Source organism: Rhizobium sp. P44RR-XXIV (assembly GCF_001999485.2).
Classification (GTDB): domain Bacteria; phylum Pseudomonadota; class Alphaproteobacteria; order Rhizobiales; family Rhizobiaceae; genus Rhizobium.
Genome location: NZ_MPVZ02000026.1, coordinates 168,891 through 226,561, shown reverse-complemented (window position 1 = coordinate 226,561; position 57,671 = coordinate 168,891). Strand labels below are relative to the sequence as shown.

General features: G+C 61.4%; 46 protein-coding genes and 4 pseudogenes (2 of these 50 cut by a window edge). 19 read left to right on the top strand and 31 right to left on the bottom strand.

The window, feature by feature from the left end:
- Positions 1-792 carry the 5' portion of a glycerate kinase gene (locus BSK43_RS09950; protein ID WP_077469559.1) on the bottom strand. The gene continues 474 nt to the left of window position 1, outside the view, so only the first 792 of its 1,266 coding nucleotides appear in the window; its start codon is at positions 790-792; its stop codon lies beyond the left edge, outside the window.
- A 152-nt stretch (positions 793-944) separates the two neighbouring features.
- Between BSK43_RS09950 and BSK43_RS09945 the strand changes: the two genes are divergently transcribed.
- Complete coding sequence (locus BSK43_RS09945; RefSeq protein WP_034503705.1) at positions 945-1,373, top strand: OsmC family protein; 429 nt, start codon at positions 945-947, stop codon at positions 1,371-1,373.
- 365 nt (positions 1,374-1,738) lie between these two features.
- Here BSK43_RS09945 and BSK43_RS09940 read toward each other — a convergent pair whose 3' ends face one another.
- From BSK43_RS09940 to BSK43_RS09930, 3 genes are all read right to left on the bottom strand, one after another.
- Entirely contained in the window at positions 1,739-2,281 is a 543-nt protein-coding gene (locus tag BSK43_RS09940) for a hypothetical protein (RefSeq protein ID WP_077469560.1), read from the bottom strand.
- An 11-nt stretch (positions 2,282-2,292) separates the two neighbouring features.
- Complete coding sequence (locus BSK43_RS09935) at positions 2,293-3,639, bottom strand: LLM class flavin-dependent oxidoreductase (RefSeq protein WP_077469561.1); 1,347 nt, start codon at positions 3,637-3,639, stop codon at positions 2,293-2,295.
- A 137-nt stretch (positions 3,640-3,776) separates the two neighbouring features.
- Positions 3,777-4,688, bottom strand: coding sequence for a LysR family transcriptional regulator (locus BSK43_RS09930; protein ID WP_077469562.1), 912 nt, complete (start codon positions 4,686-4,688; stop codon positions 3,777-3,779).
- A gap of 122 nt (positions 4,689-4,810) precedes the next feature.
- Between BSK43_RS09930 and BSK43_RS09925 the strand changes: the two genes are divergently transcribed.
- From BSK43_RS09925 to BSK43_RS09915, 3 genes are all read left to right on the top strand, one after another.
- Entirely contained in the window at positions 4,811-5,551 is a 741-nt protein-coding gene (locus BSK43_RS09925) for an SDR family oxidoreductase (protein WP_077469563.1), read from the top strand.
- A 91-nt stretch (positions 5,552-5,642) separates the two neighbouring features.
- Positions 5,643-6,545 (top strand): SDR family oxidoreductase, encoded by a 903-nt coding sequence (locus BSK43_RS09920; RefSeq protein ID WP_077469564.1) that lies wholly within the window; start codon positions 5,643-5,645, stop codon positions 6,543-6,545.
- Between the two features lie 156 nt (positions 6,546-6,701).
- A complete protein-coding gene (locus tag BSK43_RS09915; protein ID WP_077469565.1) occupies positions 6,702-7,913 on the top strand; it encodes an adenylate/guanylate cyclase domain-containing protein in 1,212 nt (403 codons plus the stop codon).
- Between the two features lie 68 nt (positions 7,914-7,981).
- Here the strand turns inward: BSK43_RS09915 and BSK43_RS09910 are convergent, their stop codons facing one another.
- The 8 genes and pseudogenes from BSK43_RS09910 to BSK43_RS09875 form a co-directional block, all read right to left on the bottom strand.
- Positions 7,982-9,949, bottom strand: a complete 1,968-nt coding sequence (locus BSK43_RS09910; RefSeq protein ID WP_077469566.1) for a 3-hydroxyacyl-CoA dehydrogenase NAD-binding domain-containing protein — start codon at positions 9,947-9,949, stop codon at positions 7,982-7,984.
- A gap of 22 nt (positions 9,950-9,971) precedes the next feature.
- Positions 9,972-10,367: a RidA family protein gene (locus BSK43_RS09905; RefSeq protein WP_077469567.1), complete on the bottom strand. Its 396-nt coding sequence runs from the start codon at positions 10,365-10,367 to the stop codon at positions 9,972-9,974.
- A complete protein-coding gene (locus BSK43_RS09900) occupies positions 10,345-10,776 on the bottom strand; it encodes a thioesterase family protein (protein WP_077469568.1) in 432 nt (143 codons plus the stop codon). Before BSK43_RS09900 ends, BSK43_RS09905 begins: the two co-directional genes overlap by 23 nt.
- An 8-nt stretch (positions 10,777-10,784) precedes the next feature.
- On the bottom strand, positions 10,785-11,966 hold the full coding sequence (locus BSK43_RS09895) for an acyl-CoA dehydrogenase (protein ID WP_077469569.1): 1,182 nt from the start codon (positions 11,964-11,966) through the stop codon (positions 10,785-10,787).
- A gap of 15 nt (positions 11,967-11,981) precedes the next feature.
- Positions 11,982-13,163: an acyl-CoA dehydrogenase family protein gene (locus BSK43_RS09890; protein WP_077469570.1), complete on the bottom strand. Its 1,182-nt coding sequence runs from the start codon at positions 13,161-13,163 to the stop codon at positions 11,982-11,984.
- 3 nt (positions 13,164-13,166) lie between these two features.
- Positions 13,167-14,016: pseudogene (locus BSK43_RS09885) on the bottom strand (enoyl-CoA hydratase family protein).
- 4 nt (positions 14,017-14,020) lie between these two features.
- Entirely contained in the window at positions 14,021-14,800 is a 780-nt protein-coding gene (locus BSK43_RS09880) for an SDR family NAD(P)-dependent oxidoreductase (RefSeq protein ID WP_077469572.1), read from the bottom strand.
- A 7-nt stretch (positions 14,801-14,807) separates the two neighbouring features.
- Positions 14,808-17,126, bottom strand: a complete 2,319-nt coding sequence (locus BSK43_RS09875; RefSeq protein WP_077469573.1) for a bifunctional salicylyl-CoA 5-hydroxylase/oxidoreductase — start codon at positions 17,124-17,126, stop codon at positions 14,808-14,810.
- A 299-nt stretch (positions 17,127-17,425) separates the two neighbouring features.
- On the opposite strand from BSK43_RS09875, the gene BSK43_RS09870 reads away from it, so the two are divergent.
- The gene (locus tag BSK43_RS09870) at positions 17,426-19,036 is read left to right on the top strand and encodes an AMP-binding protein (protein WP_077469574.1); all 1,611 of its coding nucleotides are present in this window, start codon (positions 17,426-17,428) and stop codon (positions 19,034-19,036) included.
- 13 nt (positions 19,037-19,049) lie between these two features.
- On the opposite strand, the gene BSK43_RS09865 is transcribed toward BSK43_RS09870, so the two are convergent.
- The 5 genes from BSK43_RS09865 to BSK43_RS09845 form a co-directional block, all read right to left on the bottom strand.
- Positions 19,050-19,898, bottom strand: a complete 849-nt coding sequence (locus BSK43_RS09865) for an ATP-binding cassette domain-containing protein (RefSeq protein WP_077469575.1) — start codon at positions 19,896-19,898, stop codon at positions 19,050-19,052.
- Complete coding sequence (locus BSK43_RS09860) at positions 19,895-20,767, bottom strand: ABC transporter ATP-binding protein (RefSeq protein ID WP_077469576.1); 873 nt, start codon at positions 20,765-20,767, stop codon at positions 19,895-19,897. Before BSK43_RS09860 ends, BSK43_RS09865 begins: the two co-directional genes overlap by 4 nt.
- A complete protein-coding gene (locus tag BSK43_RS09855) occupies positions 20,764-21,657 on the bottom strand; it encodes an ABC transporter permease (RefSeq protein ID WP_077469577.1) in 894 nt (297 codons plus the stop codon). Before BSK43_RS09855 ends, BSK43_RS09860 begins: the two co-directional genes overlap by 4 nt.
- The gene (locus BSK43_RS09850) at positions 21,650-22,657 is read right to left on the bottom strand and encodes an ABC transporter permease (protein ID WP_077469578.1); all 1,008 of its coding nucleotides are present in this window, start codon (positions 22,655-22,657) and stop codon (positions 21,650-21,652) included. The genes BSK43_RS09855 and BSK43_RS09850 overlap by 8 nt, the downstream gene beginning before the upstream one ends.
- Before the next feature lie 228 nt (positions 22,658-22,885).
- Positions 22,886-24,421: an ABC transporter substrate-binding protein gene (locus tag BSK43_RS09845; RefSeq protein ID WP_077469579.1), complete on the bottom strand. Its 1,536-nt coding sequence runs from the start codon at positions 24,419-24,421 to the stop codon at positions 22,886-22,888.
- 377 nt (positions 24,422-24,798) lie between these two features.
- On the opposite strand from BSK43_RS09845, the gene BSK43_RS09840 reads away from it, so the two are divergent.
- The 3 genes from BSK43_RS09840 (at position 24,799) to BSK43_RS09830 (ending at position 29,196) form a co-directional block, all read left to right on the top strand.
- A complete protein-coding gene (locus tag BSK43_RS09840; protein WP_077469580.1) occupies positions 24,799-26,952 on the top strand; it encodes an indolepyruvate ferredoxin oxidoreductase subunit alpha in 2,154 nt (717 codons plus the stop codon).
- Positions 26,953-26,961: 9 nt separating this feature from the next.
- Positions 26,962-28,521 carry an indolepyruvate oxidoreductase subunit beta family protein gene (locus tag BSK43_RS09835; RefSeq protein WP_136686828.1) on the top strand — a complete coding sequence of 520 codons (1,560 nt, stop codon included), beginning with the start codon at positions 26,962-26,964 and terminating at the stop codon, positions 28,519-28,521.
- Between the two features lie 201 nt (positions 28,522-28,722).
- Entirely contained in the window at positions 28,723-29,196 is a 474-nt protein-coding gene (locus BSK43_RS09830; RefSeq protein WP_077469581.1) for a VOC family protein, read from the top strand.
- 7 nt (positions 29,197-29,203) lie between these two features.
- Here BSK43_RS09830 and BSK43_RS09825 read toward each other — a convergent pair whose 3' ends face one another.
- The 3 genes from BSK43_RS09825 to BSK43_RS09815 form a co-directional block, all read right to left on the bottom strand.
- Positions 29,204-29,710, bottom strand: a complete 507-nt coding sequence (locus BSK43_RS09825) for a MarR family transcriptional regulator (protein ID WP_077469582.1) — start codon at positions 29,708-29,710, stop codon at positions 29,204-29,206.
- Positions 29,711-29,734: 24 nt separating this feature from the next.
- Positions 29,735-31,324, bottom strand: a complete 1,590-nt coding sequence (locus BSK43_RS09820; protein WP_077469583.1) for an NAD(P)/FAD-dependent oxidoreductase — start codon at positions 31,322-31,324, stop codon at positions 29,735-29,737.
- A gap of 77 nt (positions 31,325-31,401) precedes the next feature.
- Positions 31,402-32,184, bottom strand: coding sequence for a cyclase family protein (locus tag BSK43_RS09815; RefSeq protein ID WP_077469584.1), 783 nt, complete (start codon positions 32,182-32,184; stop codon positions 31,402-31,404).
- A gap of 394 nt (positions 32,185-32,578) precedes the next feature.
- On the opposite strand from BSK43_RS09815, the gene BSK43_RS09810 reads away from it, so the two are divergent.
- Both BSK43_RS09810 and BSK43_RS09805 read left to right on the top strand, forming a co-directional pair.
- Positions 32,579-34,147: an NAD(P)/FAD-dependent oxidoreductase gene (locus tag BSK43_RS09810; protein ID WP_077469585.1), complete on the top strand. Its 1,569-nt coding sequence runs from the start codon at positions 32,579-32,581 to the stop codon at positions 34,145-34,147.
- Positions 34,148-34,243: 96 nt separating this feature from the next.
- Positions 34,244-34,758, top strand: a pseudogene (locus tag BSK43_RS09805) (MarR family transcriptional regulator).
- A gap of 25 nt (positions 34,759-34,783) precedes the next feature.
- Here the strand turns inward: BSK43_RS09805 and BSK43_RS09800 are convergent.
- From BSK43_RS09800 to BSK43_RS09765, 8 genes are all read right to left on the bottom strand, one after another.
- Positions 34,784-35,458 carry an amino acid ABC transporter permease gene (locus BSK43_RS09800; protein ID WP_077469587.1) on the bottom strand — a complete coding sequence of 225 codons (675 nt, stop codon included), beginning with the start codon at positions 35,456-35,458 and terminating at the stop codon, positions 34,784-34,786.
- 94 nt (positions 35,459-35,552) lie between these two features.
- Complete coding sequence (locus tag BSK43_RS09795) at positions 35,553-36,350, bottom strand: ABC transporter substrate-binding protein (RefSeq protein WP_077469588.1); 798 nt, start codon at positions 36,348-36,350, stop codon at positions 35,553-35,555.
- 81 nt (positions 36,351-36,431) lie between these two features.
- Positions 36,432-37,640, bottom strand: coding sequence for a pyridoxal phosphate-dependent aminotransferase (locus BSK43_RS09790; protein WP_077469589.1), 1,209 nt, complete (start codon positions 37,638-37,640; stop codon positions 36,432-36,434).
- Positions 37,618-37,833 carry a hypothetical protein gene (locus BSK43_RS09785; RefSeq protein ID WP_136686826.1) on the bottom strand — a complete coding sequence of 72 codons (216 nt, stop codon included), beginning with the start codon at positions 37,831-37,833 and terminating at the stop codon, positions 37,618-37,620. The genes BSK43_RS09790 and BSK43_RS09785 overlap by 23 nt, the downstream gene beginning before the upstream one ends.
- Positions 37,830-38,612 carry an aldolase/citrate lyase family protein gene (locus BSK43_RS09780; protein WP_136686824.1) on the bottom strand — a complete coding sequence of 261 codons (783 nt, stop codon included), beginning with the start codon at positions 38,610-38,612 and terminating at the stop codon, positions 37,830-37,832. The genes BSK43_RS09785 and BSK43_RS09780 overlap by 4 nt, the downstream gene beginning before the upstream one ends.
- Positions 38,613-38,786: 174 nt before the next feature.
- Entirely contained in the window at positions 38,787-40,067 is a 1,281-nt protein-coding gene (locus BSK43_RS09775) for a cysteine desulfurase-like protein (RefSeq protein WP_077469590.1), read from the bottom strand.
- Positions 40,068-40,169: 102 nt separating this feature from the next.
- Positions 40,170-40,898, bottom strand: a complete 729-nt coding sequence (locus BSK43_RS09770; RefSeq protein ID WP_077469591.1) for a GntR family transcriptional regulator — start codon at positions 40,896-40,898, stop codon at positions 40,170-40,172.
- Between the two features lie 79 nt (positions 40,899-40,977).
- Positions 40,978-41,937 carry a DMT family transporter gene (locus BSK43_RS09765; protein ID WP_077469592.1) on the bottom strand — a complete coding sequence of 320 codons (960 nt, stop codon included), beginning with the start codon at positions 41,935-41,937 and terminating at the stop codon, positions 40,978-40,980.
- 140 nt (positions 41,938-42,077) lie between these two features.
- Between BSK43_RS09765 and BSK43_RS09760 the strand changes: the two genes are divergently transcribed.
- Positions 42,078-42,839, top strand: a complete 762-nt coding sequence (locus BSK43_RS09760; protein ID WP_077469593.1) for a helix-turn-helix transcriptional regulator — start codon at positions 42,078-42,080, stop codon at positions 42,837-42,839.
- A 3-nt stretch (positions 42,840-42,842) separates the two neighbouring features.
- On the opposite strand, the pseudogene BSK43_RS09755 reads toward BSK43_RS09760, so the two are convergent.
- A pseudogene (locus tag BSK43_RS09755) lies at positions 42,843-43,726 on the bottom strand (sigma-70 family RNA polymerase sigma factor).
- Between the two features lie 134 nt (positions 43,727-43,860).
- Here BSK43_RS09755 and BSK43_RS09750 point away from each other — a divergent pair.
- The gene (locus tag BSK43_RS09750) at positions 43,861-44,319 is read left to right on the top strand and encodes a carboxymuconolactone decarboxylase family protein (protein WP_077469594.1); all 459 of its coding nucleotides are present in this window, start codon (positions 43,861-43,863) and stop codon (positions 44,317-44,319) included.
- A gap of 58 nt (positions 44,320-44,377) precedes the next feature.
- Here BSK43_RS09750 and BSK43_RS09745 read toward each other — a convergent pair.
- Positions 44,378-45,288: pseudogene (locus BSK43_RS09745) on the bottom strand (LysR substrate-binding domain-containing protein).
- 232 nt (positions 45,289-45,520) lie between these two features.
- Between BSK43_RS09745 and BSK43_RS09740 the strand changes: the two are divergent.
- The 6 genes from BSK43_RS09740 to BSK43_RS09715 all read left to right on the top strand — a co-directional run bounded on the left by BSK43_RS09740 (position 45,521) and on the right by BSK43_RS09715 (position 55,995).
- Positions 45,521-46,333, top strand: coding sequence for an alpha/beta hydrolase (locus BSK43_RS09740; RefSeq protein WP_068401612.1), 813 nt, complete (start codon positions 45,521-45,523; stop codon positions 46,331-46,333).
- 171 nt (positions 46,334-46,504) lie between these two features.
- Positions 46,505-47,695: an efflux RND transporter periplasmic adaptor subunit gene (locus BSK43_RS09735; RefSeq protein WP_077469595.1), complete on the top strand. Its 1,191-nt coding sequence runs from the start codon at positions 46,505-46,507 to the stop codon at positions 47,693-47,695.
- Positions 47,696-47,814: 119 nt separating this feature from the next.
- Positions 47,815-51,012: an efflux RND transporter permease subunit gene (locus BSK43_RS09730; RefSeq protein ID WP_077469596.1), complete on the top strand. Its 3,198-nt coding sequence runs from the start codon at positions 47,815-47,817 to the stop codon at positions 51,010-51,012.
- 343 nt (positions 51,013-51,355) lie between these two features.
- A complete protein-coding gene (locus BSK43_RS09725; RefSeq protein ID WP_077469597.1) occupies positions 51,356-52,240 on the top strand; it encodes an NAD(P)-dependent oxidoreductase in 885 nt (294 codons plus the stop codon).
- Between the two features lie 7 nt (positions 52,241-52,247).
- On the top strand, positions 52,248-54,032 hold the full coding sequence (locus BSK43_RS09720) for an IlvD/Edd family dehydratase (RefSeq protein ID WP_077469702.1): 1,785 nt from the start codon (positions 52,248-52,250) through the stop codon (positions 54,030-54,032).
- A gap of 130 nt (positions 54,033-54,162) precedes the next feature.
- Positions 54,163-55,995, top strand: a complete 1,833-nt coding sequence (locus tag BSK43_RS09715; protein WP_077469598.1) for a GGDEF domain-containing phosphodiesterase — start codon at positions 54,163-54,165, stop codon at positions 55,993-55,995.
- On the opposite strand, the gene BSK43_RS09710 is transcribed toward BSK43_RS09715, so the two are convergent.
- On the bottom strand, positions 55,958-56,980 hold the full coding sequence (locus BSK43_RS09710; protein ID WP_077469599.1) for a YeiH family protein: 1,023 nt from the start codon (positions 56,978-56,980) through the stop codon (positions 55,958-55,960). The two genes, BSK43_RS09715 and BSK43_RS09710, sit on opposite strands and share 38 nt — an antisense overlap.
- Positions 56,981-57,096: 116 nt before the next feature.
- Between BSK43_RS09710 and BSK43_RS09705 the strand changes: the two genes are divergently transcribed.
- Positions 57,097-57,671 carry the 5' portion of a LysR substrate-binding domain-containing protein gene (locus BSK43_RS09705; RefSeq protein WP_077469600.1) on the top strand. The gene runs 373 nt beyond the window's last position, so the window shows 575 of its 948 coding nt (coding positions 1-575); it begins with the start codon at positions 57,097-57,099; the stop codon falls past the right edge of the window.

Genomic DNA, 57,671 nt, shown 5'->3' with positions numbered 1-57,671 from the left:
CTCGGCGGCCGCTTCCAGGGAAACACCGGCTGAGGCAATGAGGTGGACTTCATTGCCGGCAAAGCGCGGATCGTCCGGGCGAGGCGCGTCAGCATCCTGCTTTTCGATATGGGCGAGAACGGCGGCCGGGAGTTCGATCCGATAGAGGCGGATCAGGTCCAGTGCCTCGGCACGCGTGCCGGCACCCGGCACCGTGGGGCCGGAAGCGACCAGCGCCGGATCATCGCCGGGAATATCGGAGACAACAAGCGAGACCACCTTGGCCGGATGAGCGGCGGCGGCAAGGCGGCCGCCCTTGATGGTCGACAGGTGCTTGCGGATGACGTTCATTGCCGAAATCGGCGCGCCGGAGGCGAGCAGCGCCTTGTTGACGGCGATCTCGTCGGCGAGCGTCAATGCACCTGCGGGTGAGGGCAGTAGCGCCGAGCCGCCACCGGAAATAAGGGCGATCACCAGATCATCCTCCGTCAGGCCCTCGACAAGCTTCAGCAGCCGACCGGAGGCGACAAGCCCGGCCTCGTCGGGCACGGGATGGGCGGCCTCAATGATTTCGATCTGGCGGCAGGGCGCCGAAAAGCCATAGCGCGTCACGACAAGCCCCTCCAGTGGACCCTCCCAGCACTGCTCCAAAGCCGCTGCCATCTGGGCCGAACCCTTGCCGGCGCCGATGACGATGGTCCGTCCCTTCGGTTTGGCCGGCAGATGCGCGCGAATGCCGGTCAGCGGATCGGCCGCGCGAACGGCGGCGTTAAACAGGGAAGTCAGGAATGCGCGGGGGTTGGAAACGGTCATGTCGAACTGCCTGTCGTGCGATGAGCTTGTAACGATTTGGTGGCTTAACTTGCGCGAAGACGCAAGGGGCGGGATCGGCAATTGTGTCCGATGATGCGAATCCCTATGTTGGTAGGAAGAATTTCACTGTTTTACTTAAGGGATTTTTCGAAATGGCCGAACTGAAAGTGAAGACGAGACAGACGGGCGCTACCGCCACTGTTGGCCGCACCGGCCTTCCGCATGTGACATCGGTGACCGGCGGTGAGATCGATATCGTCACTTCGCCCTCGCAGCCGGGCTTCAATCCGCTCGACCTGCTTTATTCGTCGCTGTCGGCCTGCCTGGTGCTGAGCGCCCGCATGGCGGCAAGCAGCCTTGGCGTGCTGGACAAGCTCACAGAAGTTACCGCCGTTGTCACGGGTGAAAAGGCGACCGAGGGGCTTTCCCGCGTTGAGAAATTCAACATCGCCTTCACCATCAAGGGCGATTTCGGCGATGAGATCCGCAACGCCATCGCGCATGCCGCCGAAGACGAAATCTGCACGGTGAGCAATACGATCCGCGGCAATCCGAAGTTCGAGACGGTGATTTCGGGGTGAGGTTTGTTTTTATCCCGCCCCTTGCGGGCGGGAAAGCAAAATCAGCATTTAGCCGGAAGGCTAAGTGCTAGATTTTGCAAGGGCGGGGGCAGGTAGGGGCGCACTTGCTTGCCAGAATTAGAGCACTTCCAGGAAAAGCGCGTAGCGGTTTTCCGTCCGGAATGCGTCAAGAAACAAAAAGATAGGGCGTTTTCGCGATTCGAAGAAAGGCGGAAATGCTCTAGAATGAGCTAGAAGCAGTCCCCCTCTCTCGCAATTTCAATGGCTTAGTAATTGCGCAAGGCTTCGAGCATGTAGAGCGTCCTGTGTCGCAATTCCTAAACCAATGAAATTGCTTTCTCGCCCGCCAGGGGCGAGATGGGACCTCACCGTTCCGGCAGCTCAAACCCCTCAAGATAAGGCCCCAGCTCCGGGTCGATATCCACCTTCACGGCGTTGGTGTAGATCGCGGTGGCGATCATGATGCCGGCGAAGGTGACCAGGTTGACGAGCGTGGGCTCGTCATAACGTGCCTTCAGCCGCTCCCATAAGTCTTCGGGAATGGCGTTGGAATCCCTGGCGATGGCCTTGCCGAAGTCGATCAGCAGCGCTTCGTCTTCGCTCGGCACGATCGTCTCGGGCGCCAGGCCGGCATTGATCAGCGCACGGCGGAAAAAGCCGACGGGGATGATCGAGCGGCATTCCGTTGCGATGGCCTGGCAGAGCAGCCAGACGGCGCGGTCGTCCAGCGCTGGGCGCAACTCCTCGCGCAGCGGGAACCATTCGGCATAGATGCGATGCGCCACCGGCGAATGCAATAGTGTCCGTTTCATGTTCGTCATGCGGCCGCGTAATCCGACTTCGCGGTCGTGCTCGGCACGCACCGCCTCGGAGGCGGTCTCGTAATCGATCGGCGTGATATGGCTCATATCTGTCTCTCTTACTGCGCTGCCGCAGGTATTGCCTTGAAGAAGCGGTTGTCCGGCCGGGGCAGGCCCAGATGCTCGCGCAGCGTCGTGCCTTCGTATTCGCGGCGGAAGATGCCGCGGCGCTGCAGCTCTGGAACGACGCGGGTGGTGACGTCAAGCAGACCCTGCGGCAGGAAGGGGAAGACGACGTTGAAGCCATCGGAGCCTTCCTCATGCAGCCATTGCTCCATCTCGTCGGCGATGGTTTGCGGCGTGCCGACGAAGGCAAGGCCGGCATAGCCGCCAAGACGCTGGGCAAGCTGGCGAACGGTCAGCTTCTCCGCCTCGGCAAGTGCGATGACGCGTTCGCGCCCGCTCTTGCTGGCATTGGTTTCCGGCGTTTCCGGCAGCGGGCCATCCGGATCGAAGCTGGAGGCATCGTGGCCGAGTGCGATCGAGAGCGACGCGATGGCGCTGTCGTAGTGGACGAGACTATCGAGCTTGGCGCGCTTGGCCCTCGCTTCCTCGACGGTATCGCCGACGACAATAAAGGCGGCCGGCAGGATTTTCAGGTGATCCGGGTTGCGGCCGATCTGTTTCATCCGTCCCTTGATGTCGGCGAAAATCGACTTGCCGTCAGCAAGGTTGCGCGGCGCGGCAAAGACCGCTTCGGCGGTCTCGGCGGCGAGCTGGCGGCCGACGTCGGATTGTCCGGCTTGCACGATGACAGGCCAGCCCTGCGGCGAGCGGGCAATGTTGAGCGGGCCGCGAACGCTCAGTTCCTCGCCCTTATGGGCAAGCACATGCATCTTTTCCGGATCGAAGAAGATGCCGGTCTCGGCGTTGCGGATGAAGGCGTCGTCGGCGAAGCTATCCCAGAGGCCGGTAACGACGTCATAGAACTCGCGGGCGCGATGATAGCGCTCGCCATGCTCCACATGCTCCTCGAGGCCGAAATTGAGGGCCGCGTCGGGATTGGATGTGGTGACGATATTCCAGCCGGCGCGGCCGCCGCTGATATGATCGAGCGAGGCGAAGCGGCGGGCGATGTGATAGGGCTGGTCGAAGGTCGTCGAGGCCGTGGCGACGAGGCCGATCTTGTCGGTGACGGCGGCAAGCGCAGACAGCAGGGTAAAAGGCTCGAAGGACGTCACCGTGTGGCTGCGCTTCAGCGCCTCGATCGGCATGTTGAGGACGGCCAGATGGTCGGCCATGAAGAAGGCGTCGAATTTCGCCTTTTCGAGCTCCTGCGCGAAGCTCTTGATGTGCTGAAAATTGAAATTGGCGTCCGGATAGGAGCCGGGGTAGCGCCATGCGCCGGTGTGCAGGCTGACGGGACGCATGAAGGCCCCAAGCTTCAATTGCTTCTGTTCGGTCATCGGCTCTCTCTCGAAAATCGCCGGGTCGCCACGACATCGCGACGCCGTCTTCAGCTGGAATATGCACTACGACGTAGGCGTGCCGGCGGCCCATTCAAAGAGCCGATTTCATTTATTTGATCGGTTGCGCGGAATATTCATCCAGCCTGCGTTTCCACGCCGATCTGCCCTGCAAAAACCCTGACCAACCAGCCTATGAAAACACGGACACGAGGCGAAAGCTGCCGGCTGCGCGGATAGAGCATTGAGACCGGTGTCCGGGTCGGCGGAAAGTCCTTCAGGACATGCAGCAATTGACCGGCTTCCAGAGCATCCTCGGCGTGGTAGCGCGGGACCTGGATCAAGCCGAGGCCGAGCTTCGCGGCGGCAAAATAGCTCTCGGCCGCGTTGACGGAGATCGTCGCGGGCAGGGTAATCTCGCGCACGGTGCCACCCACCTCGAATTCCAGCGGTAGCAGCCCGCCCGTAGCAGAAGAGCGGAAGCCGACCATGCGATGGCCGTCGAGTGTGTCCGGATGCATGGGCATGCCGAAACGCTCCACATAAGATGGTGCTGCCAGCGTAACCTCCTCCAGCATCGCGACGCGGCGCGCGATCATGTCGCTGTCCTGCAGCGTGCCGACGCGCAGCACGCAGTCGATCCCCTCACGAATGAGATCGACGAAACGATCGCCCTCGGTCATCTGAAATTCGATCTCAGGATAGGTCTCGAGGAACGAGGGCAGGTTCGGCAGGACGAAATGGCGGGCGAGGGTGCCGTGCACATCGACGCGCAGCACTCCTTTCGGCTTGACGCCGGCGAAGGCGCCTTCGGCGTCTTCTATATCGGAGAGGATGCGCAGGCAGCGCTGATAATAGGCCTCGCCGTCGAGTGTCGGGCTGACGTGCCGCGTCGTACGCTGCAGAACGCGCACGCCGAGCCTTGCCTCCAGCTGCTTGACCGCATCCGTTACCGTCGAGCGGGGCAGGCCGGTGTCTTCCGCCGCCAGCGTGAAGCTGCGTCGCTCCACCACTCGGCAAAACACGCGCATGGCATCGAATCTGTCCATCTTATTTGTTCGCTTATTTCGGATAGTGATGCTGATTAATGGCTGATTATCCGCTTCATGAAAAGGGGCATCTTCTCCTCATCGAAAGGCGCTGAGGCGCAAAACAAGCAAGGATGAGGAAAATGAGCAGCAATTCCAATAAAGTAGCCATCGTGACAGGTGCATCCCGCGGCATCGGCGCAGCCATTGCACAGCGACTGGCCGCAGATGGCTTCACCGTCGTCATCAACTATGCCGGCAACGAGGCTGCTGCCGAAGAGCTGGCCCGCAAAATCGAGGAGAAGGGTAGCAAGGCGCTGACCGCCAAGGCCGATGTTTCCGATGTCGAGGCAGTGCGCCGCATGTTCGATGCAGCCGAGGCAGCTTTCGGCGGCGTCGATGTGCTGATCAACAATGCAGGCATCATGCAGCTCGCCAAGATCGCCGATGCCGATGACGCGCATTTCGACCGTCATATCGCCATCAACCTCAAGGGCACGTTCAACACGCTGCGCGAAGCCGGCAAGCGCCTGCGCGACGGCGGCCGCATCGTCAACTTCTCGACCAGCGTCGTCGGGCTGAAGCTCGAATCCTATGGCGTCTATGCTGCGACAAAGGCCGCCGTCGAGACGCTGACGGGCATCATGTCGAAGGAGCTGCGTGGCCGCTCGATCACCGTCAATGCCGTCGCTCCCGGCCCGACGGCCACTGACCTCTTCCTGAACGGCAAGAGCGACGAACTCATCGACCGCATGGCCAAGATGAACCCGCTGGAACGCCTGGGCACGCCGGAGGATATCGCCGCTGCCGTCTCCTTCCTCGTTGGCTCCGATGGTGGCTGGATCAACGGCCAGACGCTGCGCGCCAACGGCGGCATGATCTGAGCCACTCGGACGGCAGGGCAATGCCTGCCGCCACTGTCACCCTCAGCAAGATTTCATTGTCAGCAACTGACCATCCAAAAGGAACAGGATCATGAGCAAGCAAATCATCGTGATATCAGGCGCATCGAGCGGCTTCGGCGCTCTGACGGCGCGCGCCCTCGCCAAGGCAGGCCACACCGTCTATGCCGGCATCCGCGAGACCGGGGGACGTAACGCGCCGCAGGTCGAAGCCGTCGCCGCTTTCGCCAAAGAGAATGGTGTAGACCTTCGCGCCGTCGAGCTCGATGTCGCCTCGGACGCATCGGTGGAAGCCGGCATTGCCGAGATCATTGCCCAGCACGGCCGCATCGACACCGTCATCCACAATGCCGGCCATATGTCCTTCGGCCCGGCCGAGGCCTTCACGCCCGAGCAGTTTGCCGAGCTCTACGACATCAACGTGCTCAGCACCCAACGCGTCAATCGCGCCGCGCTCCCTCATCTGCGCAAGCAGGGCAAGGGGCTGGTCGTCTGGGTATCCTCCTCCAGCACCCGCGGCGGCACACCGCCCTATCTGTCGCCTTACTTCGCCGCCAAGGCAGCGATGGATTCGCTCGCCGTCTCCTATGCGTCCGAGTTGACCCGCTGGGGCATCGAAACGGCGATCATCGTGCCGGGCGCCTTTACGAAGGGTACGAACCATTTTGCCCATTCCGGCTCGCCCGCCGACAAGGCTCGCGCTGCCGAATACGACAATGGTCCCTATGCCGGCGTTCCCGATCAGGCGCTGAAAGGACTTGCCTCGCTGGAGCCGGCGGACGCCGATGCTGCCTCGGTTGCCACCGCGATCGTCGAGGTCGTTGATATGCCCTTCGGGACGCGTCCGTTCCGTGTCCATATCGATCCGTCGGAAGATGGTGCGGAGATCGTCAACGGCGTTGCCGATCGGGTGCGGGCGGAGCTTTTCCGGCGCATCGGCCTGGAGGATCTATTGAAGCCACATGTAAAAGGCTGAGGCCTCGCTCTTACCCTTCCAAAGTGTCAAATCGCCGCTTCTGTGCCACAGGAGCGGCGTTCGCGTGCTTCCATCGGGATTATTTTGCGTCATACGGCATTCCAAGCCTGTACGTTTCGTACTAAAGCGAATCCCTTAGAGGGTCGGGAGATATCCATGGACGCGAAGGACATTGGCGAAATTGCCAGCTGGCTCATGCAGGCCGGCCTCAAGGGCATGGCGGAAGTCGATATCCTCTCGGGCTTCTGCGAGCAGTGCCGACAGCATGGTCTTAACCTCGACCGGGCCATGGCGCTGATGGATACGCTGCATCCGGTTTACGAGGGCCGTGCCTTTCGCTGGGACGGCAAGCAGGTCATCGAGCGCGAGTTCGAATATGGCCCGTCGCATCAGGGGATTGCGTCGGAGAATTGGCAGCGCTCTGCCTTTCATCATCTGCTCACGACAGGCGGAGACGAGGTGCGCCGGCGCATCGGCTTTGGCGAGCCTGCCGATTTCTACGGGCTCGACACGCTGCTGGCTGATGGTCACACCGACTACATCGCCATGGTGCATCGGTTCGAAGAGGGCGGCACGATTGGCGAGATGGATTGCTTCTATTCCAACTTCGCCACGGCCGGCGAAGCGGGTTTTCCGGACGAAGATCTGCGTGTGCTGCGCAAGCTGACGCCTGCGCTCGCACTGGCGATCAAGTGCACCGGCATGAGCCGCATTGCCCGAACGATTGCCGAGGTCTATCTGGGCGAGGATGCCGCCCGGCATGTTCTCGAAGGCAAGATCACGCGCGGCAAGACCGAGCGGATTTCGGCGGCGCTCTGGTTTTCCGATCTCGCCAACTATACGCGCATTTCGGATACGGCCGAGCCGGATGAGATCATCCCGATGCTGAACGCCTATGCCGATGCGGTCATCTCCTCCATCCATGAGGCAGGCGGCAATGTGCTGAAGCTGATCGGCGACGGTACGCTGGCGATCTTCAAGGCGAGGAATTCGGCCGATGCCTGTGCGGCTGCGCTGATGGCGGAATCGCTGCTGCGGCAGCGGCTGCGCGATCTCAATTCCCAGCGCCAGATCGAGGGCAGGCCCGTGACCGACGTCTATCTCGGCTTGCATATCGGCGATGTCTTCTACGGCAATATCGGCAGCATGGACCGGCTGGACTTCACGGTCATCGGGCCGGCCGTCAACGAGGTCAGCCGCATCGCCTCCATGTGCCGTTCGGCCGACCGCAATGTCCTGATGTCGTCGAACTTCGTCGAGGCGCTGTCGACGCATAATAGCAACGATCTGGTTTCCGTCGGCCGCTATGCGCTGCGTGGCGTCAACCGGCCGCAGGAACTGTTCACACTGCTGTCTTCGGCGGCGTAAACGCTCTTCTTCTTTGTTTACGCAATTCCGGACGGAAAACCGCGCTGCACACTTTTCCTGGAATTGCTTTAGCGGCGGCCGGCGGCGAACATCGGGCCGCCCTTGCTTGAGGGAAAACCGTAGCCGTTGATCATGACGAGATCGATGTCGCTGGCGCGAGCGGCGATGCCTTCCGAAAGCAGGGCGTCGCCTTCGTCGACCATGGCCTTCAGCAGGCCGGCAACGATCTCTTCGGCAGAGAAGCGCTTCGGCACGATGCCTTTCTCGGCGCGGGCGGCTTCGATCATCCCGGTTACTTCGGGATCGACAGTCCGCTTGCCGTCGGGATAGGCATACCAGCCGCGACCCGTCTTCTGGCCGAAATGGCCGGCTTCACAGAGCCGGTCGGCGATGACGACATAACGTTCCGCAGGATCGCGTGTCGCCGCCTGCCGCTTGCGACGGGCCCAGGCGATTTCCAGTCCCGCCATGTCGAAGACGGCGAAAGGCCCCATGGGAAAACCGTAAGCTTCCAGAGCCGCATCGATCTCCTGCGGCAGGGCGCCATCCTCGACCATGTATTCCGCTTCGCGGCGATAGGCGGAAAAGATCCGGTTGCCGATGAAGCCTTCGGTGACGCCGGAGACGATGGCAAGCTTGCCCAGTCGCTTTGCAAACGCCAATGCGCTCGCCAGCACGTCCGGCGCGGTCTCCTTGCAGTCCACCACTTCCAGCAACCGCATGATGTGGGCGGGCGAGAAGAAGTGCAGACCGACGACCCGCTCGGGCCGCGCCGTGGCGGCGGCGATGACGTCAGGATCGAGGTAGCTTGTATTGGTCGCGAGAATTGCGTCGGCGCGGACGACCGTATCGAGGCGCTGGAACAGTTCGGTCTTGACGGTGAGGTCGTCGAAGACGGCTTCGATGACGATATCGGCCTGCGCCAGTTGCTGCATATCGGCGGTCACGCTCAATCGGCCCAGACGGTCTTCACGGCCAGCCGTGTCGAGGCGGCCGGATTGAACGGCCTTGTTGAGTAGGCTGGCGATCCGTTCACGGCCTTTTTCCGCGGCTTCGGCGTTTTGCTCGACGCCGATGATGCGATAGCCACCATTCAGTGCTGATACGGCGATGCCTGACCCCATGAGGCCGGTGCCGACGATGCCGACGGTTTCTATTCTACGTGGGGCGACGACTTCCAAACCTTCGACCTTGCCGGCGGCGCGTTCGGCAAAGAAGACATGGCGGAGAGCTGCCGCCTCTTCGCTGTCGCGAAGCTTAATGAAGGTGCGGCGCTCCTCGGCAAGTCCTTCCGCTAGGGGAGTGGTCGCTGCGAGGCGCACGAGGCGGACGGCTTCCGTTGGCGCATTCTGGCCGCGCGCCTTGCGCAGCGCGTCGGCGGCAGTCTTTTCGATGGCTTCAATGGGCGCAGCTGGAACGGAAAGCGCACCGGTACGGCGCAAGGAGGGGGCGTCGAGCCCTTTGATATCGGCAATGGCGTCAGCGCGTAGCGCGCTTTCGGAGACACCGTCGACAATGCCGAGCTTGAGTGCCTCCGAGGCTGAAATGATGCGTCCGCCGGCGATCATATCGATAGCGGCAGAGACGCCGATCAGGCGCGGCAGGCGTTGCGTGCCACCGGCGCCGGGAACGATGCCGAGCTTGACTTCCGGCAGGCCGATCTTGGCTGAAGGAGCTGCATGGCGGCGGTGGCAGGCCAACGCCACTTCTAGGCCGCCGCCAAGTGCTGCGCCATTGATCGCCGCTGCGACGGGTTTCGCAAAGGATTCGATGCGTGCGATGACATCAGGCAGATGCGGCTCGACCGGTGGCTTGCCGAATTCCTTGATGTCAGCGCCGCCGATGAAGCTGTTGCCAGCGCCGGTCAGGACGATGCCCTTAACCCCGCCGTCTTTCTCCGCGTGATCCAGCGCCGTCATCAACCCGGCTCTCACATCGGCTGAGAGCGCGTTGACCGGCGCATTGTCGATAGTGACGACCAAGATGCCATCGACGAGCGCCGCCGAGATGGTGTCCGAAAAGCGCAGTGCCGACATGATCTAGACCGCCCGTTTGATGCTATTCCGGAATGATCGCGGTTGCCTGGATCTCGATCTTGGCGCGATCCTCGACGAGGGCGACGACCTGTACGGCGGCCATGGCGGGGTAGTGGCGGCCGATGGTTTCGCGGTAGGCCTGTCCGATAGCCTTTAGGCTGCCGAGATATTCCTGCTTGTTGGTGAAATACCAGGTCATCGAGGTGATGTGCTTCGGCTCGGCGCCGCCTTCCGCAAGGATGGCGACGACGTTCTTCAACGTCTGGCGCACCTGTTCGGCAAAGTCGTCGCTTTCGAATTCGCAATTGGCATTCCAGCCGACCTGGCCGCCGACGAACACCATGCGGCCGGTTGCCGCCATGCCATTGGCATAGCCGATCGGCTTGGCCCAGCCTTCAGGTTGCAGGATGGTGTGCATCGGTGGTCTCCAGATGAGAGGTCAGCGCGGCGCGGATATCATCCGGCCAGGCAAGCGATTGATGGTTATCGAGCGAGGTGGCGACGACGCGGTGTTTTGCCGTCCACAGCACATGGCCGTTGGCCGAGACCTGGTGTTCCAGGTCGAGAGAGGAACGGCCGATGCCGCGCACCGTCAGCAGGAATTCGAGGTCGTCGCCCTGCAGGCCCGGCTTCATGAAGGTCAGATCGAGCCGCACGGTGGGAACACCGATGCGGCGGTCGTCGATCATATGCCTCCAGGAAAAGCCGATCGAGGCGAAATAGTCTTCCAGCACCCCGACGAGGATGTTCAGATAGGATGGGAAATAGGCGATCCCCGAGGGATCGCAATCTCCAAAGCGCAGGGGTCTGGTGGTTTTGAACGCCAAGGTCGGCCTCAATTCGAAAAGGCGGCGATGCCTGTAATGGCACGGCCGAGAATGAGGGCGTGGATGTCGTGCGTGCCCTCATAAGTGTTGACCACTTCGAGGTTGACCAGATGGCGGGCGATGCCGAATTCGTCGGAAATGCCGTTGCCGCCAAGCATGTCGCGAGCGGCGCGGGCGATATCCAGCGCCTTGCCGCAGCTGTTGCGCTTGACGATCGACGTCAGTTCGACGGGCGGGTGACCGTCTTCCTTCATGCGGCCGAGACGCAGGCAACCCTGCAGGCCGAGCGTGATCTCGGTCACCATGTCGGCGAGTTTCTTCTGGATCAGCTGGTTGGCCGCAAGAGGGCGGTCGAACTGCTTGCGGTCGAGCACATATTGCCGGGCCTTGGCATAGCAATCCTCGGCCGCGCCGAGGGCGCCCCAGGCGATGCCGAAGCGCGCCGAGTTGAGGCAAGTGAAGGGACCCTTGAGGCCGGAAACGTTCGGCAGCAGGTTTTCCTCCGGCACGAAGACATTCTCCATGACGACTTCGCCCGTGATCGAGGCGCGCAGGCCGACCTTGCCGTGGATGGCGGGAGCAGACAGTCCCTTCCAGCCCTTTTCGAGAATGAAGCCGCGGATGAGGCCATCCTCGGTCTTTGCCCAGACGACGAAGACATCGGCGATCGGCGCGTTCGAAATCCAGGTCTTGGTGCCGGTGAGGCTGTAGCCGCCATCGACCTTCTTTGCCCGCGACGCCATCGAGCCGGGGTCAGAACCGTGGTTCGGCTCGGTGAGGCCGAAGCAGCCGATCCATTCGCCCGTCGCAAGTTTCGGCAGATATTTCTGCTTCTGCGCCTCGGAGCCGAAAGTGTCGATCGGCACCATGACGAGGGAGGACTGCACGCTCATCATCGAGCGATAGCCGCTGTCGACACGCTCCACTTCGCGAGCGATCAGGCCGTAGGCGACATAGCCGAGGCCGGCGCCGCCATATTCCGGCGCAATCGTCGGGCCGAGCAGGCCGAGTTCGCCCATTTCACGGAAGATCGTCGGATCGGTCTTTTCGTTGCGGAAGGCTTCGAGCACGCGGGGGCTGAGCTTCTCCTGCGCATAGGAATGCGCAGTGTCCAGCACCATGCGTTCGTCGTCGCTCAGCTGCTCGGTAAGCCGGAACGGATCGGCCCAGTCGAAAATCTCGCGGCTCATGCTCTCAATCTCCCATCAGTTTGTCTTCAAAAGTTCGCGCGCGACTATGAGTTTTTGAACCTCCGTCGCACCTTCATAGATGCGAAGCGCGCGGATCTCCCGATAGAGTTTTTCCGTTATCTCGCCCGACCTTACGCCACGTCCGCCGAAGAGCTGAACGGCGCGGTCGATGACGCTCTGCGCGGTTTCGGTCGCCGTCATCTTGGCCATGGCCGCCTCGCGGGTCGTCGGCAAGCGCTGCACGTCGCGACGCCAGGCCGCCCGGTAGGTGAGCAATGCCGCCGCGTCGATGCCGGTCGCCATATCGCCGAGGGCGGCCTGCGTCAACTGAAGGTCACCGAGCGTTGCACCGAACATGGGGCGGGCGCGAACATGGGCAAGCGATTCATCGAGCGCCCGGCGTGCAAAGCCGAGGCCTGCAGCGGCGACCGAGGCGCGGAAGATATCGAGCGTGCGCATGGCGATCTTGAAGCCTTCGCCCGGCGCACCGAGACGGCGCGAAGCGGGGATGCGGCAATTCTCGAAGCGGATCGTCGCCAGTGGATGCGGCGCAATCACTTCGATGCGTTCGGCGATCGAGAAGCCGGGATCATCGGCAAAGACGACGAAGGCCGAGATGCCGCGGGTTCCTGGCGCTTCGCCGGTGCGGGCAAAGACGGTGTAGACATCTGCGATGCCACCATTGGAAATCCAGGTCTTCTCGCCATCGAGAACGTAATGATCGCCATCGAGGCGGGCGGCGCAGCTCATGGCCGCGACATCGGAGCCGGCGTCTTTTTCCGAGAGGGCGAAAGCGGCCAGCCAGTCACCGGCGCGTACTTTCGGTAGCACGGCGGCCCGCAATTCTGGCGAACCGGACAAGCCGATCGCGCCGGTGCCGAGGCCTTGCATGGCAAAGGCGAAGTCGGCAAGCCCGTCATACCAAGCGAGCGTTTCGCGGGCGAGGCAAACGAGGCGGGAATCGATCAATGGCTCGTCATGCGACGAACCCGTTGCTGCTACAAGAAGCCCGGCATCGCCAAGCGACTTGACCAGCTTGCGGCACGCAGCATCGACATCGGCATGGTCGATGGAGGCCATGGCTGCGGACTTGCCAAAGGCGTCGACCTCGGCGGCAAAATGGTGATGGCGTTCCTCGAAGAATGGCCAATCCAGATGGTCCCGCGTCGGACCGGGGAGGCTGCTTGCCGTCGACATTGCCTAGTCTCCCTGGAATTCCGGTTTGCGCTTGGCGGCGAAAGCCTCGAAGGCGCGGCGGAAGTCCTGCGTTGCCATGCAAACGGCCTGGGCCTGCGCTTCGGATTCGATCATCTCGTCGATACCCATCGCCCATTCCTGGTTCAGCATGGTCTTGGTCATGCCATGCGCGAACCAGGGGCCATCGGCGAGCGAACGGGCGAGCTTGACCGCTTCCTGCTCGAGGTCGGTGCTGGCGTGCAGGGTGTTGTAGAAGCCCCAGGCATGACCTTCGCTTGCCGTCATCGAGCGGCCAGTAAAGAGAAGTTCGGCGGCGCGGCCCTGACCGATGATGCGGGGCAGGATGCCGCATGCGCCCATATCTGCACCCGCAAGACCGACACGGGTGAAGAGAAAGGCGGTTTTGGCTTCGGGCGTCGCGAGCCGGAGATCGGAGGCCATGGCGAGGATAGCACGGCGCCGGCGCAGATGCCGTCGACCGCTGATATGATCGGCTGCGGGCATTTACGCATCGCCTTGACGAGATCGCCGGTCATGCGCGTGAAGGCCAGAAGCTCGGGCATGGCCATGCGGGTGAGCGGTTCGATGATCTCGAACACATCCCCACCAGAGGAGAAGTTGCCGCCGGCGCCGTCAGCACGATGGCGCGGATATCCGACGCATAGGCGAGATCGCGGAAGAGATCACGCAGCTCGGCATAGCTGTCGAAGGTCAGCGGATTCTTACGTTCGGGGCGGTTCAGGCGGATGGTGGCGACACGGCCATCCTCGCTGACCTCCCAGAGGAAGTGCTCAGGCTTCAGATCCTTGAAGGGTTTCAGATGTCCCTTCATCGTCATGTCCCGATCGCTCATCCCTTTAAATCTCCCCACCGGCAACCGCGATTGCCTGTCCATTGATCGATGCCGCCGCCGGCGATGCCAGCCAGAGAACGGTATCGGCGACTTCTTCCGGCGTGACGAGCCGTCCCTGCGGATTGGATTTCGTGAGTTCGCCGAGTGCCTGTTCGGCCGTGCGCCCGGTCTTGGCGACAATGGTCTCGATCGACCGCTGGACGATCGGCGTATCGGTGAAGCCGGGGCAGACGGCATTGACTGTCATGCCGGTCTTGGCGAATTCCAGCGCCAGCGAGCGGGTGAGGCCGACGACGCCGTGCTTGGCGGCGACATAGGCGGAAACGTAGCCATAGCCTTTCAGGCCGGCGGTCGAGGCGATATTTATGATGCGCGCGCCGGCGCCATGCGCCTTCAGATCGGGCAGCACGGCCTGCGTCACCAGGAAGACGCCGGTCAGATCGACCGAGAGGACATGGTTCCACGTCTCCAGGCTGGTCTTCTCGAAAGCTGCGCTCGGGGCTTCGCCGGCATTGTTGACGAGGATGTCGACGGCGCCGAATTTTTCGCGCGCCCTGGTCAGGCCATGGGCGATAGCCTCGGGACTTGTGACGTCAAACCCATCGAGCACGAATGCCTGCGCACCGATTTCGGCTGCGATCGCTTCCAGAGGCTCCTTACGGCGGCCGGCCAGGGTGACGCGCGCGCCGTCTGCTGCAAGCGCTCTTGCGATCGCCGCACCGATGCCGCTGCCGGCGCCGGTGATGAGGGCGTGACGGTCGCCAAGTTTGCCCGAAGTCGTCATCCGATCCTCACTTCGCCGGCGCGGTGGTGGCCGCGCGCGCAAGGTTGGTTTCATATTGCGTCTTACCGGAGAGATACTGCTTCGGCCAGGGGATCGATGTCAGGCCGATCTTGGCGGCTTCGTGCAGCGGCCAGGCGGGATCGGCCAGATGTGGGCGGGCGACAGCGCAGAGATCGGCACGGCCGGCGGCAATGATCGAATTGGCGTGATCGGCTTCCGAAATCGCACCGACGGCAATGGTGGGAATGCCGATCTCGTTGCGGATCTTGTCGGAGAAAGGCGTCTGGAACAGGCGGCCGTAAACCGGCTTTTCCTCTTTCGATACCTGACCGGACGAGCAATCGATCAGATCGGCGCCGGCCTCCTTGAACATGCGCGCGAAGATGGCAGCATCTTCCGGCGTGTTGCCGCCATCGGTCCAGTCATGGCACGACAGGCGGATGGAGATTGGCTTGTCTGCCGGCCAGATCGCGCGCATCGCCCTGAAGATTTCGAGGGGATAGCGGGCGCGGTTTTGGTGGCTGCCGCCATACTCGTCGTCGCGCAGGTTGGTGATCGGCGACAGGAAGCTCGACAGCAGATAGCCGTGGGCGCAATGCAGTTCCAGCCAGTCGGCGCCGGTCTCGATCGCCAGCTCGGTCGAGCGGATGAAATCGGCCTTGACGCGCTCCATATCGGCGCGGTCCATGGCCTTCGGCACCTGGCTATTCCTAAGGTAGGGGATTGCGGACGCCGAAATCAGCGGCCATTCACCTTCCGCCAGCGGCTGGTCGATCCCTTCCCAAGCAAGCTTCGTTGCACCCTTGCGTCCGGCATGGCCGATCTGGATGCCGACCTTGGCGGCGCTGCTGGTATGGACGAAATCGACAAGTCGCTTCCATTGCCTGGCTTGCTCTTCGTTCCAGAGGCCGAGGCAACCGGGGGTGATGCGGGCATCCGGGGTGACGCAGGTCATCTCCGCGAAGATCAGCCCAGCACCACCAAGGGCGCGCGAGCCGAGATGAACGATATGGAAATCGTTCATGACGCCGTCTTCAGCCGAATACATCGCCATCGGCGAGACGACGATGCGGTTGATGAGCTGGACATCGCGCAGGCGATAGGGCGTGAACATTGGCGGCAGGCAACGGTCATTGCTAACGGCAAGCCCGGATTTGTCCGCGAACCAGCGCTCGAAACCTTCGAGCCAGTCCTTGTCGCGGAGCCTCAGATTTTCGTGGCTGATGCGCTGCGAGCGGGTGAGCATCGAGTACATGAATTGCGGCGGCTCGAGCGTGTCGGCATAACGGCGTCCAACGACCTCGAACCATTCCATCGCGTTGCGGGCGGCATTCTGGATGCGGGCGACATCGACGCGGCGGATTTCCTCATAGGTTTCGAGAACGGCCGGTATCTTGTCCTTCTCGTGCCCGTGGATCTGGAACTGCCGGGTGAGCTCGATGGCGTCGTCGATGGCGAGCTTGGTGCCCGAACCGATGGCGAAATGGGCGGTGTGGGCGGCGTCGCCCATCAGCACGACATGGGAATTGCCGTTGAAATGGCTCCATTTGCCGCAGATCAGCCGGTTGAAATTCAGCCAGGCGGAGCCGCGGATATGGCGCGCATTGGTCATCAGCGATGCGCCGTCGAGCACTTCGGAAAACAGGTTTTCGCAGAAGGCGATGGAGCCATCCTGATCCATCTTGTCGAGGCCGTGGGCGAGGTAGGCTTCCTCGGTGGTCTCAACGATGAAGGTCGAAGTCTTGTCGTCGAACTTGTAGATATGCGACTGGAACCAGCCGTGCTCGGTCCGCCGGAAATCGAAGGTAAAGGCGTCGAACAGCTTGTCGGTTCCAAGCCAGATATAGCGGTTCGGCCGGGTGATCATATCCGGCTGGAAGACCTCCGGATAATGATTGCGGATGCGGGAATTGAGGCCATCCGAACCGATGACGAGATCGGCGTCGGGATAGTCGAGATCGGAATTGACGTCGGTCTCGAAGATCAGTTCGACATCGAGGGCCTCGCAGCGCTTCTGCAGGATATTCAGCAGTTTCTTGCGGCCGATGCCGACGAAACCATGGCCTGACGTGCGCTGACGCGTGCCCTTGAACAGGACTTCGATATCATCCCAATGATTGAACGCGTCTTCGATCTCGGCGGCGCTCTCGGGATCCCATTGGCGCATCGATATCATGGTGGCATCGGAGAAAACGACGCCCCAGCCGAAGGTGTCATAGGGGCGGTTGCGTTCGACGACGCGGATGGAATGTTCGGGATGCAGCTTCTTCATCAGAAGTGCGAAGTAGAGGCCAGCCGGGCCGCCGCCGATACAGACGATGCGCATCGCTTATCCCTCCTCTTGCGGTCGAAGGCCGCGTCGAAATCATTTAAGTTTAAAATATCTCGTCGTGGCCATTCGTCAAGGCTTGTCTTGCCGGAATCTGCGGTCCGCCGAGGGCCACAATAGCTGAAAATTCTCAAATTGCCTTTTTAAATCAAGGCGAAGTCAAAAATATTTTAGGCTTAAAATTTCTTGCTTGAACATTTCGATCTTCGGTGCGATCTTTTTTGTCATGAGACACGGGCTGCAGGGGAAAGCGGCCGTCGTGGTGAGTTGATCGAGAAGAATGCGGGAGCAAGGCAATGCTGGGACCGACCGGTCACACCGATACATTCACACGAGACAATCTGCCGCCCTTCGGCGAGTGGCCCGAGCTGCTGATGGATGGTTTCGACTATCCGGAATGGCTGAATGCCGGCTTCGAGCTTAGCGACCGAATGGTCGAGAAGGGCTTCGGCGATCATGTGGCGTTGATCGGCAATGGCCGCCGCCGCACTTATAAGGAGTTGGCGGACTGGACGAACCGCATTGCCCATGCGCTGGTCGAAAACTTTGGCGTGAAGCCCGGCAACCGCGTCCTCATCCGCTCCGGCAATAATCCGGCGATGATTGCATGCTGGCTCGCCGTGACGAAGGTTGGCGCCGTCGCCGTCAATACCATGCCGATGCTGCGGGCGGGGGAGCTTTCGAAGGTCATCGACAAGGCGGAAATCTCGCTTGCGCTTTGCGATACCAGGCTTTTGGAGGAGTTGGTCGCTGCTGCCAAGGACAGCCGCTTCCTGAAACAGGTGATCGGCTTTGACGGCACCGCCAATCACGATGCCGAACTCGACCGCATCGCCCTCAACAAGCCGGTTCGTTTCGAAGCGGTGAAAACCGGGCGCGACGATGTGGCTCTGCTTGGTTTCACGTCGGGATCGACGGGTGTGCCTAAGGCCACGATGCATTTTCATCGCGATATCCTGATCATCGCCGATGCCTATGCCAAGGAAGTGCTGCAGGTCACGCCTGACGACGTCTTCATCGGCTCGCCACCGATCGCCTTCACCTTCGGCCTTGGCGGTCTGGTCGTCTTCCCGTTGCGCTTTGGGGCGTCGACGGCCCTGCTCGAAAATGCCTCGCCGAAGAACATGGTGGAGATCATTCAGGAATATGGCGCGACGATCAGCTTTACCGCGCCAACAGCCTATCGCGCCATGCTGGCGGCGATGGAGGAGGGGGCTGATCTTTCGTCCCTGCGTATCGCGGTTTCCGCCGGCGAGACGCTGCCCGGCCCGATCTTCGAGGAATGGACGCGCAAGACCGGCAAGCCGATCCTCGACGGCATCGGTTCGACCGAGCTGTTGCATATCTTCATTTCCAACAGGCTTGACGATGCCAGGCCGAACTGCACCGGCAGGCCGCTGACCGGCTATGAGGCGCGCGTCGTCGATGACGAGATGAACGAGGTGCCGCGCGGCACGATCGGCAAGCTGGTGGTGCGGGGGCCGATCGGCTGCCGCTATCTCGCCGACCACAGGCAGGCGGACTATGTCCGCGATGGCTGGAACCTGACGGGCGACAGCTTCATCGAGGACGAGGAAGGTTACTTCCATTTCGCCGCCCGTTCCGACGACATCATCCTTTCCGCCGGCTACAATATTGCCGGGCCTGAGGTGGAAGCAGCGCTTCTATCGCATGCCGATGTGCTCGAATGCGCCGTCATCGGCAAGCCGGACGAGGATCGGGGCCATATCGTTCAGGCGCATGTCGTGCTGGTGGCTGGCGTTACCGGATCGGATCTGCTGGTCAAGACATTGCAGGAGCACGTCAAGGCTGTCATTGCGCCCTATAAATATCCCCGGTCGATCATCTTCGTCGAGGCTCTGCCGAAGACGGAATCGGGCAAGATACAACGCTTCCGCCTGAAGTAACCGAAGAGCCTTCTCAGGCTGCGTCTTCCTGTTCCGCATCGCGGCCGAGCCAGCTCGGATCGATTTCCGGCAGCGGAATGGCGTCGAGCAGCATGCGCGTATAGGCGGAGGCGGGCGCCGCGAAGACGCGTTCGCAATCGCCTTCCTCTTCCACGCGGCCGTGGCGCATGACATAGACGCGGTCGCAGATGGCACGGATGACCGAGAGGTCGTGGCTGATGAAGGCCATGGACAGGCCGAGGTCTCGTGACAATTCCTTCAGCAGATTGAGCACCTGTGCCTGGGTCGATACGTCGAGGCCGGAGACGATCTCGTCGGCAAGCACGAAGTCCGGCTCCAGCAGGGCGGCGCGGGCAATGCCGATGCGCTGGCGCTGACCGCCGGAGAGCTCGTGCGGATTGCGATCGAGGCATGCTTGCGGCAGCGTCACGCGCTCGAGGATGGCGGCGACGCGGCGTTCAGCGTCGCTGCGATCCGAAGCAAGCCCATGCAGGAGCAGCGGCTCCACAAGGATGCGGCGGATCGTATGGCGCGGATTGAGCGAGGCCATCGGGTCCTGAAAGATCATCTGCATGCGCCGGCGCAGCGGCCGCATCTCGCTTTCAGGCAATCGCGTGATGTCCTTGCCGTCGAAATGGATGGAGCCGGAGGAGACGTCGACCAGTCGCAGCAGGGCGCGGCCGAGCGTCGTTTTGCCCGAGCCGCTTTCGCCGACGATGCCGACGGTCTCGCCGCGGCGGATATCGATGTCGACGCCGTGCAGCACCTTGATGCCATGGCCCGGTGGTCCGAAAAGATGCCGCTTGGCGCCATAGGTGACCTCGATGCCCCTAGCCGACAAGAGATTATCGGTACCGCTCATCGGCCGCCCTCCGGAATGCCGATCTCGCGGCGCAATTGTTCGAAGACGGTTTGTGGCACCGGCGTCAGCCCGGCATCCGGCCGATCGTAGCGAGGCCCGGCCGATAGCAGCGATTTGGTGTAGATGTGCTGCGGGCGCGCAAGCACATCGCCGGTGCTGCCCTGTTCGATGACCTTGCCGGCGTAGAGCAGGGTAACGCTGTCGCAGATCTGGGCGACGACGCCGAGATCGTGCGTAACGAAGATGACGGCGGTACCGTGTGCCTCCTGCAGGCCACGGATCAGCCGCAGGATCTGCTTTTGCACGGTGACATCGAGCGCCGTGGTTGGTTCGTCGGCGACGACCAGTTTCGGCTCCAGCGCGAAGGCGGTGGCAATCAGGATTCGTTGGCGCATGCCGCCGGACAATTCATGGGGATAGGCGCGCAGCACGCGTTCGGGATCGCGGATGTGTACTTCTTCGAGCAACTTTAGTGCACGCTGCCGGGCATCGCGCGACGACACGCCCCGCTTCAGCCGCAGACCGTCTGTCAGCTGCGCCTCGATGCGGCGGCCGGGATTGAGCGCTGTTTGCGGGTCCTGTGGGATCAGCGAGATGTCGCTTCCCATGATGTCGCGCAATTCCCTAGCGGAGAGAGCGAGAAGGTTGCGGTTCTCAAAGAGGATGGAGCCGCCGGTGATGCGGACGCCGCGCGGCAGGATGCCGAGCAAGGCCTTGGCGATGGTCGATTTGCCGGCGCCGCTTTCGCCGACGAGGCCGCGTACCTCGCCGCGCTCCAGCGTGACGAAGACATCGCGCAGGATCGGCGCGCCGCCGTCGCGGTCGGATACGGCGCTGAGGCCTGTTATGGAGAGAAGCGTAGATGTCATCGGCGCATCACCGGATCGAGGGCGCGGCGCAGGCCGTCGCCGAGCTGGTTGAAGGCAAGCACGGTGGCGAAGAGGGCGATCAGCGGCACGAGCAGCACCCACCATCCCTCATAGATGATCTGCCGCCCCTCGGCGATCATGCCGCCCCAGGTCGGCGTGTCTGACGCGACGGAGAGGCCGACGAAGGACAGGATGGCTTCGACGATGACGGCAATGCCCATTTCCAGGCTGACGAGCGCGATCAGGACCGGCATGACATTGGGCAGGATTTCGCTGAAGAGGATCCTTGCCCGCGAAAAGCCGATCGTATGGGCGGCGGTCACATAATCCATATGCGCCTGCGCCTGGGTTTCGGAGCGCACGACGCGACAGAAGCGGGTCCAGTCGATGATGACGATGGCTGATATGACCGAGTGCACGCCGGAGCCGAAGACGGCGACCAGCAGGATCGACAGCAGCACCGGCGGGAAGGCCATCCAGATATCGACAAGCCGTGAGATCACCTTGTCGATCCAGCCACCGTACCAGCCGGCCAGAAGGCCAAGTAGCGTGCCGATGAATGCCGCAAGCCCGGCTGCGACGAAGGCGACGGTCAAAGCGATGCGCGTGCCAAAGATGACGCGGGAGAGCACGTCACGGCCGAGATCGTCCGTTCCGAGCAGGAAGCCTGAATCGGAGCCCTCGACCCAGGCCGGCGGTAGGGTGCCGGACATCAGGTCTTGTTCCAGCGGATCTTTCGGCGCGATGTAAGGCGCGAAGATAGCGAGAATGATCAGAATCAGGATGAAGCCGCCGCCGAAAATCACTTTCGGCTCGGAGAGCAATGCCCGAATGCGTTTCGCCGCCCTCGATGGTGTTTTTGGCATGGCGGGCGAGATGATGTCAGCCATGGGCGAGTCTCGGGTTAAAGGCTGCGACCAGCAGGTCGACGGCCAGATTGACGAGGATGAAGAGGGCGCCGAAGATCAGCACCAGTCCCTGGATCAGCGGCAGGTCGCGATTGATGACCGCATCGATCGCCATGTTGCCGATGCCGGGATAGGCGAAAATGCGCTCAACGATGACGGTGCCGCCGATCAGGAAGGTGAATTGCACGCCGGTCAAGGCGATGGTCGGGCCGACGGCGTTGCGCAGCGCTTCCTGCAGCACCAGCCGCAGATCGGACATGCCCTTCAGCTTGGCGAGCAGGATATAGTCCTGCACCATGGCTTCCGAGAGTGCCGCCTTCAGCACGCGGGCGATGATGGCTGCGAGCGGCAGGCCGAGCGCCAGCACTGGCATGACCATATGGGCGCAGATATCGGCAAAGATTGCGCAGCGGAACGTCAGCAGGCTTTCGAGGAGATAGAACGGGGTGGCGAACTGCACGTCTGTGCTTGGGTCGATCCGGCCCGAGAGCGGGAAGAGTGGAAACAGCACGCCGAGGACGAGCACCAACGCCAGCGCCCAGACGAAGTCCGGGACGGCAAGGAAGAGGCCGTTGAGGCTGTCGATGATAGGTTCGAAGATCGTGCGGCGGGCAAGCGTGCCGATGATGGCGATGGCGCCGCCGAGAAGCACCGCGAGTACGAGGGCTGCAAAGGCCAGTTCCAGCGTCGCCGGGAGGCGTTCTCCCAAGAGCGACAGCACGTTGCGCTTCAGCGAGATCGAGGTGCCGAAATCACCCACCAGTACCGATTTCAGCCAGATTGCGAACTGGGTGGTCAGGCTTGCATCGAGGCCGTAATGCGCGCGGAGTGCGGCGATATCGGCGGGGCTTGCGCCGGGCGAGATCATCATGGCGATCGGATCGCCGGGCACGACGCGCAGCAGCACGAAGACGATCAGCGCCACGCCGAAGAGCGTGACGGCGGCCATGATCAGACGATTGAGAATGGAGACTGCTATCATTCGTTATGAATTCCAATCGCACGGCTAGTGGCAAATGGAGAGTACAGGCCCCTCATCCGGCCTATCGGCCACCTTCTCCCCGTCTTGACGGGGAGAAGGGGACAGAAGCACTTACAGCCTCCCTTCCCGTCGCCTTCTTAGGCGAGGGCACAGAGGTCGTTCCCTCTCCCCGCAAGCGGGGAGAGGGCTAGGGTGAGGGGCAAGGCCACACAGTCAAAGCTAGAGGTATCAACCCTTCGACACCAGCGTCGGCTGCAGCGCGCCGGATACGTTCGGCGTCACTTTCAGGCTCGATTTATAGACGATCGGCTGAACATATTGCAGCAGCGGGATCACATAGCCTTGTTCGGCGATGTATTTGATCGCAGCCTTCCAGCCGGCAATGCGCTTGGCCTCGTCTTTTTCCACCCAGAGCGGACCGAGCATGTCGTCGACATCCTTGGTCTTCCAGGCGGAATGGGGCGAGGGGCCGAACATGGCGAAGCCCGTCGAGGTTGTCGGGTCGCCGATGGCGTTGCCCCAATTGTAGAAGGCGGCGGGGCCGAGCTGGTGGGCGGCGCGCAGCTCGTAATGCTTGGCGATTTCGTAGACTTCGATTTCAGCCTCGATGCCGACCTTGCGCCACATGCCGACGATCGCCTGGATCATCTCATAGTCCTTCGGCTTGAAGCCGCGGGTGGTCTTGATGCCGAACTTGACCGGCTTTGCCGGCGAATAGCCGCTGGCGGCAAGCAGCTTCTTGGCCTGTTCCGGATCATAGGGGATTTTGACTGACGCGTCGTAGGCTTCGTACTCAGGCGCTTCCAGCGTCGAAAGGGGTTTGCCGTAGCCGCGAAGAAGCCGTTTGATGATCGCTTCCTTGTCGATCGCCATATTGGCGGCGAGGCGGACGTTCTTGTCGAGCATCGGATCGACATTGCTGATGAAGATCATGCCGATATCGGAGATCGGCGTGGCAACGCCTGCAAGGCCGGACTTCTTTTTCAGCCGGTCAAAATCCTCATAGGGGATTTCCAGGGTCACGTCCGACGAGCCGGATTCGATCTCGGCCACACGGCTTGTCGTGTCGGGCACGAACTTGAAAATGACCGTGTCGAAGGCCGGCTTGCCGCCGAAATAATTCGGGTTCGCTTTCAGGCGCAGATAGGAATTGCCCTCATAGGCGTCGACCATATAGGGGCCGGTGCCGACAGGCTTCTTCTCAAAACCTTCTGCGACCACCTTGGTATAATAGTCCTTCGGCAGGACATAGCCGGTGAGGAAGGCCATCCATTTGAAGAAGGTCGGCTCGAAGCGCACGACATCGCCGGTGATGCGGTTGCCTTCCACCTTGTAATTATTGGCGGTCGACCAGATGAACTGGATCGGGTTGCCGGTCTCCTGCTTGGCGGCGCGTTCCAGCGACCAGACGACGTCGTCGGGCGTGAATTTCGAACCATCATGCCAGGTCACGCCTTCGCGGACGTCCATCCAGACCTTGGTCTTGTCGTCGTTCCAGCCCCAGGCGGTCAGAAGGCCCGGCTGGAATTTCAGGTCCGGCCCCTGGCCAATGAACTGATCGAAGACCGAGCGATAGATCGCCTGGATCGACGGATTGACCGCCGACGGTCCCGTGGTCGGGTCGAAGGAAGGCAGGTTGACGTTGAAGGCGATGGTCAGCGTGCCGGCTTCGGCAGCTTCCACATGCGTCCTGCCCGCCAGAATCCCAGTCAAGAATGCAGCTGCGCCGAGGCTCAGGGCCTCGCGCCGAGTAAGCTTAGTCATGGTCACTCCGTTCCCCTGTTAAGCGGCAGAAAAGCATGACGCTCCGCCTGCCGCTGGCGATTTATTATCGGAATGTTTTAATCCTAAAATAAGTATTTCGGAGCGGCAAGCGCTTTCTCGGGACCTTCGGCAAAATCGCGATCTTCGTTTCCCAGCGTGTCCTGCAATGCGCATATATTTTATGCATTTGCATATATAGACATAGTTTGCGATGATTTCTTGGGACCTTCTTATCAGAGGAAGTCGGCCTGCTTCCCGTCCGTAAACGCGAATCCGTTTCGCCATGCCGCATATTTGCTCGTTGACAGCCTGCGGAAGTTCAAAATATGATTTTGCAAATGATTTAGAAGAAGCCCATAGGGCAAAGGGGTAACGTTATGGCCGAGCGGTCTTTTGCGCGCGAGGTCGAGGATCTGAAGCTCGGGGAAGGTGATATCTTCCGGGGCGAGGGTATTCTCGCGATCACCAAGGCACTCCTGCAGTCCGGCGTATCCTATGTCGGCGGCTATCAGGGCTCGCCAATTTCCCATCTCATGGACGTGCTCGCCGACGCCAAGGACGTGATGGAGGATCTGGGCGTCCATTTCGAGACATCGGCCTCTGAGGCGGCCGCCGCCGCAATGCTGTCCGCCTCCGTCATGTATCCGGTGCGCGGCGCCGTCACCTGGAAATCGACGGCGGGCACGAATGTCGCCTCCGACGCGCTTTCCAACCTGTCCTCGGGTGGCGTCACCGGCGGCGCGCTGATCATCATCGGCGAGGATTACGGCGAAGGCTCCTCGATCATGCAGGAGCGCAGCCATGCCTATGCGATGAAATCGCAGATGTGGCTGCTCAACCCGCGCCCGAACCTGCCGTCGATCGTGCATGCGGTCGAAGAAGGCTTCGAGCTGTCGGAGGCATCCAACACGCCTGTCATGCTGCAAGTCGGCATCCGCAGCTGTCATGTGCACGGCCAGTTCGTCGCCAAGGACAACAAACGGCCGGCCTACACACTGAAGCAGGCACTCGAAAATCCGATCCGCGACGTCAACCGTATCGTGCTGCCGCCTGCCTCCTTCCTGCATGAGAAGGAGAAGCTGGAGAAGCGCTGGCCGGCGGCCGTCGAGTTCATCAAGCAACGTCAGCTCAACGAATATTTCGGCCCGTCCGAAGGCGAGGTCGGCATCATCCTGCTCGGCGGTGCCTATAACGGTGTCATGCGCGCGCTGCAGCAACTCGGCCTTGCCGATGTCTACGGCAATTCGGCCGTGCCTCTCTATGTTTTGAACGTTGCCTATCCGCTGATCGATGATCAGATGGCCGAGTTCTGCGCCAACAAGAAAGCCGTGCTGCTGGTCGAGGAGGGGGCGCCCGAATATATCGAGCAGTCGCTGAACACGATCCTGCGCCGCCGCGATATCCAGACCAAGGTCGCGGGCAAGGATGTCCTGCCGATGGGTGGGGAATATACCGCGCCAGTGCTGATGAAGGGCATCAAGAACTTCCTCGAGATGCATCAGCGCGTGTTGCTCGGCAACCAGCCACCGCTGCCGGATCCGACGCCTATCCTCAACGATCCCAAGATCAAGGCATTGGCGGAAGTCGTGCCGCCGCGGCCGCCGGGCTTCTGCATCGGCTGTCCGGAGCGGCCGATCTTCGCGGCGATGAAGATGGTGGAAGGTGAACTCGGCCAGCATCACATCTCCGGCGATATCGGCTGCCACCTGTTCTCGATCCTGCCGCCGTTCAATCTGGGCAGCACGACCATGGGATATGGGCTTGGCCCGGCTGCCGCCTCGGCCTTCAATGTCGCCGCCGACAAGCGGGCAATCTCGGTCATGGGTGATGGCGGCTTCTGGCACAATGGTCTTGCGACTTCGGTCGGCAACGCCGTCTTCAACAAGCAGGATGGCGTCATCCTCGTCGTCGACAATTTTTATTCGGCTGCGACCGGAGGTCAGGACATCCCTTCATCGCGGGCGCTGAACCCGCGTCGCAAGACCAACAATTCCATCGTCAATGCGGTCAAGGGTATTGGTGCGACCTGGGTCCGCCAGATCGACCGCACCTACGATGTCGCCAAGATGCGCGACACGCTGCGCGAGGCGCTGACGTCGAAGGAGCCGGGGCCGAAGATCATCGTCGCTTCCTCGGAATGCATGCTGAACAAGCAGCGCCGCGTGAAGCCGCTATTTGCCAAGGCTGTGAAAGACGGCAAGCGCATGGTCAAGGAGCGTTTCGGTGTCGACGAAGACGTCTGCACCGGCGATCACGCCTGCATCCGGCTTTCGGGCTGTCCTTCGCTGTCGGTCAAGCACACCGATGATCCGTTGAAGGACGATCCGGTGGCGGCGATCGACAATAATTGCGTCGGCTGCGGCAATTGCGGCGAGGTTTCGGAGGCTGCGGTGCTCTGTCCGTCCTTCTACCGAGCAGATATCATTCACAACCCGACGGATTGGGACCGCTTCGTCGCCCGCCTGCGGTCCCGCGTCATCGGCTGGCTGCAGGCGCGCCGCCGCGCCAGCCGCATCGTCTTTTCGGATTGAGAGGGCGATATGAACGAGCATGTGAGCATGAGTGATCTCGGCGCAAACAGACTTTCCACGGACAAGCCGCTGTCGCTTGCCGTTCTCGCCATGGGCGGGCAGGGCGGCGGCGTGCTTGCCGACTGGATCGTCGGTCTGGCCGAGGCCGAGGGGTGGATGGCGCAGACGACGTCGGTGCCCGGCGTGGCGCAGCGAACGGGCGCGACGATCTATTATATCGAAATGCTGCCGGCGAAGGACGGTCACGCGCCGATCTTTTCGCTGATGCCGACGCCGGGTGATGTCGATGTCGTCATGGCGGCGGAGCTGATGGAGGCGGGCCGCTCCGTGCTGCGTGGCCTGGTCACGCCTGATAAGACCGTGTTGATCGCCTCGACGCATCGCTCTTTCGCGGTGGGCGAAAAGGAAAAGCCGGGCGATGGCATCGGCAATCCCGAAGTGGTGGTCGAGGCGACAGATTTTGCCGCCAAACGCACCATTGCCTTCGATATGGAAACGATGGCCGTCAAAAATGGCAGCGTGATTTCAGCCTCGATGTTCGGCGCGCTGGCCGGCTCCGGTGCCTTGCCGTTCGGTAAGCCCGCTTTTGAGGCGATGATCCGCGCCGGCGGCAAGGGCATCGAGCCTAGCCTCAAGGCTTTTAATGCCGCCTTTGATCGGGTCAAGAACAAGCCGCGCGATGCGGTTTCTGCGACGCCGCCGAAGCATTTCGATGTTCTGCCGGAGACGGCCGGCCACCCATCGCTGGACCGGCTGGTCAATCGTATCCGTGCCGAATTTCCGGAAGCGGCTCACCCACTGCTGTTTGCCGGCGCCAAGCGGCTGACCGACTATCAGGACCCTGCTTACGCGGACGAGTATTTGACCCGCGTGGCTGCTCTTTATGCGCTTGATCGCAAGGCCGGCGGCGCGGACAAGGATTTTGCCTTCACCGTGCAGGCGGCGAAATATGTTGCCGTTGCCATGGCCTATGACGATGTCATCCGCGTTGCCGATCTGAAGGTGCGTGGATCGCGCTTCGAGCGCGTGCGCAAGGAGGTGGGCGCCAAGGACGATCAGATCGTCTACATGACCGAATACATGCATCCGCGCATGGAGGAAGTCTGCGGCACCATGCCGAAGGCTTTGGGTCTGTGGATCGAGAACCGGCCGAAGCTCTTCGATCGTCTCGATCGCATGGTCAACAAGGGCCGTCGCGTCAAGACTGGCACGCTTTTCTGGTTCCTCAGCCTCTATATGGTTTCAGCGTTGCGCCGTACACGCCGCGGCACGCTGCGCCACTTGCGCGAGGTCGAACATCGTGAGGCGTGGCTGTTAGCTGCGGCTAACCTGCCAACGGTGAACTACGACCTGGCCGTCGAGGTGCTGAACAATCGCCGCCTCGTCAAAGGCTACTCCGATACGCATGCGCGCGGTCTGTCGAAATTCGACCGCGTGATGTCGGCGTTACCTCTGCTGCGCGACCGCGAAGATGGAGCTGCGTGGATGAAGCGGCTGCGACAGGCGGCGCTGCTGGATGAAAACGGGGTTGCTCTCGACGGAGCACTGAAGACCGTGGAGACGTTGTAAGCGCCGGATATCGCCCACGTAAGCAGCGCGCAAGGCGAAAAACTGCCGAAGAAATCATTGGGAAGTCGGGCCTTTTCAATCCAAGGCCCGGCATTTCATCGTCATTCCCCTGTATCCTCCCGATGTCTTGCATGGGGTGGACAAAGACGAGCCCTGTCTTATGTGAAGAAGGCAATGGGACGCCAATGGGGAGGAAAACCAATGTCCAAGAACACGATCTGCGTATGGTACGACAAGGAAGCTGAGGCTGCTGCCCGATTCTACGCCGATGTTTTTCCGGACAGCAAAGTGACTGCCGTTATTCGCGCGCCGGGAAATTATCCGGCCGGCGAACAGGGAGACGTGCTGGTTGTCGAATTCACGGTTGCCGGGGTCGCCTGCATGGGTCTGAACGGCGGCTCAGGGATCAAGCACAACGAAGCCTTTTCCTTTCAGATCGCAACGGACAATCAGGAAGAAACCGACCGTTATTGGAATGCCATTGTCGGCAATGGCGGCCAGGAAAGCGAGTGCGGCTGGTGCAAGGACAAGTGGGGCATCTCCTGGCAGATCACGCCGCGCGTGCTCACCGAGGCACTTAAAGTCGGCGGCGATGAAGCAAAGCGCGCTTTCGATGCGATGATGACCATGAGGAAGATCGACGTTGCGGCGATCGAAGCCGCCCGGCGCGGCTGACGCCTCGTCAGATCTCGTGCTTGCGGATGTTGTGAAGCACCTTGTGCAGGGTCGAGATGAAGCCGCGATATTCGGCCTCCTCGACCCCGTCGAACATCTGCAGAAACAGATCGTACATTGTCGGCCACACCTTCTCGAAGGCGGCGCGGCCTTCTTCGGTGATCGAGACGTCGCGGATGCGCATGTCCTCGGCGCGCGGCTGGCGGCGGATGAAGCCCTGGCGCTCGAGAGAGTCGAGCGTGCGGCTCATGGTCGATTGTTCGGTGACGGCAAAGACCGAGAGTTCGTTGATCGTGAGGCTTGAGGAGACGCTGAGGACCGCGAGCGCCCGCATCTTGGCGGTCGTCATGTCGTATTCGCGCAGTTCCTCCGACAGGTTGGCGTTCCAGCGGGCCATCAACCGGTTCATCAGATAGGGCGCGAAATGATTGAGGCCGATTTCGCCCATGGTCGGGCGCTTTGCGGTTTCATCCCGCTTGCGCCTCAAAACGGTGCCTGAAAACCGCTCTTCCATCGACCATACTCCCCAGGAAACTTGTTATTTCAGCGATGATGCGAGCAGAAAACCGGAGCCTCCACCCAGGCCCGGACCGGGATGCGCCGAGGCACCGATATGGTAGAGCCCCGTTATGTGGGTGCGGTGGTTAACAGATGACTTGAAGGGCCGCCAGATGAAAAACTGGTCGAGGCCGCAATAGCCGCCATAGGGGTCGCCGCCGACAAGGTTCATGTTCATGGCTTCGAGATCACCCGGCGAATAGGCGCGGCGTGCGAGCTTTATGCCGGCGAAATTCTCGATATGGCTTTCAAGCAGTGAGTCGATGCGGTCGGCATAGTGCTCGCGCACCTCTTCCGTCCAGCGGCCGTCTGCCGGCGTTGCGATCTTGCCCGCAGCATCCCCTTTGATGTGGCGCGGCGCTTCGGGAAGCTGCAGCCAGAGGATCGACTTGCCTTCCGGCGCGCGGCTCGGATCAAGCGCGACGGGTTGGCCGACGCAGACGGTGGGTTCGGCGGGCAACAGCCCCCGTTCGCATTCATTGGCGGCGCGGGAGACACCATCAAGGCCCGGCGTCAGATGCAGCAGCGCCACCTTGCCGAGTTCGGCATTGGCTTTCCAGCGTGGCGGTTCGGACAAGGCATAGTGGATCTGCATGTCGCCCTTGCCGTAGCGATAGTTGGCGACGCCAGTTTTCACTTCGGCCGGCATCGGATCCGGCCAATCCTTCATCAGCCGATCGTAGAGCTGGTTGGGTGTTACCGAGCAGATCACGCCGGATTTGGCCCTCAGGGTCTCACCGCCGGTAAGGCGGACCCCGTCGGCGCGACGATTGGGGCCGGCAATGATGGCCTCGACGTCGGCGCCAACGCGGATTTCGCCGCCATTGTCAGTGATCAGCCGCTCGAAAGCCGTCAGCAGAGTTCCCGCGCCGCCCTTGACGATCGGCGCGCCGCCGAGCTCCAGCGCAAAGCCGATGACCTTCAGCATTTCGGCGGAATAGGCACTCTCCGGCCCGAGGCCGCAATGCAGCACCCAGGGCGCCCATAGCGCGTGGATATCTTCTGACCGGTAGCTGGTTTCAAGATAGCCGCGAGCCGGTGTCAGGGCTTCTCCGAACCAGGCGGCGAGCTTGCGCAGGCCGCGATTCCAGCCTTGGCCGGCAACGCTCTTCAGCGTCGAGCCCGACCACAAGGAACCGCCGAGCAGGGAAAAGAGAAAGGGAGCATCGGCGGCGAGCGCATCCATCTCGCGAGAGAAGGTCTGTCCGTCGCCGAGCGACAGTTCGTCGAAGGTGGCGATGTTCCGCCGCCTGTCCTTGGAAAAGATAACATGCGAGCCATCGGGCCGGACCACACCTGTGGGAAGATCGGCATGGGCGAATTCGAGGCCGCGTGCCTCAAGGTCCTTGCCGATGGCGCCATAGGCCGGCGATGTCAGGAACAGCACCATGGTCGTCGCCATGACATCATGGATAAAGCCGGGCTCGGTGATCTCCTCGGTGCGCAGGCAACCGCCAATGCGGTCGTTACGCTCGAGGATGAGCACCTTGTGGCCCTTCTTGCCAAGCATGGCGGCTGCGACAAGCGCATTTATGCCGCTGCCGACGATGATGTAGTCATGATCGCCCATTGCCATCGCCCCTCACAGGCAGAATGAGTGGAAAGGCGGAGCCTAACTCGCCCCCGGACTCCAACCTTTCCAGCCTATCACGCAATCAATGCCAGCGCACGAACCGGCGAGCCCGTGCCTTTGACGAACTTCAGCGGCGCTGCAATCAGCACGGCGCCCTTGGCGGGAAGCTGATCGAGGTTGGAGAGGCTGGCAAGACCATAGCGATTAGCCTTGTGCATGAGATTATGTGCCGGGAAGGGCGGGTTCATGCCGCCGGCGGAACCGGCATCGGTACCGATCGTTTCCTGGCCCCAGCCGATAATGCCCTTGGTCAGCAGATATTCGATCGCTTCGGCGGTCGGACCGGGAGAATGCGGACCGTTTTCGTCGGCATTCAGGAAGGTCTCGGTCGAGCCGTTGCGCTTGTACCAGTCGGTGCGCAGCAATACCCAGCTGCCAGCCTCGATCGCGCCGTTCTGGGCTTCCCATTCCTTGATACTCTCGACGGTCAGCAGATAGTCCGGATTGGCGGCAGCTTCCTTGGAGCGGTCGATGACATTGACCGGTGCCACGAAGTTCTGCGGCGGGATGGTGTCCGTCGTGTTGTTCGGGTGATCCTTGCCGGTGATCCAGTGGCAGGGAGCATCGAAATGCGTGCCGGTATGCTCGCCGAGCTCCAGCCAGTTCCAGGCCCAGAAGGGGCCGTCCTGATTGTATTCCGAAATCGTATGGACCTTGACCTTCGGCGTGTTCTTGCCGAACTGTGGCGGCAGGTAGAGTACCGGGGTGTCCGGGCCGAGCGGTGCGGTGAGATCGACGACCTTGACGGAGCCCGAAATCAGGGCCGAGGCCAGGCTGGCGAGTGTGTTGGCGGTCATTTTAGCGTTCCCCTTGTTGTTGCATGACCCCGTGCCAAGAGCCGCCTTGCGGATCTTCTATCGGGATCGAGCATGAAGCCATCATCGCCATGCGCGGGGTGCCTTTCCTCCTGGCACCTGGTCCGCGCGGCGGCGGAATGAAGGGAGCCTATGTCACAATATATGATATTGCAAGCATTCCGACGTGGTTCCAAAGCCCAAATTTGACCTGGAATCGACGGCGTGAGGGCTACCGATAAATTACTGAAATCGCACGGTAATCGATAGGAAAACTTGGAGTGTCTCCGCTTTTGATTGTCCTCGCTCCCTCGAATTCGTGGTGATGGGTACTTGAAGCTTAAAGCTCAGGATGTATGCATGTACAATAATAATCATCAGGGAAGAGGGGCATTCGATGAGCTATGATGCGATCATAGTGGGGGCGGGCCATAATGGCCTTGCAGCGGCGGTGCATCTGGCGGCGAAGGGCTGGAAGGTTGCCGTGATCGAAGGCAATGCCGAGCCGGGCGGGGCGGTCAAAACCCGCGAGGTGACGTTGCCGGGCTTCCGCCACGATCTCTGTGCAATGAACCTTTCCATGTTCGCCGGCTCGGCATTCTTTGCCCAGTACAAGAATGAACTTTCGGCCGAAGGTCTGGGGTTCGTGCCGGCGGCGGATTGCTTTGCCAGCGTCTTTCGTGATGGCACCTATCTCGGCGTCAGCACCGATCTGGAAAAGACCACTGGCGCCATTGCCGATATGTCGCCGCAGGATGCTGCCGCCTGGCGGCACATGCTTTCGGAATTTGGCGCGGATGCGCCCCATATCTTCGGCCTGCTTGGTTCTCCCATGCCGTCGCTGGCGGCTGCCAAGGTCATCTGGAAAGCCTGGCGCGCGAAGGGCACGGGGTGGCTCTACGACACTGCACGCATGCTATTTGCCTCGCCGCGCGATTTTCTCGATGCACGTTTTCAGAATGCCAAGCTCAAGACAATGATGGCTGCCTGGGGGCTGCATCTCGATTTTGCGCCCGATGTCGCCGGTGGGGCGCTGTTTCCCTATCTCGAATCCATGGCCAATCAGGCTTTCGGCATGGTGATCGGCAAGGGCGGAGCCGATACGATCGTCAAGGCGATGGCAGCCGTGCTGAAGAGCAAGGGCGGCGAGTTGATGCTCGGCACGCGCGTCGACAAGATCGTCACGTCCGGCGGCAAGGCGACCGGCGTCATCCTCGCCGATGGGCGCCGCTATGAAGCCAAGCGCGCCGTCATCGCCAATGTTCATCCTCAGATCCTGTTCGGCAAGCTTCTCGACCAAGACCCGGCGCGTGAGGAGTTCGACAGCAAGGTTAAGCGTTTCCGGGCTGGCCCCGGGACGATGATGATCCATCTGGCGCTATCGGGACTCCCTGACTGGACGGCCGGCAAGGCGCTGCAGAATTTCGCCTATGTCCATGTCGCGCCGGATCTCGAGATGATGTCGCGCGTCTATGCCGAGGCGATGGGCGGGTTGTTACCTGCCGAGCCGGCTCTGGTGATCGGGCAACCCACTGCGATCGACCCGTCGCGCGCGCCGGCGGGGCAGCATGTGCTCTGGATTCAAGTGCGCGTTCTGCCAGCTGAATTCCGTGCCGATGCGGCAGGCGAGATCAGCGGCCAGAACTGGGATGAAATCAAGGATGCATATGCCGAGCGGGTGCTCGATATTGCTGAGCGTTACGCGCCGGGATTGCGCGACAAGATATTGGCAAGATCGGTCTTTTCGCCCGTCGACCTCGAACGCGAGAACCCGAATCTGATCGGCGGCGACAATCTTTCCGGCAGCCACCATCTCGACCAAAACTTCCTGTTCCGTCCCGTCGCCGGCTATTCGCGCTACAGGACGCCTGTCGGATCACTGTTCATGTGCGGAGCTTCGACGTGGCCCGGCGCGGGCACCGGGGCCGGTTCCGGTTTCATGCTGGGGAAGATGCTGGCCAAGTGACGCCGGTCGGCTTGACGGGCAAACCTTTGACATTTCAAATGTTGCTCCCTAGATCGTTCAGGTAAGCAATGCAAAGCGGTGGATCGAGCTGACGTGATGACAGAGTCTGAAAGTGCAACCGTCGACCTGGAGATCATCGTTCAGGGTACGCAGGAAGGCAAAAAGCAGGAGCTGCGGCTCTGGCTGCGCATGCTTTCGACCACCAAGCTGATCTCGCAGGAAATCCGCCGGCGGCTTCGCAATGAATTCGGCGCGACGCTGCCGCAATTCGACCTGATGGCGCAGCTCTATCGCGAGCGCGATGGCCTGCGTCTCGGCGAGCTTTCGAAGCGGACGATGGTCACGAACGGCAATGTCACGGGGCTGGTCGAGCGGCTGGAAACGGATGGGCTGGTGCTGCGCGCGACGCCCGACGCGATCGGCGCGTGACCGTCGCGAAGCTGACCGCAAGAGGGGAGACGCTGTTCAGCGCCATGGCTGTTGCCCATGAGGGCTGGCTGCGCGACATGATGGCGGATGTCGATCCCGCCATCATCAGCGAACTCTGGCAGGATATCGGCGCGGTAAAGTCTTCGGTCAGCAATCACCTTTCGGGTGCCGACTTCGATTGACGCTTCGTCTCGCTGCTATCAGTACCTAGCGCGCCCGCTCGCTCTTGAATCTCTTTTCCAGCACGCTCACCAGCCGCACCATCGGCCAGAGCAGGATGATGTAGATCAGCGCGGCCATGATCAGCGGCGAGGGGTTGGCGTAAAGGCCTTGGGCGTTCTGCCCTTCTTTCAGCAGTTCCGGCAGGGCAACCGTCGAGGCGAGCGACGTGTCCTTGAACATAGAGACACAGTTGCTTGTTGTCGGTGGGATGACGATGCGGACTGCCTGCGGCAGCACCACCTTGTAGAGTGTGATCAGAAAGGGGATGCCGAGAGCTGCGGCAGCCTCGAACTGGCCGCGCGGCACGCTTTCGATGCCGGAACGGAAGACCTCGGCCGAGTAGGCAGCCAACACGATGGAAAAGCCGAGGATCGCCGACCACCAGGCCGAAAAGCTGATGCCGACGAAGGGCAGCGCATAATAGATCAGGATCAGCACGACCAGCACCGGCATGGCGCGCATGATGTCGATATAGGCAATCATCAGTAACTGCAGCGGCTTGGGGGCGTAGAGGCGGATGAGGCTGACGATGAGGCCGGCTGTGATACCGATGACGATGCTGACCAAGCCGAGCGCGATGGTCATCCACAGGCCGCGCAGCAGCTGCGGGAAAGCCGAAATCATGACGTCGGAGTTGAGGAAGGTATCGACGAAAGACATAGGCACTCCCGTGAGCAGGACGAAGATGGAATTTCCCTATATTTACGCCGGCCGAGATGGCCGGCGTAAGCTTATTTCAAAGATGATCTTTTGATCACGCCTTGGGGATAGGCAATTCGGTGACGGTGGAGGAGCCGGCCGGTGCCTTGCCGCCGAACCACTTCTCGTGGATCTTTTCGAGCGAGCCGTCCTTCTTCATCGCGGTGATGGCGTCGTTGATCTTGGCGACGAGCGGCGAATCCTTGGTCATCATCAGGCCGTACTGTTCGCCGGTCTTGATGCGATCCTTGATGGCGAAGCCCTTGGTCTTGACGAAGAGATACTGCATGCCGGGGATGTCGCTGACGACGGCATCGATGCGGCCTGCGCCGAGATCGAGGAACATGTCTTGCTGCGAGTTGTAGCCCTTGACGTCGGCAAAGCCCTGCGCGGCCTTGTTGTCATTGACCCATTTTTCGCCCGTCGAGCCCGAGAGTACGCCGACGACCGAACCCTTGAGATCAGCAAGCGACTTGATCGAGCTGGCTTCCTTGGTCGCGACACCCATGTCGGAATCGTAATAGGGCTGGGTGAAGGACTGCGACTTCAGGCGTTCCGGCGTGATGGTGATGGATGAGATCGCCACGTCGATGCGCTTGGAGGCCGTTGCCGCGAACAGAGCCTGGAAGCCGTAGTCGGCGATGTTGGTGGTCATGCCGGCGCGCTTGGCAGCTTCATTGACGACATCGACCTCGAAGCCTTCGAAGCCGCCGTTCGCGGTCTTGTATTCGAAGGGCGGGTTGTTCGGGTAGGAGCCGACATTCAGCACATCGGCGGCATAGGCGAAGTGGCTTCCGCCGGCAAGGCCGACGGCGGTCGCGAGGACCAATAGACTGCGACGAGTTACAGGCATTTTCTTAGTCTCCCTCTGGTTATGGCTGCGGGCTTTTCCTCTTACCCGCGGGTATTCCCGTCCGCCCGTTGGGCGGCCGTCTCATGTCATCGCATCGACCATGCGGTCGAGGGCGATGCGCATCTGTTCGGTTTCGCGGAAGGTGCACATGCGCAGGAAGGCGCGGGACGATTCGCCGAAGTGGTATCCGGGCGCCAGGCCGACGCGGGCCGTCTCCAGAATGCGTTCGCACAGCGCGGTCGCATCGGCTTCACCCTGCAGTGCAAAGAAGGCATACATGCCGCCGCGGGGCTTTTCGGGCAGGATGATGCCCGGTATCTGCGGCAATTTTTCATAGGCAATGTCGAGGCCGGCCTTGATCCGGCCGCGGATCTCTGAAACCAGCGGTTCGCCCTCGCGCAAGGCCGCAGCGGCTCCCGCCTGGACCATTGCCGATGTGCCGCTGTTGACATATTGCGTCATCGCGCCGAGCTGGTCGGCAATCGCCGATGGGTGCGTGAGCCAGCCGACGCGCCAGCCGGTCATCGCCCATGCCTTGGAGAAACTGTTGATGGCGATCACGCGATCGCCGTCCTCCGCCACCTGCAGGATGGAGGGTGCGATCTCGCCGTCGAAATAGAGGCGGGCGTAGACTTCGTCGGAGATGATCCAGATGCCGGTGCGGCGGCTGAAATCCAGCAAAGCCTGCATCTCTTCGCGCGAGGCCGTCCAGCCCGTCGGATTGCAGGGCGTCGACAGGAAGATAGCGCGGGTGCGAGCATCACAGCGGGCAAAGAGCTTGTCGAGATCGAGGCGCCAGTCGGTGTCGAAATCGAGCGATACGGCGCGGGGCTCGCCGCCGATCAGATGGATGGCGTTATGGATGTTCGGCCACTGCGGCGCCACGTAGACGACATTGGTGCCGACATCGACGAGCAGCTCGAGCGCCATGTAGAGCGCCTGCATGCCGCCAGGGGCGACCGTGGTGCGCTCGATGGGGATGGGGCGACCGTGCCAGTGGGTCTGATAGTCCGACAGCGCTTCGTTCAGCGTGGCGAGGCCGCGCATGTTCGGAACATAGAAGGTCGCGCCATCATCGAGCGCCTTCTTTGCGGCGTCGCGGATAAAGGCCGGCGTCACCACGTCGCCCTCGCCGAACCAGAGCGGGATGACGCCGCCGAGTTCGCGGGCACGCTTGGCGAGCACGGCTATGTTGTCGGTGCGCATGTCGCGGATCTGGGCGCGAACGCCTTCGAGGGCATCGCGGCCTGATATCGCGTTCGGCAGGTTATGCTGCGGCAGAAGAGACAAGGAATTTCCCCTTGGAACCCGGTGCTGAAGAGACGAGGCGATTGCTGAAACCAGCCCTCGAATTGCCCTTGATTTTAGAATGGTTATCCAAAACCGACTGCATTTCAAGGATAAAGTTTAAGCTTAAAAAGTCTGCCGTTTCATTTGATTCAACCATGACGATCGCATGTCTTAAGCTGCTGGGATCATTCATTTTTTCTTGGGTCCCGAAATGGCATTTTGGTTCTTTGCCTCCGTCACGCCGGCAGCCAGGCTGGCGCCGAGAAACATCGTGTCGCTGGCCAGCAGGAAGAAGCTTATTCCGGCCGCCGACCATGCGCCGACGTCATCCGGCGACGGGCGGAAGATACCGACCGCGCGAGCGGCCGACAGCGCCGTTTTCGCGATGGTCTGGATGGCGGCATCGAGCTTCTCCTTGCCCGCCGGCCCCATCGCATCGATCGAGACCGAGAGATCGCCGGGACCGATGAAGATGAGATCGACGCCTTCGACTGAGGTGATATCAGCAATATTCGCCAGTCCCTCGGCGGTCTCGACCTGGATGGCAAGCAGCAGTTCGACATTGGCCTTGGCGAGATAATCCGGAATGCGATAGCCATAGGCCGCAGCCCGGCCGGGACCGACGCCGCGTGCTCCGAGCGGCGGATAGCGGGTTGCCTTGACGGCTGCTCTTGCCTGTTCCGCTGTCGAAATGCGCGGCACCAGAACGCCGGCGGCGCCGGCATCCAGCACGGCCGCGATATCCTCCGCCGCATGGCCGGGCACGCGAACCATGGCGGGAACGCGATGGACGTCGGCTGCGCGGATCAGGTCCTCGATGCGCTCGCGGCTGATCTGCGAGTGCTCCCAGTCGATGCAGAGGAAATCAACGCCGGAAGCGGCGGCCACCTCGATGGCGACCGGATGCGGGATGGCGGCAAACGTGCCGATCAGCAGCTTGCGCTCGATACAGTTCCGGCGGAAATCGCTCATCGTCTTCCTCACATTTCAGTGGTCCTCTCAACGAGGGATAGACCGAAAAGTCATAGCTGCGAAGCGGCAATCTGCCTTGAATTCCGGGTAGCCTCCCGTACCGATCAAGGCACCGGTACGGTGGCATTGCGGTGGCGGAGTTGTTCGGGCGCCGCCACCGTTCATAGGCGCTGCTTATTTGCGCCGTGCCATGATCTCGGTCAGGACCGCGTCGAACCGGGCGATTTCCTCGACCTTGTTATAATGCACCAACGACACGCGGATGGCGCCCGTTTCCATGGAAAGACCCAGGCGCTTCATCAGGCGTGGGGCAAACATATGGCCGTCGCGCAGGCCGATACCGGCTTTGCCCATCTCGGCGGCGAAGTCCTGCGGCGTAATGCCAGGCATGTTGAAGCAGATGGTGGGAACACGCTGTTCGAGATGAGCGTCGTCGGAGATGCCGTAGATGACGGCGCCGTGGCGCTTTAAGACCGCGATCATTTCGCGCGACAGCATCAATTCGTATTGACGGATCGCGCCCATCGCTGAGGCCAGGGCCTGACGACGGGTATGTTCGCCGGCAGGCAGGAAGCGCCGGCCGAGAGCTTCGAGATATTTGACTGCGGCGTTCATGCCGGCAACATTCTCATAGGTGAAGGTGCCGACCTCGATCTTGTAGGGCGGTACATCGGGAATGAAGTCTTCCTTGAATGTGGGAAGCTTGACCAACGCGTCGTAGCGGCCCCAGAGGAAGCCCATATGGGGCGAGAAATTCTTGTAGCCGGAGCAGACGAGATAGTCGCAGCCCCAGGCCTGAACATCCATCAGCCCATGCGGACCAAAATGGACGCAATCGAGGAAGGCTTCGGCACCGGCTTCATGGGCCAGTTTGCAGACGGCGGCGACATCCACGATCGTGCCGATGGAATGTGCTGTGACGGTGCAGGCGACGAGGCGCGTCTTGTCGTTCAACAACGGCTTCAGATCTTCCACGTGCAGCGTGCCATCCTCGCGCATGCGCCACCATACGATCTTGGCGCCGTCGGCTTCGAGCGCGAGCCAGGTGGCGATGTTGGCATCGTGATCCATGTCGGTGACGACGATCTCGTTGCGCTCGCCGAGCAGCTTGGCGATGCCAAGGCTTACGAGGCGAATGAACGAGGTGGCGTTCTGGCCGAAGGAGATTTCCTCCGGCCGGTAGGCATTGACCAGCATGGCGACGCTTTCGCGCGCCTCTTCGAGATTGCGATCGACGCCCTGGCTGTGCTGGTATTTCGCCATGCGCTGGACGTTGAAATCGATGAGATGGTTGGCAACGGCGTCCACTACCGTCTGAGGGACCTGCGAGCCGCCCGCATTGTCGAGAAAGACGAAGTCCCCCGCCTTCTGGATAGCCGGGAACATGGCGCGGACTTCATCGACCGGAAAGCTGTTATGGCCGGCGAATTGGTTTGTAGAAGGGGCGGAACTCATGGGGATCTCGCTCTGAACGATGGGATTGAAATCTTTAGTTTGATCATTTGATCACAAACTAGTTTAAGGTTCAACCAAATTCCGTTTGATGGTGATCGCAGGCTAGCGGCGGAATGCGGAGCCGGATCCCTTGCTGCGCGGTTCGTCTTGCGTCACCGGGCAATATTCACGCAGAATTTCGTGCGTGCGGCTGATATCGGCAACGACTCCATCACGGGCAGCGGCAAAATCGCCGGCCTTCAAGGCCTCGACAATCGGGACATGCTGTCCGGCGGGATCGAGTTCGCCGCTGCGCATCAGCGGTTCGACCGAGGCGGACAGCATGCGCATGTAGGGGCCGAAGCGCAGCCATAATGTTTCGATGAGCTGCAGCAGCACTTCCGAGCCGGAGGCGCTGTAGATGGTGAAATGGAACTGCTGGTTCTTCGCCATCAGGTCGTAGACATTGCTGCCGAGGCCAATTGCGTGCTGATCGACGGCAATAAGCTCGAGCGTGGCGATGTCGGTCGAGGTGAGGTTGGGTATGCCAAGCTCGGCGGCGAGGCCCTCCACGGCGATGCGGGCGCGGCAGAGATCATCCAGCCGGGCCAGCGTCACCATCGGAATCCGGGCCGAGCCATTGGCGGCCACTTCGAGCGCGTTTTCGGCGGCCAACCGGCGCAGGGCTTCGCGGACCGGCATATTGCTCGTGCCGAAGGTTTCGGCGAGCGAGGCGATGGTCAGCGTCTGGCCGGGATCGAAATTTCCGGCCATCAACGCATTTCTGAGCTGCTGGTAGACACCCTCCTGGATCGTCGTTCTGGAGGACACCGGTTCCAGGGCTATGCGCACACTTGCTTCCTTTTCGCTTGGGGACTCGTTCATGGTAGAACGAAGACCACGCGAATGGAAAGAGCTTCGCTCGGAAGCCTCAGGCTTCCTCCGCCTCCCAGCCCGGTTCTTCGGCTTCAAGAGACGCTTCATCCGCCGCCGTTGGTGCCTTTCGCAGGCCAATGCCGACGCCGAGGAGGGCGAGCGCGCCACCGATGGCGTGATAGGCGTGCAACTGTTCTCCGATAAGCACCCAGGCAAGTGCCGCGACGACGATCGGCAGGAGGTTGATCAGCAACGAGGTCCGGCTGGCGCCGAGTTGCTGGATGCCGATCATCCAGCAGAGCGGGGCGACGAGCGATGTCGGGATCGCGGCGTAAAGGATCAGCGGCAGATTGGCCGTCGTCACCGGCGAGATCTCGCCCATCAGGAAGACCGGCAACAGCAACAATGTCGAAAAGCCTATCTGCCAGAAGAGCTGCTGCCACATCGGCATCGGCATGGCCCAACGTCTCAGCATCACGCCATAGAGCGCGTTCGACAGGACGGCGATGATCATCAGGCCGTCGCCGATATGCAGGCCGCCGTTCACCAGCCGCATCAGGTCACCCTGAGACGTCAGGTAGACGAGCCCAATCAGCGAGATAGCGCCGCCTGCGATGCTGGAAACACTCAGTCTTTCTCCGGCAAGCAGGCTGGCGAAAAACGTCGACAGCAATGGCATCAAGGCAAGCATGACGCCCATGTTGACGGCCGAGGTGGTCTTGGCGGCCTCATAGGCAAGGCTCTGGTAGATCACCATGCCGAGGGCTCCGAGGATCGCAAGCTTCAGCCAGTGCTCGCGCAACAATGCGCGGTTGCGCCATGCCGCGCGACCGACGAAGGGCAGCAGCACGACGAAAGCAAGCAGCCAGCGATAGAAGGAGATGGAGCCAGGTGAAATCAGACCGGCGGATGCCTTGGTGACGACGACGTTGCCCGACCAGATCAGCACGGTGAGCAGCGGGGCAAGGCCTGCCGTGCTGAGGATGGATGCGGATGCGTTCGGCTGGGTGTTCATATGGTCGTCTCCCGACGTCATTCTGGCTTATGCAGGGCAATCGATGGCGGAGATCCGTTCGCCTATCGTGAGGTTTTTCTACCGCCTGTCCGAATTTTGGTATATAACGAGATTAGGACAACCGATAATGAAATGAGGACATGACAGAGAGGCTCCCGCGCATTGAGGGCGATCCGCCGCGCCCCGTTTCCTTTCGAACGGAGAACTTCAAGGCAGGCACGGTTTTTCCGAAGAAGAGCCAGCCATGGGGTGAGCTCAACTACGCGCTGATCGGTGTCTGTGAGTTCGATATTCAGGGGGTGCCTTATCTGTCGCCGCCGCATTACGCCATCTGGCTGCCGCCGGACACGATGCATGGGGCTCATAACCAGCACGATCTGCGCTATGTCACCGTCTATGTCGAGCGCGCCCTCTGCGCCGATCTGCCGGCCGAGCCTTCGACGCTGAGTATCAGCCCATTGCTGAAGGCGATCCTGGCGGATTTCGCGGCGCGGGACATCACCATACCCGAAACGACCGAGGATTTGCGGCTTGCCCAAGTGCTGGTCGACCAGATTCGCCTGGCGCCGCGCTGTGAAAGCTATCTGCCGTTCTCGGACGATCCATTGCTTGGTCCGGTATTGAGCGCCTTGCAGGCCGATCCCGGCGATCGGCATTCCCAAGCGGAATGGGCGCGCAAGATGGGCACGACCGAGCGGACCTTGTCGCGCCGATGCCAGGACGATCTTGGCCTTTCCTTCAACGAATGGCGGCAGCGGCTGAAGCTGGTTGCCGCATTGTCGCTGATCGAAGCGGGGGAGCCGGTGCATCGGATTGCATCGCAGCTGGGCTACAGCAACGCCTCGGCCTTCATCGCCATGTTCCGCCGGCTGACGGGCACGAGCCCGACACAGATGCGGTAGATATCACGGCTCGATCATCACGACGTCGAGCTTACGCAATTCCTCAGGATCGGCCATGGCGTCGACGGCGGTGATCATGCGTTCGCGGCGATGGTGAAGCGAAGTGCGATGCGCAACTGTCCGCCGAGAATCACAACGGCGCCGATCGCGCCATCGATGACGGCCGACTGGGCGGCCTGCGCGCGGCCACGGAAAGCCTCGGCGACTGCGGGCCGCCCGTGGATATCGCTCACGGAGCCCATAAGCGCGGCGACGGCGTCGGGGCGGAAGACGATTTTCGGATCGAGGACAGCCAGCAGCGCCTGCATGTCGCCACCGCGCGAAGCCGCCAGGAAGGCATCGACAACATGCCACTGGCGGGTGAGGTCGGCCTCTGTTGCGACCGGTGTCTCCTGAACGCGGCGGCGCGCGCGGCTGGCAAGCTGGCGCGTAGCAACGACGCTGCGTTCAACGATCGGGGCAATGTCGTCAAAGGGCATGCCGAACATGTCGTGCAATACGAAGGCGAGCCGTTCGGCCGGGTTGAGCCTCTGCAGCACCACCAGCAGGGCAAGACCGACGGAATCGGCCAATAGCGCATCCTGTTCCGGATCGGTGCCGTTGCCGGCATCATGCGTCACGGCCGGTTCGGGCACATGGACCGCCAGCGGTTCTTCGCGGCGTGATTTTCGGGCGCGCAGCCAGTCGAGGCAGATGCGCGCCGTCACCGTCGTCAGCCAGCCGCCGAGATTTTCGATCTCGGACGCGTCTGTTTTAAGAAGACGGAGCCACGCTTCCTGCACGGCATCTTCCGCCTCGGTTCGCGAGCCGAGCATGCGGTAGGCAACGGCACGCAGATGCGGCCGGTTCGCCTCGAATTTCTCAGCCTGCCAGTTTCTTTCGTCCATTGGTCACATTCCCTCACGCTGTTCCGTCAAACCCATGACGAATGCAGCCCGGCCGGTGTGACACAGGACCGGCGGGAAAATGAATCGTCAAGCGCGGAGCCATCGTGGCGCCCGAACAATCAGAGGATAGAAACATGCAAGCTCGTATGAAGCACCCCGCCCTTGTCCTGCCGGAAACGCTGCAGGCGCTTCTCGCTGTCAGCAACTCCATCAGGGATCGTGGCCTTTCGGAAAATACCATGGACCTCGTGCATCTGCGCATCAGCCAGATCAACGGCTGCAGCGTCTGCACCGACATGGGCTTTCGCAAATTGCAGAAGGCGGGCGAGAGCATCGAGCGCATCGTCGGGGTCTCCGCATGGCGGGAAATGCCATATTTCTCGGATGCCGAGCGTGCGGCGCTCGCGCTTGGCGAGGCCGTCACCCGGCTTGCCGACAGGCCTGATGCCGTGAGCGACGAGATCTGGAACGAGGCCGCCCGACACTATGACGAGAGCGCTCTCTCCGCCCTTATCATAGCGATCTCGGTCGACAATGTCTGGAATCGGTTGAACGCTACAATCCGCCAGCAGGCAGGTGTCTCCTGGAGCTAGGCGGCCAGCGAACGGTCATCCTTCTCCCCGCTGATCGGGGAGGAGGCCAGCTGCAATCTCAGGCTTCTCCCACCCGCGAGGTCACGAGCAATTTCGCCAGCCAATCGACGAAGACGCGGACCTTGTTGCTCAGGTGCCGGTTCGGAGGATAGACGATGTGCATCGGGAGTGCCGGCCTGGTCCAGCCTGAGAGGACTGGTACGAGGTCACCCTTGGCAATCGCATCCCGCGCCATGAAGCTGGGGACCTGTGCAATGCCGAGACCGGTCATGGCCGCCTGGAGATAGCTGCGGCTGTCATTTACCGAAAGGATGTAGCGCGGAGTGATTTCCAGCGACTCGTTGCCACGATCAAACAGGAAAGGGACCGTTCGGCCGGTTTGCGCGCGGAAATAGCTCACCGCATAGTGGCTGGTTTCCAGATCTTCCGGGCGCTCGGGGATGCCGTGCTTTTCGATGTAGATGGGAGCGGCGCAGGTGATTAGATGGATCTCGCCGACGCGGCGGGCGATCAGCGATTGGTCGCTCGGCATGCCGGCGCGCAAGGCGCAATCGACATTCTCGGCCAGATAGTCCACCAGCCGGTCGCCGACGCCGAGGTCGATGTGAATGTCGGGATAGCGCTGGTGGAAATCGCACAGAGCCGGCATGACGATTTTCTCGGCGAAGGCGCCCGCCATCTCGACGCGAAGGCGGCCGCTCGGCAGGCTCTGCGAATTGCTGATGCTGCCGTCCAGTTCCTCTATTTCCGAAAGGAGCTGAATGGCGCGCTCATAATAGAGAGCGCGTCGGTGGTCACCATGACGCGGCGGGTCGTCCGGTTCAGAAGCTTGGCATGCAGATGGGCTTCGAGCGACTGGATGAGCGTCGTCACCGTTGCCTTCGGCATGGAGAGGGCTGCTGCGGCGCGGGTGAAGTTACCCGTCTCCACCACACGCGCGAAAGCCCGCATTGCTGATAACTGGTCCATTCCATGGTGTCCCTCGACCGCCAAGAAAGGGGTCGATTGTTTGTAATGGTGAATAGTCTGATCGAATATAGGCTACTTATGCTCTGATCGGAATAACAATATGTTGTTTCCAAGATTGTTGCAATGCGGCACGGGGCGCTGAAGACCGCATTATCGAGAATATGGTTCCAAGGCGTGCTAAGCCGCTACCGGAAGAGATCATATTCATTCGAACAGATAAGGATTTGGGTCGATGGATGCGCCGTGGAAAGATGTTGTGCTGGAAAACGTGCCTACGGGGCCGGTGAAAGCGCGGATCTATAACGGCGAAGGTTTGAAGAAGGCGGCACCCCTCGTGCTCTATCTGCATGGAGGCGCCTTTCTCGATACCTGTCACGCGACCGAAAGACCGGTGGCGGCAAGCCTCGCTGAGGCCGGCGCCATCGTGGTTGCGGCGGATTATACGAGTTGCAATCAGAATGCTTTTCCGAAGGTGCTGGAATGCGCCTACGGGCTTCTTGCCTACCTCAGCAACAAGCGAAACATGCTTGCGCTGGGTGGGGCAAAAAAATCGCTGCTGTTTGTCGCCGGAGAGGAATCGGGTGGCAATGTTGCAGCGGGTGTCGCTTTAAAGGCGCGTGATCAGATACCCGGTTCGTTGGACGGACAGGTGTTGATATCGCCTTTGCTCGATCCCTTCATGGGATCAAAATCTTTCCTCCAGGCGGAGGAAAGCGGCATGCGCGAGCGCTGGACGGAGGGTTGGAACCGCTACCTGGGTTTTCTGGGCGGTGTCTGCCATCCCTATGCAGCGCCTCGATACTGTTCGCGGCTTTCGGGCCTCGCGCCGGCATTGGTGCTCACGGCCGAGGACGACCCGCTCCGCGACGAGAGCATGGAATACGGCAGTCGGCTGAAAGCGGCTGGCGTCCGTGTTCGCCAGCAAGTCCTTCCCGCCGGGACAGGCTGGCCCACCCTCTACGGCGGGCAGTCGAAAGACAGGCCCTCATGGCAGCAGGATGTCTGTTGCTGTTTCAAGGGCTTCGTCGAAGACGTGCAAGCTTGATCAACTAGAGCATCCCGATCGCGAGGGAAATCGCGGATTTGGACGAGGTGCTGGAGGCAAAGGTCGAAGCGATCCCGCATCGGTGCGCGGCGCTTTGAAGCCCTGCCTATATTGAGGCGATAGGAATTTTCGGTCCCCGTGTCCCAAGAGGGGGCCAAAGGAGAGACTAACATGAAATCCAACGGTAAGCGCTGGGCCCTGTGGGGCGCCGGCATGAGTGTTGCTGCGGCCGTTGTGGGTGCAGCCTTCTATCTGGAGCTGCCGCGCGGTGCCCAGGCAACCGAGGCAAGCGGCCCGGCGGCGATGCCGCCAACCCCTGTCACCGTTGCCGCGGTAGAGTCGCGTGACATCACGTCCTGGCAGGAATTTTCCGGCCGGCTCGAAGCTATCGACCGGGTCGAAGTCCGGCCGCGCGTGGCTGGCGCAATCCAGTCCGTGCAATTCCGCGAAGGCGCCCTGGTCAAGCAGGGCGACCTGCTTGTCACGATCGATCCCGCACCCTATGAGGCGGCCGTTGCCCAGGCTCAGGCGCAGGTTGGAGCTGCAAAGGCGAGGCTCAATCTGACCAAGGTCGAAGTCGACCGCGGTCAGAAGCTCTTCGACAACAAGACGATCTCGCAGAGCGACATGGACACCCGCGCCAGCAACTACGCCGAAGCGGATGCCAATCTGAAGGCAGCGCAAGCTACCTTGCAGACGGCTCAGCTGAACCTCGACTATACGCAGGTTCACGCTCCGATCGCCGGCCGCGTCGGCAAGATCGCCGTGACCGTCGGCAATCTGGTCGCCGCCGGCTCATCTTCACCGGCTCTGACCACGCTTGTTTCGGTCGATCCGATCTATGCAAGCTTCAATGCCAACGAGCAGACTGTGACCCAGGCCCTGGCAGAGCTGCCGGCGACCAATGGCGCGGTCCCGCCGGTCGAACAGATCCCGGTCCAGATCGGCACGGCGAGCGATAGCGGCACGCCGATAAAGGGCAAGTTGCAGCTGATCGACAACGAGGTCGATGCCGCGAGCGGCACAGTCAGCGTCCGCGCCGTCTTCGACAATCCCGGTGGACGTCTCATCCCCGGTCAGTTCGTGCGGGTTCGCATGGGTCAGCCGAAAGCCGAGAGCAAGCTCGTCATCAGCGACCGCGCAGTCGGCACCGACCAGGACAAGAAGTTCGTCTTCGTGGTTGGTGGTGACAACAAGGTCAATTACCGACAGGTCCAACTCGGTTCGCTGGTCGATGGCGAGCGGGTGATCGAAGACGGCCTGAAGGTCGGCGAAAAGGTCGTTGTCAACGGGCTGCAGCGCATCCGTCCCGGTGCGGTCGTCGCGCCGCAGTTGGCAGAGAAGGTCGCGACCGCTCAGTAAGACTTGGCCTTCTGCCCTTAGGGAGAAGGCCGACATCCGAATTCACATGATCCGCCGGCGGCTCTCAGCTCGCCGGACAGGGATTTTGCATCCGCTTTCACCCCGGAGAGGGCTTTGATATGAACATCTCCAGATTCTTTGTCGACCGCCCGGTCTTTGCCGGTGTTCTTTCGGTCCTCATCGTGGTCGCCGGCCTTATCGGCCTCAGGGCGCTGCCGATCTCCGAATATCCGGAGGTCGTGCCGCCATCGATTGTCGTGCGCGCCACCTATCCCGGCGCCAACCCGACCGTTATTGCCGAAACGGTTGCGACGCCGCTCGAAGAGCAGATCAACGGCGTCGAGGGCATGCTCTACATGTCCAGCCAGGCAACGTCCGACGGCGTTCTCAACGTGACGGTCACTTTCAAGCTCGGCACCGATCCGGACAAGGCGCAGCAGCTCGTGCAGAATCGCGTTTCGCAGGCTGAGCCGCGCCTGCCCGCGGAGGTCCGTACCCTCGGCATCACGACCGTCAAGAGCTCGCCCGACTTCATCATGGTCGTCAACCTCGTCTCGGACGGGGCCGACCACGACATCACCTATCTGCGAAACTATGCGACCTTGAACGTCAAGGATCGGCTCGCCCGCATCGAAGGCGTCGGGCAGGTGCAGGTCTTCGGCGCCGGCGACTATTCCATGCGCGTCTGGATCGATCCGCAGAAGGCGGCCGAGCATAATCTTGCCGCCAGCGATATCAGCAATGCGATCGGCTCGCAGAACGTCCAGGCCGCGGCCGGCATCATCGGTGCCTCGCCCAGCCGGCCGGGCGTGGATCTGCAGCTCAACGTCAATGCCCAGGGCCGCCTGCGCACGCCCGAGGAGTTCGGCAACATCATCGTCAAGACGGGCGCCAATAGCGAGATCACCCGCCTTCGCGACGTCGCTCGCGTCGAACTGGGTGCGGAAGACTATACGTTGCGTTCGCTGCTCGACGGCAAGCCGGCCGTCGCCGTCGCGGTTCTCCAGGCGCCTGGTTCGAACGCGATCGAGATCGCGAACAATGTGCGCTCGACCATGAACGATCTGCAGAAGGCCATGCCGGCGGGCGTCAAGTACGAGATCGTCTACGATACGACAAAATTCGTCCGCGCGTCGATCGAGAAGGTGATCGACACGCTGCTCGAAGCCATTGCGCTGGTTGTTCTCGTCGTCATCCTGTTCCTGCAGACATGGCGCGCCTCGATCATCCCGCTGATCGCCGTTCCGGTGTCGATCATCGGCACCTTTGCGGTGATGTATGTCTTCGGCTTCTCGATCAATGCGCTCAGTCTGTTTGGCCTGGTGCTGGCGATCGGTATCGTCGTGGACGACGCGATCGTCGTGGTCGAAAACGTCGAACGCAATATCGAGAACGGGCTCAGCCCGCGGGACGCCACCTACAAGGCCATGAAGGAAGTCTCCGGTCCGATCATCGCGATCGCGCTGGTTCTCGTCGCGGTCTTCGTGCCACTCGCCTTCATCTCCGGCCTGTCCGGCCAGTTCTACCGCCAATTCGCGCTGACGATCGCCATCTCGACCGTCATCTCGGCCTTCAACTCGCTCACCCTGTCCCCGGCACTGGCATCTTTGCTTTTGAAGGGTCATCATGCGCCGAAGGATCGGTTGACGCGGGTCATGGACGCGGTCTTCGGCTGGTTCTTCCGCGGTTTCAACCGGGCGTTCGGAAGCGGTTCGAAATACTACGGCAAGGGCGTCGGCGGCCTGCTGTCGCGCAAGAGCATCGTCATGGTGATCTATTTCGCGCTGGTGGGAGCGACCTATAGCCTGTTCACAACGGTTCCAGGTGGTTTCGTGCCATCGCAGGACAAGCAATATCTGATCGGCTTCGCACAGTTGCCGGATGCCGCAAGCCTCGACCGCACGGAAAGCGTGATCAAGCGCATGACTGATATCGCGCTGAAGCAGCCGGGTGTCGCCAATGCGATCGCCTTCCCGGGCCTGTCGATCAACGGCTTCACCAACTCCTCGAATGCCGGTATCGTCTTCGTCACGCTGAAGGACTTCGACGAGCGCAAGACGCCCGATCTTTCGGGCGGGGCGATCGCCATGGCGCTGAACCAGAAGTTCGGCGCCATCCAGGATGCCTTCATCGCCATGTTCCCGCCGCCGCCAGTCAACGGTCTCGGCACGACCGGCGGCTTCAAGCTGCAGATCGAGGATCGCGCCGGCCTCGGCAACCAGGCGCTCGACCAGGCGGCCAAGGCAGTGATTGCCAAGGCCTACCAGACACCGGAACTCGCTGGCATCTTCTCGAGCTTCCAGATCAACGTGCCGCAGCTTTTCGCCGATCTTGACCGCGCCAAGGCCGAGCAACTCGGGGTCTCCGTCACCGACGTCTTCCAGACGCTGCAGATCTATCTCGGTTCGTTCTATGTGAACGACTTCAACGCCTTCGGCCGCACCTACAGCGTCCGCGTACAGGCCGATGCCAAGTTCCGCGCCCAGCCGGAAGATATCGGCCAGTTGAAGGTTCGCTCGGCATCGGGCCAGATGATCCCGCTTTCAGCCTTGCTGAAGGTCGATGCCACCACCGGTCCGGAGCGTACGAACCGCTATAACGGCTTCCTTGCTGCCGACATCAATGGCGGCCCGGCGCCCGGTTTCTCGTCAGGTCAGGCACAAGCGGCGATCGAGAAGATTCTGCATGAGACGTTGCCCGCCGGCATCGACTTCGAGTGGACGGACTTGACCTACCAGCAGATTCTGGCCGGCAATTCCAGCATCGTCGTCTTCCCGCTGGCGCTGCTGCTGGTCTTCCTCGTGCTGGCCGCCCAATACGAGAGCCTGACCTTGCCGCTCGCCATCGTCATGATCGTGCCGATGGGTGTATTGGCGGCGCTGACCGGCGTCTGGCTCACGGGTGGGGACAACAACATCTTCACCCAGATTGGTCTGGTGGTGTTGGTGGGCTTGTCGGCGAAGAACGCGATCCTGATCGTGGAATTTGCCCGCGAACTGGAATTTGAAGGCCGCACGCCGGTACAGGCCGCAATCGAGGCCAGCCGTCTGCGTCTGCGTCCGATCCTGATGACCTCCATGGCCTTCATCATGGGTGTCGTGCCGCTGGTTACCTCGACCGGTGCCGGTGCCGAGATGCGAACCGCCATGGGTATCGCGGTGTTCTCGGGCATGATCGGCGTCACCTTCTTCGGCATCTTCATGACGCCGGTTTTCTACGTGCTGATCCGCACTCTGTCGGGCAACCGTCCGCTGAAGCAGCACCATCACAACGATAATGACCATTCGGCGGAGGTACTCCCGATCGCCGCCGAATAGGGGGCCGTGCCGAGCGGTACTCCAGTGCTCGACACCCCATGGGCGGGACCGCAAGGTCCCGCCCTTTTCTTTTGTGCTGGCTCAATTCCGGCTGCTACCCGGCCGCGCGTTCCGTTGCCGGCAGAATTTGTCGCATGCGCACGGATTTCCTTTGCATGCGGTCACCATAGGTTTATCAAGCTCTTGGGTGAGTTGGTTGACGTGTACGGGGGCATGGGGAGCTGCCCATCGGCACCCAAGACTAGGGATAGTGGTGTGCATGCGGTTGTTGTCGGGTCGGCTGGGTTGATTGACCGCTGCAACGTTGCAGGTTTCACATGCTTATAATTCGGAGGACGTCGCTGTGAGCGGCAGGAAGATCGCTTTTCTCGGAACGGGATTGATGGGAGCGCCGATGGCACGGCGGCTTCTTGATGCCGGTTTTCCGCTCACCGTCTGGAATCGCGACCGCAGCAAAGCTGATCCGCTCGCTGAGCATGGCGCGACCGTCGCAGTTACTGCCGTGGAGGCGGCAAGGGGGGCGTCGGTCGTCTTCACCATGCTCACCAATGGCGGTGCCGTCAGCGAGGTCCTGTTCGGCAGCGGCGTGGCTGATGCGCTGGAGTCCGGAGCGGTTGTCATCGACAATAGCTCGATACCGCCGGCGATCGCCCGCGAACATGCATTCAAGCTTGCGGAGCGCGGTATCAGGCATATCGATGCGCCGGTCTCCGGCGGCGTGGTCGGTGCTGCGGCCGGGACGCTGGCAATCATGGCCGGCGGCGATGCCGACGTCATCGATAGTGTTCGCGATATCATGGCGCCGCTTGGTCGCGTGACCCGCGTCGGCCCAAGCGGCACCGGTCAGCTTGCCAAGCTCGGCAATCAGCAAATCGTCGCGGTGACCATCGGCGCCGTTGCCGAGGCGATGCTGCTTGTCGAAGCGGGCGGTGGTTCTCGCGAGGCATTTCGTGCGGCCATTCGCGGTGGTTTTGCCGAAAGCAGGATTTTGGAACTTCACGGCCAGCGCATGATCGAGCGCAATTTCGAGCCGGGCGGAACCGCCCGCAATCAGCTGAAGGATCTGGATACCGTCCTTGCCGCTGCCCAGAATCTCGCGCTTCAGCTGCCGCTGACGGAGGCCGTCAGGGCCGAGTTTGCGGAATTCGTCGAAAATGGCGGTGGCGAGCAGGATCACAGCGGGTTGCTGCAGTATCTGGAAGACAAGAATGGCCAAGGAAAGGCTTGAGGAAGACATGAGCGATAAGGGTGCATCCAAGCGCCGCCTGCGTTCGCAGGACTGGTTCGACAATCCGGATCATATCGATATGACGGCGCTCTATCTGGAGCGGTTCATGAACTACGGCATCACGCCGGAAGAGCTGCGCTCGGGTAAGCCGATTATCGGGATTGCCCAGAGCGGTAGTGATCTGACCCCCTGCAACCGCCATCACCTCGATCTTGCCAAGCGCGTACGTGACGGCATTCGCGATGCCGGAGGTATTCCGATCGAATTCCCGACCCATCCGATCTTCGAAAACTGCAAGCGGCCGACGGCAGCGCTTGACCGCAACCTTGCCTATCTCGGTCTCGTCGAAGTGCTCTACGGCTATCCGCTCGACGGCGTGGTACTGACCACCGGCTGCGACAAGACCACCCCCTCGGCGCTGATGGCGGCCTCCACCGTCAACATTCCGGCGATCGTGCTGTCCGGCGGCCCGATGCTGGATGGCTGGCATGACGGGGAGCTTGCCGGGTCCGGCACAGTGATCTGGCGCTCGCGCCGCAAGCTGGCGGCCGGCGAGATCGATGAGGAGGAGTTCATGGAGGCGTCTCTCGCTTCGGCGCCCTCGATCGGTCATTGTAACACCATGGGAACGGCATCGACGATGAACGCCATGGCCGAAGCGCTCGGCATGTCGCTGACCGGATGCGCCGCCATTCCCGGCGCCTATCGTGAGCGCGGGCAAATGGCCTATCGCACCGGCCGCCGCGCTGTGGAACTCGTGCTTGAGGACATCAAGCCGTCCGACGTGCTGACGCGCCAGGCTTTTCTCAATGCCATCAGGGTCAATTCCGCCATCGGCGGATCGACCAATGCACAGCCACATCTGGCGGCGATGGCTAAGCATGCCAGCGTCGAGCTTCATCCGGATGACTGGCAGGTGCATGGTTTCGACATTCCGCTGCTTGCCAATGTGCAGCCGGCGGGCGCCTATCTCGGTGAGCGCTTCCATCGTGCAGGCGGTGTTCCCGCCATCATGTGGGAGTTGCTGCAGGCCGATAAGCTTGACGGAAGCTGTCCGACGGTGACCGGCAAGACGATGGCGGAAAATCTTAAGGGTAGGGAAGCGACGGATCGCGAGGTCATCCTCCCGTTCGCCGAGCCTTTGAAGGAGCGCGCCGGCTTCCTCGTGCTGAAGGGCAATCTTTTCGATTTCGCCATCATGAAGATGAGCGTCGTGTCGGAGGATTTCCGCAGCCGTTATCTACAGGAGCCCGGACACGAGGGCGTGTTCGAGGGCAGAGCCGTGGTCTTCGACGGATCCGAGGACTATCACAAGCGCATCAACGACGCTGATCTGGGCATCGACGAGAGGACCATCCTCGTCATCCGCGGGGCAGGGCCGATCGGCTGGCCGGGATCGGCCGAAGTGGTCAACATGCAGCCGCCGGATGCGCTCCTGAAGCGCGGCATCCGCAGCCTTCCGACAATCGGCGACGGGCGCCAGTCGGGGACGGCCGACAGCCCATCCATTCTCAACGCTTCGCCGGAGAGTGCGGCCGGCGGGGGACTTGCGTGGCTCAGGACCGGCGACACCATCCGCATCGACTTCAATCACGGCCGATGCGACATGCTGGTGGAGGAAGCGGAGATCGAGCGCCGCAAAGGCGATGGCATACCGCCAGTCCCGCCGGATGCAACCCCGTGGCAGCGCATCTATCGCCGTTCAGTCACGCAGCTTTCCGATGGTGCCGTGCTCGAAGGGGCTGCCGAGTTTCGCAATCTCGCGGCCACGCCGCCTAGGCATAATCACTAATAGCATTTTGACGCAAACTGTTGGCAGGTGGCCGGTAGGGGCCGCCGTTAAAGTTCGCGAAAGGCAGTAGTGCAAATCTATTGAGTAACAGTTATGTAATCTCTCCAATTTCCGAAGGGGGTTGAGCTCTTTGGCAGAGACGGCATCAGGGCGAACCGAAGAAGAGTTCCAGGACCTTTTAAGAAGGTTGGAGCTGGCGCTTGAGGCGTCTCAAATCGGTGTCTGGCAGCATAACGTCAATGACAAGGAATTGCTCTGGGACCAGCAGATGCACCGGCTCTATGGAACCGGCCTTCAGGATCGCCGGGTGCCGTCTGACGTCTGGATGAATGCTTTGTATCCCGAAGATGTCGAGAGGGCAGTCAACGACTTCCAGATCGCTCTCGATGGGCGCGGCTTCTATAACTCGCAGTTTCGCATCGTTCTGCCTAGCGGAGAGGTGCGCCATCTGCGCTCCAGTGCGCATTTCTATGAAGATCACGACGGTTCGCCCTCCTTTATCGGCGCGGAATGGGATGTCACCGCCGACGTCCAGCTCAATCGTGAACTGACCAGCCAGAAGGCGATCGCCGAGGCGCGGGCCGTGGCGCTCGAACAAAGCCGCGCTCGTATCGAATATGCCGCCGATCATGATTACCTGACGGGCCTTCCCAACCGGCGCTATTTCGACCGACGGCTGGCCGAACTGCGCAAGGATGCGGACGTCGAGACTTTGGGTGTGCTTCATATTGATCTCGACGGTTTCAAGGAGATCAACGACAAATGGGGCCATGCGGCGGGTGATGCGACGCTGCAGAGCGCGGCTGCCCGTATTTCAGCGGCGATCACTGCCAGCGATCTGGTGGCGCGTATTGGCGGCGACGAGTTCGTGGCGGTATTGGTCAATATCGGCAGCGCCGAGAGGTTGGAGGCCATAGCCGACGACATTCTCTCGCGGCTGCGGCGCGAAGTGCGCTTCGGCAACGACATGCTTCGGATCGGCGCGTCCATCGGGGTGGCGTCGAGCCGGTCCGACAATGCGGGCAGTCTGCTAGCCGAATCCGATGTCGCGCTTTTCCAGGCCAAGAAGCTCGGCCGCAACCGCGTCGAGTTCTTCACGCCGGAGCTCCAGGCAGATCTGCATGCGGAACGTCGGTTGGCTGATGAACTGCGGCTTGCGCCGATGCTGCAGCAGATCGAGCCATTCTATCAGATTCAGGTCGACGCGCGCAGCCGCCGCATCGTTGGGTTGGAGGCTCTGGCGCGCTGGCGGCATCCGGAAAAGGGATTGCTGTATCCAGTGGCATTCCTCAAGCTGGCTGAGGAATACGGGCTTACCGCCGAGATCGACGCGGCCGTGCTGACGCGTGTACTTGCCGACCGCGCCGTTTGGGTGTCGCAGGGCGTCGAGCCGCCACGCATCGCCGTCAATATTTCCGGCCGCCGGCTCGCCGATCACGATCTGATCGAGGGATTGCAGGCACTGAAGATACCGCCACATGCCATCGCCTTCGAACTGGTGGAAACCATCTTCCTCGATGATCCTGACGATCGGGTGCTTGCCAATATCGATGGGATCAAACAGATGGGTATCGACATTGAGATCGACGATTTCGGTTCGGGTCATGCTTCACTGATCGGCCTGGTCAAGCTGAAACCGAAACGGCTGAAGATCGATCGGCAATTGGTGACGGCTGTCACGGTCTCGGAAGAGCAGCGCCGCCTCGTCGGCTCTATCGTCGAAATCGCCCGGGCCCTGAATGTCGAAGTCGTTGCCGAGGGTGTCGAGACCGAGGAACATGCCCGTATTCTGGCCGACCTCGGTTGCGACGAGCTTCAGGGGTATGCCATTGGCTATCCTGCCCCCGAAAACGAGATTGCGGCACTGCTGAAGCCGGCTCCTGCATCCGGCAGACGCGGATCCGCCGTTGCCGGCGGTGGGCGCGCTACTGAATCTGCAACGCGACGATCAGACCGTAGCTGATTACACCGAGCATCAACAGCGACAGCGTGGCGGCGACGATCACGCGCCCGCCGGCATGGGCAACGGAACGGATATTCACCGATAGACCGAGTGCGGCCATGGCAATCACGGTCAGGATGCTCGAGACCAATTGCATCGGCGCGACCAAAGCATCCGGGATGAGGCCGAAGGAGCGCATTGCCATCAGCCCGAGGAAGCCGCAGATGAACCATGGCACCAGCGAGTGATGATGGCCGCTGCGACCGTTTGCATCCGTCGTTTCGACTTTGGTGAGAATGCCGAGCATGAAGATGACAGGGCCGAGCATCAGGACGCGAACAAGCTTGACCAGCGTGCCTGTCTGGACGGCAAGAAGGCCGACAGGGGCGGTTGCTGCGAGCACCTGCGGGACCGCATAGACGGTCAACCCGGCAAGCGTTCCATATTGTGGCACGCTCATGCCGAAATAGAAATAGAGGAACGGCAGCAGGAAGACGGCGGCAATACCCAGCACGGCCGTGAAGGCGAGAGCCGCAGCAATCTCCTGCGAATCGGCCTCGATTACAGGCGCGACGGCAACGATGGCGGAGTTGCCGCATATGGAATTGCCGCAGGCAATCAGCGTTGCCAGCTTCGGCGGCAGGCCGAGCAGACGCCCGATCAAATAGGTTGCGGCAATCGACAGCACGACGACGATGGCGATACCGGCGATCAGCCAGACGCCCGCTCCACGCACTGCCGAGAGGCTTATGGACGCACCAAGGAGGACGATGGCGATTTCGAGCAGGATCTTGGCACTGAAATCGATGCCCGGCCGCATGGTTGGCTTCAACGGCTTGATGGTGCAGACGGCAATGCCGAGGGCGATGGCGAGCACCAGGCTCTCGATCCAGCGGCCGCCGAGAAGGCTGAGTTCCGCATGTTCGCCGGCATAGGCGACAACTGCGACGGCACAGGTGAGTGCGAGGCCGGGGAGGATTTTGTTTGCGCGTTGGGCGAGGGGCATGTCGTACCGTCGATCTTTTGTTATGATTTGCTGACGGTAGGAAAGTCTCATCTGTCGATGTGGACATCCATCGAATATTATCCTACGTTTCGTTCGATAAATTAGAATGATTTCCCATGACCTTTGAGCAGCTTGCCATTTTCGTCGCCGTCGCCGAGCGCGAACATCTGACTCATGCTGCGGAGGCCATTCATCTCACGCCTTCGGCGGTAAGTTCGGCGATCAAGAACCTCGAGGCCTATTATGGGGTGGAGCTGTTCCACCGCGTCGGCCGGCGGATCGAGCTGACGGAGACGGGGCGGTCCTTCTTAGGGGAGGCGAAGGCGACGCTTGCCCGCGTGCGTTCGGCCGAACTCATGCTGTCCGAGCTTGCTGGATTGCAGCGCGGTCGGCTCAGCCTCTATGCGAGCCAGACCATTGCCAGCTACTGGTTGCCGCCGCTGCTGATGCGGTTTCACCGCGACTATCCCGGCATTGAGCTAGACCTGACAATCGGTAACACCCGCACCGTCACGGAAGCCGTCATCGATGGCGCAGCGGAACTCGGTTTCATTGAGGGGGAGGTGGACGCGCCGGCACTGTCGATGAAGATCGTTGCGCAGGATGCGCTTGTTATCGTCGTGCCGCCAAACCATCCCTGGGCGGACGGGCGGCAATTGACCGGCTCCGATCTTGCAGGCGGCACATCCTG

Excerpts from the sequence above, each read along its gene's own strand:
- BSK43_RS09945 (WP_034503705.1), top strand. The coding sequence starts at position 945 with ATGGCCGAACTGAAAGTGAAGACGAGACAGACGGGCGCTACCGCCACT.
- BSK43_RS09940 (WP_077469560.1), bottom strand. The coding sequence starts at position 2,281 with ATGAGCCATATCACGCCGATCGATTACGAGACCGCCTCCGAGGCGGTG.
- BSK43_RS09935 (WP_077469561.1), bottom strand. The coding sequence starts at position 3,639 with ATGACCGAACAGAAGCAATTGAAGCTTGGGGCCTTCATGCGTCCCGTC.
- BSK43_RS09930 (WP_077469562.1), bottom strand. The coding sequence starts at position 4,688 with ATGGACAGATTCGATGCCATGCGCGTGTTTTGCCGAGTGGTGGAGCGA.
- BSK43_RS09925 (WP_077469563.1), top strand. The coding sequence starts at position 4,811 with ATGAGCAGCAATTCCAATAAAGTAGCCATCGTGACAGGTGCATCCCGC.
- BSK43_RS09920 (WP_077469564.1), top strand. The coding sequence starts at position 5,643 with ATGAGCAAGCAAATCATCGTGATATCAGGCGCATCGAGCGGCTTCGGC.
- BSK43_RS09915 (WP_077469565.1), top strand. The coding sequence starts at position 6,702 with ATGGACGCGAAGGACATTGGCGAAATTGCCAGCTGGCTCATGCAGGCC.
- BSK43_RS09910 (WP_077469566.1), bottom strand. The coding sequence starts at position 9,949 with ATGTCGGCACTGCGCTTTTCGGACACCATCTCGGCGGCGCTCGTCGAT.
- BSK43_RS09905 (WP_077469567.1), bottom strand. The coding sequence starts at position 10,367 with ATGCACACCATCCTGCAACCTGAAGGCTGGGCCAAGCCGATCGGCTAT.
- BSK43_RS09895 (WP_077469569.1), bottom strand. The coding sequence starts at position 11,966 with ATGAGCCGCGAGATTTTCGACTGGGCCGATCCGTTCCGGCTTACCGAG.
- BSK43_RS09890 (WP_077469570.1), bottom strand. The coding sequence starts at position 13,163 with ATGTCGACGGCAAGCAGCCTCCCCGGTCCGACGCGGGACCATCTGGAT.
- BSK43_RS09880 (WP_077469572.1), bottom strand. The coding sequence starts at position 14,800 with ATGACGACTTCGGGCAAACTTGGCGACCGTCACGCCCTCATCACCGGC.
- BSK43_RS09875 (WP_077469573.1), bottom strand. The coding sequence starts at position 17,126 with ATGCGCATCGTCTGTATCGGCGGCGGCCCGGCTGGCCTCTACTTCGCA.
- BSK43_RS09870 (WP_077469574.1), top strand. The coding sequence starts at position 17,426 with ATGCTGGGACCGACCGGTCACACCGATACATTCACACGAGACAATCTG.
- BSK43_RS09865 (WP_077469575.1), bottom strand. The coding sequence starts at position 19,898 with ATGAGCGGTACCGATAATCTCTTGTCGGCTAGGGGCATCGAGGTCACC.
- BSK43_RS09860 (WP_077469576.1), bottom strand. The coding sequence starts at position 20,767 with ATGACATCTACGCTTCTCTCCATAACAGGCCTCAGCGCCGTATCCGAC.
- BSK43_RS09855 (WP_077469577.1), bottom strand. The coding sequence starts at position 21,657 with ATGGCTGACATCATCTCGCCCGCCATGCCAAAAACACCATCGAGGGCG.
- BSK43_RS09850 (WP_077469578.1), bottom strand. The coding sequence starts at position 22,657 with ATGATAGCAGTCTCCATTCTCAATCGTCTGATCATGGCCGCCGTCACG.
- BSK43_RS09845 (WP_077469579.1), bottom strand. The coding sequence starts at position 24,421 with ATGACTAAGCTTACTCGGCGCGAGGCCCTGAGCCTCGGCGCAGCTGCA.
- BSK43_RS09840 (WP_077469580.1), top strand. The coding sequence starts at position 24,799 with ATGGCCGAGCGGTCTTTTGCGCGCGAGGTCGAGGATCTGAAGCTCGGG.
- BSK43_RS09835 (WP_136686828.1), top strand. The coding sequence starts at position 26,962 with ATGAACGAGCATGTGAGCATGAGTGATCTCGGCGCAAACAGACTTTCC.
- BSK43_RS09830 (WP_077469581.1), top strand. The coding sequence starts at position 28,723 with ATGTCCAAGAACACGATCTGCGTATGGTACGACAAGGAAGCTGAGGCT.
- BSK43_RS09825 (WP_077469582.1), bottom strand. The coding sequence starts at position 29,710 with ATGGAAGAGCGGTTTTCAGGCACCGTTTTGAGGCGCAAGCGGGATGAA.
- BSK43_RS09820 (WP_077469583.1), bottom strand. The coding sequence starts at position 31,324 with ATGGGCGATCATGACTACATCATCGTCGGCAGCGGCATAAATGCGCTT.
- BSK43_RS09815 (WP_077469584.1), bottom strand. The coding sequence starts at position 32,184 with ATGACCGCCAACACACTCGCCAGCCTGGCCTCGGCCCTGATTTCGGGC.
- BSK43_RS09810 (WP_077469585.1), top strand. The coding sequence starts at position 32,579 with ATGAGCTATGATGCGATCATAGTGGGGGCGGGCCATAATGGCCTTGCA.
- BSK43_RS09800 (WP_077469587.1), bottom strand. The coding sequence starts at position 35,458 with ATGTCTTTCGTCGATACCTTCCTCAACTCCGACGTCATGATTTCGGCT.
- BSK43_RS09795 (WP_077469588.1), bottom strand. The coding sequence starts at position 36,350 with ATGCCTGTAACTCGTCGCAGTCTATTGGTCCTCGCGACCGCCGTCGGC.
- BSK43_RS09785 (WP_136686826.1), bottom strand. The coding sequence starts at position 37,833 with ATGAATGATCCCAGCAGCTTAAGACATGCGATCGTCATGGTTGAATCA.
- BSK43_RS09780 (WP_136686824.1), bottom strand. The coding sequence starts at position 38,612 with ATGAGCGATTTCCGCCGGAACTGTATCGAGCGCAAGCTGCTGATCGGC.
- BSK43_RS09775 (WP_077469590.1), bottom strand. The coding sequence starts at position 40,067 with ATGAGTTCCGCCCCTTCTACAAACCAATTCGCCGGCCATAACAGCTTT.
- BSK43_RS09765 (WP_077469592.1), bottom strand. The coding sequence starts at position 41,937 with ATGAACACCCAGCCGAACGCATCCGCATCCATCCTCAGCACGGCAGGC.
- BSK43_RS09760 (WP_077469593.1), top strand. The coding sequence starts at position 42,078 with ATGACAGAGAGGCTCCCGCGCATTGAGGGCGATCCGCCGCGCCCCGTT.
- BSK43_RS09750 (WP_077469594.1), top strand. The coding sequence starts at position 43,861 with ATGCAAGCTCGTATGAAGCACCCCGCCCTTGTCCTGCCGGAAACGCTG.
- BSK43_RS09740 (WP_068401612.1), top strand. The coding sequence starts at position 45,521 with ATGGATGCGCCGTGGAAAGATGTTGTGCTGGAAAACGTGCCTACGGGG.
- BSK43_RS09735 (WP_077469595.1), top strand. The coding sequence starts at position 46,505 with ATGAAATCCAACGGTAAGCGCTGGGCCCTGTGGGGCGCCGGCATGAGT.
- BSK43_RS09730 (WP_077469596.1), top strand. The coding sequence starts at position 47,815 with ATGAACATCTCCAGATTCTTTGTCGACCGCCCGGTCTTTGCCGGTGTT.
- BSK43_RS09720 (WP_077469702.1), top strand. The coding sequence starts at position 52,248 with ATGAGCGATAAGGGTGCATCCAAGCGCCGCCTGCGTTCGCAGGACTGG.
- BSK43_RS09710 (WP_077469599.1), bottom strand. The coding sequence starts at position 56,980 with ATGCCCCTCGCCCAACGCGCAAACAAAATCCTCCCCGGCCTCGCACTC.